56 protein-coding genes, 1 pseudogene and 1 riboswitch (1 of these 58 running past the window's edge) are annotated in these 57,671 nt (G+C 40.8%); of the genes and pseudogenes, 31 read left to right on the forward strand and 26 right to left on the reverse strand.

What is annotated here, in order from left to right; all coding sequences use genetic code 11:
• The coding region (locus IQ264_RS32850) for a response regulator (RefSeq protein WP_228061380.1) at nt 1-2,635 on the reverse strand (2,635 nt) is incomplete at its 3' end.
• A gap of 454 nt (nt 2,636-3,089) precedes the next feature.
• On the opposite strand from IQ264_RS32850, the gene IQ264_RS08500 reads away from it, so the two are divergent.
• Together IQ264_RS08500 and IQ264_RS08505 are read left to right on the forward strand one after the other, a co-directional pair.
• Complete coding sequence (locus IQ264_RS08500) at nt 3,090-4,685, forward strand: response regulator (protein WP_193980321.1); 1,596 nt, start codon at nt 3,090-3,092, stop codon at nt 4,683-4,685.
• Between the two features lie 65 nt (nt 4,686-4,750).
• The gene (locus tag IQ264_RS08505) at nt 4,751-5,137 is read left to right on the forward strand and encodes a response regulator (RefSeq protein ID WP_193980322.1); all 387 of its coding nucleotides are present in this window, start codon (nt 4,751-4,753) and stop codon (nt 5,135-5,137) included.
• A gap of 50 nt (nt 5,138-5,187) precedes the next feature.
• On the opposite strand, the gene IQ264_RS08510 is transcribed toward IQ264_RS08505, so the two are convergent.
• A complete protein-coding gene (locus IQ264_RS08510; protein WP_193980323.1) occupies nt 5,188-6,402 on the reverse strand; it encodes a response regulator in 1,215 nt (404 codons plus the stop codon).
• A 267-nt stretch (nt 6,403-6,669) separates the two neighbouring features.
• Nucleotides 6,670-8,925: an ATP-binding protein gene (locus IQ264_RS08515; protein WP_193980324.1), complete on the reverse strand. Its 2,256-nt coding sequence runs from the start codon at nt 8,923-8,925 to the stop codon at nt 6,670-6,672.
• A 361-nt stretch (nt 8,926-9,286) separates the two neighbouring features.
• On the opposite strand from IQ264_RS08515, the gene IQ264_RS08520 reads away from it, so the two are divergent.
• Nucleotides 9,287-10,360, forward strand: a complete 1,074-nt coding sequence (locus tag IQ264_RS08520; RefSeq protein WP_193980325.1) for a putative bifunctional diguanylate cyclase/phosphodiesterase — start codon at nt 9,287-9,289, stop codon at nt 10,358-10,360.
• Between the two features lie 735 nt (nt 10,361-11,095).
• Here the strand turns inward: IQ264_RS08520 and IQ264_RS08525 are convergent.
• The 3 genes from IQ264_RS08525 to IQ264_RS08535 all read right to left on the reverse strand — a co-directional run bounded on the left by IQ264_RS08525 (nt 11,096) and on the right by IQ264_RS08535 (nt 12,290).
• Nucleotides 11,096-11,374, reverse strand: coding sequence for a hypothetical protein (locus IQ264_RS08525; RefSeq protein WP_193980326.1), 279 nt, complete (start codon nt 11,372-11,374; stop codon nt 11,096-11,098).
• A gap of 49 nt (nt 11,375-11,423) precedes the next feature.
• On the reverse strand, nt 11,424-11,639 hold the full coding sequence (gene gvpA, locus IQ264_RS08530) for a gas vesicle structural protein GvpA (RefSeq protein WP_193980327.1): 216 nt from the start codon (nt 11,637-11,639) through the stop codon (nt 11,424-11,426).
• A 408-nt stretch (nt 11,640-12,047) separates the two neighbouring features.
• The gene (locus IQ264_RS08535) at nt 12,048-12,290 is read right to left on the reverse strand and encodes a hypothetical protein (RefSeq protein WP_193980328.1); all 243 of its coding nucleotides are present in this window, start codon (nt 12,288-12,290) and stop codon (nt 12,048-12,050) included.
• A gap of 364 nt (nt 12,291-12,654) precedes the next feature.
• On the opposite strand from IQ264_RS08535, the gene surE reads away from it, so the two are divergent.
• The 3 genes from surE (at nt 12,655) to IQ264_RS08550 (ending at nt 15,049) form a co-directional block, all read left to right on the forward strand.
• The gene (gene surE, locus IQ264_RS08540; RefSeq protein ID WP_193980329.1) at nt 12,655-13,332 is read left to right on the forward strand and encodes a 5'/3'-nucleotidase SurE; all 678 of its coding nucleotides are present in this window, start codon (nt 12,655-12,657) and stop codon (nt 13,330-13,332) included.
• A 76-nt stretch (nt 13,333-13,408) separates the two neighbouring features.
• Nucleotides 13,409-14,341: an NAD-dependent epimerase/dehydratase family protein gene (locus IQ264_RS08545; RefSeq protein ID WP_193980330.1), complete on the forward strand. Its 933-nt coding sequence runs from the start codon at nt 13,409-13,411 to the stop codon at nt 14,339-14,341.
• A gap of 288 nt (nt 14,342-14,629) precedes the next feature.
• The gene (locus IQ264_RS08550) at nt 14,630-15,049 is read left to right on the forward strand and encodes a hypothetical protein (protein ID WP_193980331.1); all 420 of its coding nucleotides are present in this window, start codon (nt 14,630-14,632) and stop codon (nt 15,047-15,049) included.
• Between the two features lie 100 nt (nt 15,050-15,149).
• Here the strand turns inward: IQ264_RS08550 and pgsA are convergent, their stop codons facing one another.
• Nucleotides 15,150-15,677 (reverse strand): CDP-diacylglycerol--glycerol-3-phosphate 3-phosphatidyltransferase, encoded by a 528-nt coding sequence (gene pgsA, locus IQ264_RS08555; protein WP_193980332.1) that lies wholly within the window; start codon nt 15,675-15,677, stop codon nt 15,150-15,152.
• A 148-nt stretch (nt 15,678-15,825) separates the two neighbouring features.
• Between pgsA and IQ264_RS08560 the strand changes: the two genes are divergently transcribed.
• From IQ264_RS08560 to IQ264_RS08575, 4 genes are all read left to right on the forward strand, one after another.
• Nucleotides 15,826-16,356 (forward strand): hypothetical protein, encoded by a 531-nt coding sequence (locus IQ264_RS08560; protein WP_193980333.1) that lies wholly within the window; start codon nt 15,826-15,828, stop codon nt 16,354-16,356.
• 3 nt (nt 16,357-16,359) lie between these two features.
• Nucleotides 16,360-17,811: a DUF5009 domain-containing protein gene (locus IQ264_RS08565; protein ID WP_228061381.1), complete on the forward strand. Its 1,452-nt coding sequence runs from the start codon at nt 16,360-16,362 to the stop codon at nt 17,809-17,811.
• Between the two features lie 210 nt (nt 17,812-18,021).
• Complete coding sequence (gene msrA, locus IQ264_RS08570; RefSeq protein WP_193980334.1) at nt 18,022-18,675, forward strand: peptide-methionine (S)-S-oxide reductase MsrA; 654 nt, start codon at nt 18,022-18,024, stop codon at nt 18,673-18,675.
• A 162-nt stretch (nt 18,676-18,837) separates the two neighbouring features.
• Complete coding sequence (locus IQ264_RS08575) at nt 18,838-19,317, forward strand: YbaY family lipoprotein (protein WP_193980335.1); 480 nt, start codon at nt 18,838-18,840, stop codon at nt 19,315-19,317.
• Between the two features lie 137 nt (nt 19,318-19,454).
• On the opposite strand, the gene IQ264_RS08580 is transcribed toward IQ264_RS08575, so the two are convergent.
• Both IQ264_RS08580 and IQ264_RS08585 read right to left on the reverse strand, forming a co-directional pair.
• Nucleotides 19,455-19,700, reverse strand: a complete 246-nt coding sequence (locus IQ264_RS08580) for a hypothetical protein (protein ID WP_228061382.1) — start codon at nt 19,698-19,700, stop codon at nt 19,455-19,457.
• Between the two features lie 226 nt (nt 19,701-19,926).
• Complete coding sequence (locus tag IQ264_RS08585) at nt 19,927-20,145, reverse strand: hypothetical protein (protein WP_193980336.1); 219 nt, start codon at nt 20,143-20,145, stop codon at nt 19,927-19,929.
• A 158-nt stretch (nt 20,146-20,303) separates the two neighbouring features.
• On the opposite strand from IQ264_RS08585, the gene IQ264_RS08590 reads away from it, so the two are divergent.
• The 10 genes from IQ264_RS08590 to IQ264_RS08635 all read left to right on the forward strand — a co-directional run bounded on the left by IQ264_RS08590 (nt 20,304) and on the right by IQ264_RS08635 (nt 29,645).
• Complete coding sequence (locus IQ264_RS08590) at nt 20,304-20,729, forward strand: nucleoside deaminase (RefSeq protein ID WP_193980337.1); 426 nt, start codon at nt 20,304-20,306, stop codon at nt 20,727-20,729.
• Between the two features lie 318 nt (nt 20,730-21,047).
• A riboswitch (guanidine-I (ykkC/yxkD leader) is annotated at nt 21,048-21,192 on the forward strand.
• A 106-nt stretch (nt 21,193-21,298) separates the two neighbouring features.
• Nucleotides 21,299-22,504, forward strand: coding sequence for an agmatinase family protein (locus tag IQ264_RS08595; RefSeq protein WP_193980338.1), 1,206 nt, complete (start codon nt 21,299-21,301; stop codon nt 22,502-22,504).
• 120 nt (nt 22,505-22,624) lie between these two features.
• Nucleotides 22,625-23,008 carry a hydrogenase maturation nickel metallochaperone HypA gene (hypA, locus tag IQ264_RS08600; RefSeq protein ID WP_193980339.1) on the forward strand — a complete coding sequence of 128 codons (384 nt, stop codon included), beginning with the start codon at nt 22,625-22,627 and terminating at the stop codon, nt 23,006-23,008.
• Nucleotides 22,992-23,693, forward strand: a complete 702-nt coding sequence (hypB, locus tag IQ264_RS08605) for a hydrogenase nickel incorporation protein HypB (protein WP_193980340.1) — start codon at nt 22,992-22,994, stop codon at nt 23,691-23,693. Before hypA ends, hypB begins: the two co-directional genes overlap by 17 nt.
• A gap of 255 nt (nt 23,694-23,948) precedes the next feature.
• Nucleotides 23,949-25,001, forward strand: coding sequence for an ABC transporter substrate-binding protein (locus IQ264_RS08610; RefSeq protein ID WP_193980341.1), 1,053 nt, complete (start codon nt 23,949-23,951; stop codon nt 24,999-25,001).
• Between the two features lie 17 nt (nt 25,002-25,018).
• Nucleotides 25,019-25,864: an ABC transporter permease gene (locus IQ264_RS08615; RefSeq protein WP_193980342.1), complete on the forward strand. Its 846-nt coding sequence runs from the start codon at nt 25,019-25,021 to the stop codon at nt 25,862-25,864.
• A 158-nt stretch (nt 25,865-26,022) separates the two neighbouring features.
• Complete coding sequence (locus IQ264_RS08620) at nt 26,023-26,799, forward strand: ABC transporter ATP-binding protein (protein WP_193980343.1); 777 nt, start codon at nt 26,023-26,025, stop codon at nt 26,797-26,799.
• Between the two features lie 183 nt (nt 26,800-26,982).
• Nucleotides 26,983-27,909: an alpha/beta fold hydrolase gene (locus IQ264_RS08625; protein WP_193980344.1), complete on the forward strand. Its 927-nt coding sequence runs from the start codon at nt 26,983-26,985 to the stop codon at nt 27,907-27,909.
• 234 nt (nt 27,910-28,143) lie between these two features.
• On the forward strand, nt 28,144-29,154 hold the full coding sequence (locus IQ264_RS08630; RefSeq protein WP_322744634.1) for an endonuclease/exonuclease/phosphatase family protein: 1,011 nt from the start codon (nt 28,144-28,146) through the stop codon (nt 29,152-29,154).
• A gap of 329 nt (nt 29,155-29,483) precedes the next feature.
• Nucleotides 29,484-29,645 carry a hypothetical protein gene (locus tag IQ264_RS08635; RefSeq protein WP_193980345.1) on the forward strand — a complete coding sequence of 54 codons (162 nt, stop codon included), beginning with the start codon at nt 29,484-29,486 and terminating at the stop codon, nt 29,643-29,645.
• Here the strand turns inward: IQ264_RS08635 and IQ264_RS08640 are convergent.
• Nucleotides 29,637-29,837, reverse strand: coding sequence for a hypothetical protein (locus IQ264_RS08640; RefSeq protein ID WP_193980346.1), 201 nt, complete (start codon nt 29,835-29,837; stop codon nt 29,637-29,639). The genes IQ264_RS08635 and IQ264_RS08640 overlap by 9 nt on opposite strands.
• 548 nt (nt 29,838-30,385) lie before the next feature.
• Here IQ264_RS08640 and IQ264_RS08645 point away from each other — a divergent pair.
• The gene (locus IQ264_RS08645) at nt 30,386-34,210 is read left to right on the forward strand and encodes a PAS domain S-box protein (protein ID WP_193980347.1); all 3,825 of its coding nucleotides are present in this window, start codon (nt 30,386-30,388) and stop codon (nt 34,208-34,210) included.
• Between the two features lie 321 nt (nt 34,211-34,531).
• On the opposite strand, the gene IQ264_RS08650 is transcribed toward IQ264_RS08645, so the two are convergent.
• The 10 genes from IQ264_RS08650 to IQ264_RS08695 form a co-directional block, all read right to left on the reverse strand.
• Nucleotides 34,532-34,894, reverse strand: coding sequence for a hypothetical protein (locus IQ264_RS08650; protein ID WP_193980348.1), 363 nt, complete (start codon nt 34,892-34,894; stop codon nt 34,532-34,534).
• Nucleotides 34,895-35,011: 117 nt separating this feature from the next.
• Nucleotides 35,012-35,341 carry a DUF433 domain-containing protein gene (locus IQ264_RS08655; protein ID WP_193980349.1) on the reverse strand — a complete coding sequence of 110 codons (330 nt, stop codon included), beginning with the start codon at nt 35,339-35,341 and terminating at the stop codon, nt 35,012-35,014.
• Between the two features lie 165 nt (nt 35,342-35,506).
• Nucleotides 35,507-35,941 (reverse strand): type II toxin-antitoxin system VapC family toxin, encoded by a 435-nt coding sequence (locus tag IQ264_RS32855; protein ID WP_228061383.1) that lies wholly within the window; start codon nt 35,939-35,941, stop codon nt 35,507-35,509.
• Nucleotides 35,942-35,945: 4 nt separating this feature from the next.
• On the reverse strand, nt 35,946-36,920 hold the full coding sequence (locus IQ264_RS08665) for a glycyl-radical enzyme activating protein (RefSeq protein ID WP_193980350.1): 975 nt from the start codon (nt 36,918-36,920) through the stop codon (nt 35,946-35,948).
• A 13-nt stretch (nt 36,921-36,933) separates the two neighbouring features.
• Nucleotides 36,934-38,082 carry a 6-phosphofructokinase gene (locus IQ264_RS08670; protein ID WP_193980351.1) on the reverse strand — a complete coding sequence of 383 codons (1,149 nt, stop codon included), beginning with the start codon at nt 38,080-38,082 and terminating at the stop codon, nt 36,934-36,936.
• A 21-nt stretch (nt 38,083-38,103) separates the two neighbouring features.
• On the reverse strand, nt 38,104-38,928 hold the full coding sequence (locus IQ264_RS08675) for an SDR family NAD(P)-dependent oxidoreductase (RefSeq protein ID WP_193980352.1): 825 nt from the start codon (nt 38,926-38,928) through the stop codon (nt 38,104-38,106).
• A 33-nt stretch (nt 38,929-38,961) separates the two neighbouring features.
• On the reverse strand, nt 38,962-41,460 hold the full coding sequence (locus IQ264_RS08680) for a glycyl radical protein (RefSeq protein WP_193980353.1): 2,499 nt from the start codon (nt 41,458-41,460) through the stop codon (nt 38,962-38,964).
• 172 nt (nt 41,461-41,632) lie between these two features.
• Entirely contained in the window at nt 41,633-41,908 is a 276-nt protein-coding gene (locus IQ264_RS08685; protein WP_228061384.1) for a carboxymuconolactone decarboxylase family protein, read from the reverse strand.
• Between the two features lie 220 nt (nt 41,909-42,128).
• Entirely contained in the window at nt 42,129-42,617 is a 489-nt protein-coding gene (locus tag IQ264_RS08690; RefSeq protein ID WP_228061385.1) for a 3-keto-5-aminohexanoate cleavage protein, read from the reverse strand.
• A gap of 58 nt (nt 42,618-42,675) precedes the next feature.
• Entirely contained in the window at nt 42,676-43,632 is a 957-nt protein-coding gene (locus IQ264_RS08695; RefSeq protein WP_193980355.1) for an AraC family transcriptional regulator ligand-binding domain-containing protein, read from the reverse strand.
• A 118-nt stretch (nt 43,633-43,750) separates the two neighbouring features.
• On the opposite strand from IQ264_RS08695, the gene IQ264_RS08700 reads away from it, so the two are divergent.
• Nucleotides 43,751-43,948, forward strand: coding sequence for a hypothetical protein (locus IQ264_RS08700; protein WP_193980356.1), 198 nt, complete (start codon nt 43,751-43,753; stop codon nt 43,946-43,948).
• A gap of 237 nt (nt 43,949-44,185) precedes the next feature.
• Here the strand turns inward: IQ264_RS08700 and IQ264_RS08705 are convergent, their stop codons facing one another.
• Entirely contained in the window at nt 44,186-45,028 is an 843-nt protein-coding gene (locus IQ264_RS08705; RefSeq protein WP_193980357.1) for a hypothetical protein, read from the reverse strand.
• Between the two features lie 342 nt (nt 45,029-45,370).
• Between IQ264_RS08705 and IQ264_RS08710 the strand changes: the two genes are divergently transcribed.
• Entirely contained in the window at nt 45,371-46,141 is a 771-nt protein-coding gene (locus tag IQ264_RS08710; protein ID WP_413470340.1) for an ATP-binding protein, read from the forward strand.
• On the opposite strand, the gene IQ264_RS08715 is transcribed toward IQ264_RS08710, so the two are convergent.
• Together IQ264_RS08715 and IQ264_RS08720 are read right to left on the reverse strand one after the other, a co-directional pair.
• Entirely contained in the window at nt 46,131-46,331 is a 201-nt protein-coding gene (locus IQ264_RS08715; protein ID WP_193980359.1) for a hypothetical protein, read from the reverse strand. The two genes, IQ264_RS08710 and IQ264_RS08715, sit on opposite strands and share 11 nt — an antisense overlap.
• A complete protein-coding gene (locus IQ264_RS08720) occupies nt 46,285-46,482 on the reverse strand; it encodes a hypothetical protein (RefSeq protein ID WP_193980360.1) in 198 nt (65 codons plus the stop codon). Before IQ264_RS08720 ends, IQ264_RS08715 begins: the two co-directional genes overlap by 47 nt.
• 394 nt (nt 46,483-46,876) lie before the next feature.
• Between IQ264_RS08720 and IQ264_RS08730 the strand changes: the two genes are divergently transcribed.
• The 4 genes from IQ264_RS08730 to IQ264_RS08745 all read left to right on the forward strand — a co-directional run bounded on the left by IQ264_RS08730 (nt 46,877) and on the right by IQ264_RS08745 (nt 51,041).
• Entirely contained in the window at nt 46,877-48,694 is a 1,818-nt protein-coding gene (locus tag IQ264_RS08730; protein WP_322744636.1) for a PAS domain-containing sensor histidine kinase, read from the forward strand.
• Nucleotides 48,688-49,317 (forward strand): response regulator, encoded by a 630-nt coding sequence (locus IQ264_RS08735; RefSeq protein WP_413470341.1) that lies wholly within the window; start codon nt 48,688-48,690, stop codon nt 49,315-49,317. The genes IQ264_RS08730 and IQ264_RS08735 overlap by 7 nt, the downstream gene beginning before the upstream one ends.
• Before the next feature lie 182 nt (nt 49,318-49,499).
• Complete coding sequence (locus tag IQ264_RS08740; protein ID WP_193980362.1) at nt 49,500-50,045, forward strand: DsbA family protein; 546 nt, start codon at nt 49,500-49,502, stop codon at nt 50,043-50,045.
• 246 nt (nt 50,046-50,291) lie between these two features.
• Nucleotides 50,292-51,041, forward strand: a complete 750-nt coding sequence (locus IQ264_RS08745) for an SDR family oxidoreductase (protein ID WP_193980363.1) — start codon at nt 50,292-50,294, stop codon at nt 51,039-51,041.
• Between the two features lie 144 nt (nt 51,042-51,185).
• Here the strand turns inward: IQ264_RS08745 and IQ264_RS08750 are convergent.
• Nucleotides 51,186-51,267 (reverse strand): annotated as a pseudogene (locus tag IQ264_RS08750) (DNA-binding response regulator); the annotation flags it as partial.
• A 12-nt stretch (nt 51,268-51,279) separates the two neighbouring features.
• On the reverse strand, nt 51,280-51,681 hold the full coding sequence (locus IQ264_RS08755; protein ID WP_228061386.1) for an FAD-dependent oxidoreductase: 402 nt from the start codon (nt 51,679-51,681) through the stop codon (nt 51,280-51,282).
• On the opposite strand from IQ264_RS08755, the gene IQ264_RS08760 reads away from it, so the two are divergent.
• The 4 genes from IQ264_RS08760 to IQ264_RS08775 all read left to right on the forward strand — a co-directional run bounded on the left by IQ264_RS08760 (nt 51,655) and on the right by IQ264_RS08775 (nt 56,554).
• Entirely contained in the window at nt 51,655-51,945 is a 291-nt protein-coding gene (locus IQ264_RS08760) for a hypothetical protein (RefSeq protein ID WP_228061387.1), read from the forward strand. The two genes, IQ264_RS08755 and IQ264_RS08760, sit on opposite strands and share 27 nt — an antisense overlap.
• Before the next feature lie 485 nt (nt 51,946-52,430).
• Nucleotides 52,431-55,148 (forward strand): MGH1-like glycoside hydrolase domain-containing protein, encoded by a 2,718-nt coding sequence (locus IQ264_RS08765; RefSeq protein WP_193980364.1) that lies wholly within the window; start codon nt 52,431-52,433, stop codon nt 55,146-55,148.
• A gap of 286 nt (nt 55,149-55,434) precedes the next feature.
• Nucleotides 55,435-55,671: a helix-turn-helix domain-containing protein gene (locus IQ264_RS08770; RefSeq protein WP_193980365.1), complete on the forward strand. Its 237-nt coding sequence runs from the start codon at nt 55,435-55,437 to the stop codon at nt 55,669-55,671.
• 10 nt (nt 55,672-55,681) lie between these two features.
• Entirely contained in the window at nt 55,682-56,554 is an 873-nt protein-coding gene (locus IQ264_RS08775; RefSeq protein ID WP_193980366.1) for a Cfr10I/Bse634I family restriction endonuclease, read from the forward strand.
• Nucleotides 56,555-56,566: 12 nt separating this feature from the next.
• On the opposite strand, the gene IQ264_RS08780 is transcribed toward IQ264_RS08775, so the two are convergent.
• Nucleotides 56,567-57,671, reverse strand: partial view of a DNA cytosine methyltransferase gene (locus IQ264_RS08780; RefSeq protein WP_193980367.1) — the 3' portion only. Its footprint extends 86 nt past the window's final position; only the last 1,105 of its 1,191 coding nucleotides appear in the window; its start codon lies off the right edge, out of view; its stop codon occupies nt 56,567-56,569.

A 57,671-nucleotide genomic window follows, 5' to 3' on the forward strand; every position in this document is an offset into this window, starting at 1 on the left:
GTAGGGAGGTGGGGAGAGGAGTGGAAGAATAATTCTCCCCATCTCCCCATCTCCCCATCTCCTTTTTCCCCTCACTCCTTACACGCAAAGTTACCCCTCCTTCGCTGGTAAATTTAATTGCATTGCCTAGCAAGTTGATTAAAACTTGCCTCAGTTTGCCTTCATCGGTTTTTACATATAAAGGAACATTAGGGTCGCAATCAAAAATTAGCTGTAATCCTTTAGATTCTGCTTTCAGGCGCAGCATTTCTGCGAGACTTTTTACTAAGTCAGGCAAATTAAATTCATTCTGGTTTAAAGAACTTCTACCTGCTTCAATTTTGGACATTTCCAGAACATCATTAATCAAATTCAATAAATGTTCACCACTACGATTAATGATTTCTATGTATTCTTTGACAGAATTTTCTAAAGAACAGTCCTTCATCATCAGTTGAGTAAAACCCAGGATGGCATTAAGGGGCGTTCGCAGTTCGTGGCTCATGTTGGCGAGGAATTCACTTTTAGTCCGATTGGCTATTTCGGCTGCCTCCTTAGCTTTGGCAAGAGCGTGTTCTGCCCGTTGGCGTTCTTTTTCTATGCGTTTGCGATCGCTAATATCCCGCACAATTAACAATACTTCATTAGTACCAACTACAGAAATTCGTACTTCCTCAGATAAGATTTTCCCGTTAATTTCAAATTCCTGCTCAAATACTTGTAATTCATTTGTTAACAAAGCTTTTTGAATAAAATGTAGTTGACGTTCTGCTAATTCTGGTGGCAAGACTTGTGACAAATGCTTACCTATAATATCGCTACCAAATGCTGCTTTAAACTCTGGTGGCGCAACACGGTCTAGATAGTAACCCTCTCTATTTACCCGAATTAATAAGTCAGGAATTGCCTCTAACAATGCTCGATTATGCGCTTCACTGTGTCGCAAAGTTTCCTCAATTTCCTTGCGTGTAGTAATGTCCCGTGCCACGATAATTACGGAGTCTTCCGAGAGGGGAGAAATCCGGGCAGATAACCACATATCACGCCCCCGAATCGGTAGACTATATTCTAGGTCGATCGTCTGCTGATTATTTAGACTGGCATGAATTCCGTCAAGCAAGAGATTGGCAACAGAAAATGGTAATGTTTCATGTAATGTTTTACCGATCATTTCCTCAGCTGATTTATACAAGTAAGGACTGGGTGAAGCAATTTTTAGGCATCGTCCGTTCACATCCCTAACAATGACAATATCGGTCATCGCGGAAAAGAGGATGTGTAATTCTGCTTCTGTTTGACGGGCGCTGATAAATTTTGAAATGCTTTGAGCCATTAGCTCAATAATTTCTTTTTCATGATTTTCAAATCCGTTAGGTCTTGGCTCATTAGAAAAGAAACAAAGAGTACCGTATAGTTCTCCTTTAACAAAAATAGGTGTACCAATATAAGATTCTATTTTTAACTTTTTATATAGTGGGTGCGATCGCATTTCCTGCATTTCACCAACATGAATAAAACAGATGGTTTGACGGTTTTCCACTACTTTACCGCAGTACGAATCTGACAATTTAATTGTTAAGTTGGGAACTAAGCTTTCAATTTTTGATTTGATTGCTAAAAAAGTATAGCTATCATTTTCTACTTGACCAACTGCACCCGCTGAAAAATTAAGTACTTCACATCCGGTTTGGATATAATCAGCAAGTAGTGATTCCATGCTATCAAAATTTGTCATATTTAACCGATGCAACTGTTTCAAACTATTACTAAAAGCTGTCAAGGCTTGCGATTGTTTGAATAGCTGAAGTTCCCCGGTTTTCCGTGCTGTAATATCACGATATTTCCATAGGTGTCCTTGGTAGTCTTGTTCGTAGAAAATCGGAATATAATCTCTTTCAAAGATTCGACCATCTGCTAAAAAAATATTTTCATTTACAACAACCTGTTTTTCAGCTAATATTTGTTCAACCCGCTGGACAAATCGATCGGGTTTCCTAAATAATATTTTGCTCTGTTCTGCTGCTTGGGAACAGTCAGCACCAATGAGAAACTCTGGCGAAACAGGAATGTTAAATTGGTCGCAAAATTTTTGATTAACTAGAACAATTCGTCGATTTTCATCTTCAAGCAAAACACCAGCTTGCAGATTTTCAATTAGTGTTGTTAATCGAGGGGTTGTTTTATATAAATCTTGCTCAATTCGTTTGTACTCAACAATTTTCTGTTCCAAAAATTGATTCCGCTCAATCAGTTCTTTTTGCAATTTCGCCATCTTCAATTGGTACTCAATGCGAACCAGTATTTCTTGTACTGAATATGGTTTAGTAATAAAGTCTGCTGCTCCCACAGCAAACGCAAAAACTTTATCTGTTACTTCTGATAAAGCACTGGCAAAAATTACTGGAATGTTGCAAGTTTGCTCATTAGACTTAAGTGTTTTACAGATTTCATACCCGTTTATTATTGGGGTCTTGATATCCAACAAAATTAGATCGGGTAGGAGCTTGTATGTTGTCTCTAATGCTTCTGAACCATCTGTTGCTAAACATACTTCATAGCCTTGCTCAGATAAAAGCTGGAATAATAACCGTAAGCTATCGGAACTATCATCAACAACAAGAATTTTAGGTTTTGATTTTAACTGTTCTCTACTCATTGAGATTAAACTGATTATAATAATTCTCCATACGCTTAGTTTTTTGGATTAAAAGCGTTGGATTGTTATCCTTCTCTCTTCTCTTTGATCGGGGATTAATCTTATTATGTAGTAAAAAAGTAAGAGACTTATAAACTATTTGCAAAATTAATTTATTTTCAAGACAAAGCGTAAAATATCAGTCCATTAATATTTTGATTCTAAGCAGTATATTTACGCACTATCACATAAAATTTTATACCAAAAGTAATAAGAACGGGATAAATTACGTATCCTTTTTTTATCAGCGTGGGATCAAATTAGATTGCTTTGGATTTAAAGATTCGTATTTACATCTTTACCTGAATATCTCCTTAGCCATTTCTAAAAAAACAGGGCATTATAAATATAGTGGTGCAAACTATCACCTCAAGTTATTTAAAATACATCACCTTAATTAACTCGTATTATAAAAATGAGAATTTTGTTAGTTGACGATGATGAATTACTGGTGCAAATGCTGGCAAAGAATCTAACAGAACAGCATTATGCAGTGGATATTGCTACGGATGGAGAGAAAGGTTGGGATTTTGCCCAAGCTGTTGTTTATGACTTAATTGTGTTAGATATAAATCTGCCAAAATTAGATGGAATTCGCCTGTGCCAAAGGCTACGTCAAAACGGTTATAAGGAACCAATTTTGTTACTCACAGCTAAAGGAGGAAATATAGATAAAGTTATCGGTTTAGATGCTGGAGCCGATGATTATGTTGTTAAGCCTTGCAGTGTTGAGGAACTGAGTGCGAGAATGCGAGCGTTGCTTCGTCGCCAACATTCATCAAGTACGCCTTTGTTGGAATGGGGAAGTTTGTGTTTAAATCCCAGTACTTGCCAGGTGACTTTCCAAGGAGAGGAAGTATCTCTTTCGGCAAAGGAGTATTCGTTGCTGGAACTGTTTCTCCGTAATCCGCAACGGGTGTTTAGCAGTAGTTTGATTTTGGAGCATTTGTGGAGTTTTGAAGATACTCCTGGTGAGGAAACAGTTAGAACTCATATTAAAAGATTACGACGTAAGCTCAAATTGGCGGGTATCCAAGAAATAATTGATACGGTGTACGGAATGGGCTACCGCCTGAAACCTCTAACTGATGAAGATTTGAAGGATGCAGCAGTCAGCCAAAAATCCGCGAAAAATGTGCCAATTAGCACTTCGGCGGTGATGGCTAATCAGGCAAGAAAGGCGGCGATCGCTCTTTGGGAGCAGTTCAGAGAGCCGTCTTTAGAAAGGTTAGCAGTGCTCGATCGAACTGTTTTAGCACTGCAATCTGGTAATTTGTCTCAAGAGTTACATAATGAAGCAAAAAATGCGGCACACAAACTCGCTGGTTCTTTGGGAATGTTTGGCTTTCTTAAAGGTTCAGATTTAAGTCGGGAAATTGAACATTGGTTGCAAAATACTAACCAGATAACAGAATTTGCGGTGTTCAAGTCCTTGGTGATTAGGCTACATCAGGAACTTGATCCTGCTTCTAATTTATTGGACGATCTAGACCCAGATTTGCTTTTTGATCTCTTAGAGGTAAAGAAAAATCAGGTAGAGAAAAGTTCCTTACCTTCATGGATAACTAATAACGAAAAATGTTGCCAATTGCTAAATACGAAGATTGTGGTGCTGGCTGTAGATGATGATTCTGCGGTGCTAGAAACCCTTAACCTGTTTCTTCCTAAATGGGGAATTTATCTCAATATTTTGAATGATTCCCGTCAGGTAATGGAGTTGTTAGAAACGAATACTCCTGATTTGCTGATTTTGGATGTAGAAATGCCTGGTATCAATGGAATTGAAATATGTGAAATGATTCGGCGCGATCGAACTTGGGATGGGCTACCGATTTTGTTTTTGTCTGCTTGTAGAGATGCAGAAACGATTCATCAGCTTTACGGTGCTGGGGCTGATGATTATCTTGCCAAGCCTTTTACGGAAGCAGAAGTAGTGACACGCATCTTTAATCGATTAGAACGTAATCGTCTTTTAAGAATGTTGGGAAACTCTGAGGAAAACAGAATTTAGAGCAATATTAATATGAGAAGATATAGATAGTTGAAAAACATAACAAGTTCAAACAATTGGTGTGTATGGCAACTAAAAATGTTTTGATTATTGATGATGAAAGTGATATCCGCGAAATTGCGAAAATGAGTTTGCAGTTAACTAGAAGTTGGAATGTAGAAGGGGCGGGATCTGGTAAGGAAGGATTGGCGATCGCGATCGACAAACAACCCGATGTGATTTTGCTCGATATTATTATGCCAGAAATGGATGGGTTAACAACCCTGAAACTTCTAAAGGAAAATCCGTTTACTCAGCAGATTCCAGTGATCTTGCTAACTGCTACAGTGAAAGTTGCTACTAAGCAGCAATATGCACTACTAGGAGCCAAGGCGGTGATGATTAAGCCTTTTGATCCGGGTATATTGGCAGATCAAATTGAAACGGCGGTGGGATGGAAAATTATTAACTAATCTTTAGATTTTAGATTTTAGAATGCTTTTGCTCTGCCTTTTACTTGCCATTATGCAAGGCTGGAGAGAAAAGAAGCATTAATAGGAATGTTTGCTGGTTTTGTTTTGTTCTCTTCCAGATACTTTTGGACAACTTGCAGAACTTTAGTTTTTTCGGGGGGTTTTGCTAAAAATTCGGAAGCACCTACCATCCTTGCTCGAATTCGATCGATCATAGTATCCTGTCCAGTTAAAATTATGATTGGTGTATCCTGAAATACTGAAGTTTTGCGGAGAAAGGTACAGAGTTCATAGCCATTTGTATGGGGCATAATTAAATCAAGAAAAATTAGATCGGGTTTATTGTCCAATAATGTCACAAATCCTTCTAATGGGTTAAGAATAGATAGTACTTCATAGCCTACAGGTTGTAAAATTTGTTTAAGTGTTTGACAAATAATCGGAGAATCATCAATGCAAGCAATTAAGCTTTTCTTGTTGGAGGTGAATGAGAATTTACGTTCCGCGATCGCTGGATAAGGAAATGGTAAGTCAGAAATTTCTTTTAATTCAATAATCCCTTGGCGAATCAGGGGTAAGAGCGATCGAATTACTGTATACAGTGGTCGATTCATTGTTAATGCTACATCCCATAAAGTTCTTTTCCCCTGCATTAATTTAGTCAGGTTAGCATTAACGCTGGAAGAAGTTTTCGCTGCCAATAGAGTAGGATCTTTAATAATTGGAGCTAGATCGGGGGAGAATTGAGGTACAAATTCTTGCAGATGTCCTAATCCCGCAGAACGCCACTCTTGGCGAAGTTTTTGGGCTTCTTGAATGATTTGCTCGACAGAAAGAAATGCTGTTTGTTGGGCGATCGGTTGACTAGGTTGCCAGCTAATTTCTAAACTTTTTTGTTCCACAAAACCAAAGACTACTTCTTGAATAATGCTTTGTACTACAGCTTTGGCTTGAACTGTGGTAATTTGCCCTTGTTGAATTGCCTGATTTAATATATCAGCTTGCCATAGTTTACTTGTAGGTTTTACCTTAGTTAACCAACCAGATTTATAGCTATCAGGGCAGTGATGGCGAAATACACGATACCATTGTCTTACAGGATGAACACCTCCAGTGGCAAACACAAGTCGTCCTAAATAGAAGTAAAGCTGCCATTGGGATGCTGATTGATTACTGGTAATAACTAATTCACCTGTTGCTCTTTGCTGCTGCAATTTCTGCAAATCATGGATAATTTTAGTGCTTACGGTTATCTCTGTAGACATGGTTCCTTATTTGGCGATTTAAACTGAATTGAACAAAAAATAACAACTTTTAGTTGCTGACGGTTTATTAGTTGTAGAAGTTAACAGTTCCAACGGTAGAATTGATTCTCCTAGTAGTAGATGATAAATAATTTACAGACAAGGGGCTCAAGCCCCTTAATCCGTAAATAGTAGATGCACCCTTAGAGCTGAGAATTTATGACAATTCTCTAGCTCATGTCTTAAATATAAAATATGAAACGTGAAAATCTTGTGACAGTTTATCTGTCAGGCTGCTTTGCAGCTATTTTGACAAACAGGAATCTCGATCGCAAATTCTGTACCCTTTCCTACTTCTGAGGAATAGTAGAGTTTACCATTATGCTTTTCTACAATAATTTGATAACTTATTGATAATCCTAAGCCTGTACCTTTACCGACTGGTTTGGTGGTAAAAAATGGATCGAATAACTTTGATTGTACTTCCTGGCTGATTCCTAAACCATTATCTACAATCCGAATTCTAATCCAGTAATAGTTAATTGATTCTGTGGTAATTACAATAGTGGGTGTGAACTGAGATAAAGACTTTTTCTGTTGAATTTTTAATATTTCCATCTTTTCTTCTAAGGCATCAATGCTATTATTAATAATATTCAGTAATACCTGATTTAGTTGCCCTGGATAGCATTCTATTTGCGGAATATGGCTGTAGTTTTTAACAATTTTTATCTGCGATCGCTCTGAGTTAGTTTGCAATCGATGCTCTAAAATCATTAATGTGCTATCTATTCCTTGATGGAGATCGGCTTCTTTAAATTCAGCTTCGTCTAGACGGGAAAAAATTCTGAGCGATCGCACAATTTCCCCAATCCTTTCTATGCCAACTTTCATAGAAGATAAAACCTTGGGTAAATCTTCAGCTAAAAAATCTAAATCAATCTCTTCTATTCCCGCTTGAAATTCCTGTGTCGGGATGGGATAAACTCGCTGGTAAAGTTGCAAAATATTCCACAAATCTCGAAAGTATTGATTAACATGAGTAATGTTACCATAAATAAAATTAACTGGGTTATTAATTTCATGAGCAACTCCAGCCACCATCTGTCCCAAACTTGACATTTTTTCATTTTGAATCATCTGAGATTGAGTTAGCTTCAGTTCTTGTAAAGTAGTTTCTAATTCCTTTGCTTGTTGTCTGAGAAGTATTTCACTTTGCTTTAATGCCTGTTCTGCGAGTTGTCGATCGCGTGCTTCAATTGCTAGGGCAAATAATTCTGCGATCGAACGCAGAAAGTTTTCGTCTTCAGCACTCCAGAGGCGACAAACTGCAACTTTTTCAACACAGAGTACACCAACGGTTTTTCCTTTTAAACGTATTGGTACATCCAACATAGAGCGAATATTTAATGGAGTTAAGTAAGTCTGAGAAAATTCTGAGGTGCGAGGATCGTGGTGAGCATCATAGGCAGAGATTAAATCTTCTGTATCGATCGCTTTAAAATAAGCCGGATAATCAGCAAGATTTAGTTTAGCTCCTGCACTATGTCCTTGAGAAATTGGTTCAAACAAATTTAGACAAACCAGATAATTATCGTGAGAATCATATAGCCACACACTCGCCCGTTCTACATTCAAAAGATGAGCAATGATTAGCGTAATTTCTTGAGCAAATTCCTGTAAATTACCGTCAATAATTGCTCGATGTTTAGCCAGATTACTTAACAGTATATTTTGTTTACGAAGGAGTTCGGCTCGTTCATTTAATACCATTTCTATCTGTTGCTGTTGGTGAAAGATAGTGTCAAATGTGTCTGCGAGAAATTTGATTTCACTGTTAGGTAAGTGAGTAGGTAAAGAGAATTTCTTGGTTTTATTACTTATAAGTACTGCTTTATTTAAGCGATCGAGCGGTTTGAGAACAATTTTTCGCACCACAAACCCCATAATACCGATAATCAGCAAAAACCCTGTTCCCATAGTTGCAGTAGACTGCCAAAAAATCTGTTGGGCTTTTTGTTGCTCGATTTCCCTATCAATCACTACTAGGACTAATCCATGCTGTTTGGAGATGTTAAATAATTCACTTTGAAATGGTGAGAGATAGACAATCACGGGTTTATTGTGCATTCTCATGAAGTGATGCGCTTCTACCCCTGTCTGCATGATTTGTTGTATGATGCTGATTAATTCGGGATGGGTCGATTTATATGATTGAGACTGTTCCTCAGAATTGGTATGAGCTAATGTATTTCCATTGGGATCGATAATCAAAACTTCTACAACTTCCGGGAAAGTAGCATACTTTTGCACAATTTGTTTTAAGGCGCGTATATTCCCAGTTTCTAGGAGTCCTTTGTTAGCGAAATCTATCGATCGGGCAATAGCTTCTGCTCGCTCTTGCACTTCATGTTCTAGGTTAGATGCCACTGAAAGATAGTTGAGCGATAGTGTTGTCAATCCTACTGTAGTCAGTGAAATCGCAAAACCTGCAAGTAATTGAGAAAATAAACTGCTTTTATGTGAGTGGCGTTTGGATTTCATAGTTTTTTGGGAACGAAGATAATTAGCCTTCTTACAAGGTAAAAGAGAAATGTGGCAAGCCTGTGAAAGGTTTCAATACTGCTCGCTTAAGTGCCTCTCTTGTATTTATGGTGATAAGTAAACCTGATTCGTTTCTAGAATGCTTGATTTACGAGAAATCCCAGTCCCTAAAACCAAGTGTTTCACCATAAGTACAAAAGAGTCGAAAAGCTTCGTGTCACGTAGTTGACACATTTGAAACGTACTATGAAATTCAGGAAGTCAACTTAGTAATAGAAAAATGTTGTCTCAAGCCTCATTTTTTTCATCGCTAAAAGACTTGATAAGACTTAAACTTTATCTCGATTAGGAAATATGACAAATGAACGTTAATCAAGATAATTCTGATTTACGACTTACCGAACAGTTGGCTAATTTTTCATCGCTGGTTAGTCACGAACTGCGAACACCACTGACTTCAATTCGAGCAGTATTAGGGCTTTTGAATAATGGATATCTCGGTTCGCTGTCTGAAGATGGTTTACGATTGTTGGATATAGCGATTCATAATACAGACCGCTTAGTGCGGTTAGCAAATGCGATCGATCGCGAATCTTCTGTGGCAATGGCTATTTTATCTGATGCAGATATCGAGCAATTACAGCTAGAAAATGACCTGCATTCGGCATTGAAAAATCAGGAGTTTCGACTTTATTATCAACCAATTGTTTCGCTCGAAACTAACAAAATCATTGGCTTTGAAGCACTTTCTCGCTGGCAACATCCTGTTAAAGGTTTGATCTCTCCTACAAAATTTATTCCCTTAGCCGAAAAAACCGGATTAATCCACAAACTCGGACTTTGGAGTATTGAGCAAGCTTGCTATCAGTTGCACAAATGGCAGCAGCAATTTCCTAACGATCCTCCACTCACCATGAGTGTTAATTTTTCCACTTTACAGCTAATTCAGCCTAATTTAGTAGAGAAGATTCAAAGCATTCTTCAGACGGTTGATATTGCACCAGATAGCTTGAAATTAGAAATAACAGAAAGTTCTTTAATTGAGAATCTGCAAGAAGCGATCGCCATTTTTAATCAGCTTCAAGCATTAGGTGTTCAGTTCTATGTAGATGACTTCGGTACGGGTTATTCGGCACTGGGACGTTTAAAAGACCTGCCGATCGATGCTTTAAAGATCGATCGCTCTTTTGTACTTGAAAAGAAATGGGATATTAGTGAAACTATTTTAATTTTAGCTAAGAAATTAGGCTTGGACGTGATTGCCGAAGGAGTAGAAACCTTGGAAGATTTAGCCTTTATTAAAGCATTGGGTTGCCAAAAAATGCAGGGATATTTCTTCTCAAAACCCGTAGAACAAGAGATAGCCAGTATGTTAATTTATCAGTCTTTGAAAGGAGATGAAAATTGTGATTTTCCCATTACAACTGCTATCTAGATGGGTTCTTACGCAGATTTAGTGAAAGGGGGTCAAAGGCATCTTGCAGGGAACTCTACTGAGGCTGGAGTAGATCTAGCAAAGCTGTTATCAGGGGCAAAGTACACTAATTGACGAAACTTTTGACTAAATCTCCTGAACCTTAATTTAGGAAATTAGCAGTTATCTAGAAAATTTTCTGAGGTTTCTTTCGGAAATCAAATGTATTCTTGAGTATGTACAATCAGAACTAATCAATTATTGATATTTATCTCACAAAAGGAAAACTTTATGAATATTTTCAAGTGGTAGGCAAATTATCAACTATTATGCTATTATATAGAAATAGTTATATGATTCCTAAGTAGGAAGGCGCAAACTAACAGAAGTCTGTAACGGAAAGTAAATTTGGCGGAAACCCTCTTCCCTTCTGCCTTGTCGAAGACGATAATTTTTCCGGCCTACCTACTTAACTCCAAGATTTTTTGACAGTTTTAGATGGCGGTGAGACTAATCGCATCTGCCTGTGAGGGTAAAGAAGTATGTAGCCCTATTTAGCAGGAAGCCCATATCCGTGAGGTGGGAACTCTGGTGCTTTTCTGAGTTTTAGGTACTCAGCAGCCGCAGAGAATGTCACAGTTAAAAACCTAGAACTCATTTGTTGTTTTTAATGATTTATCCCCCAGTCGAAAGAGCAGAAACAGCTCTTTTGACTGGGGGATTCTATTTTTTAGCTCAAGATGAAGCCGTAGTTGGCTATTTTGATGAAGGGCTAAAACTCTCCGTTCCAAAAATACTAATAAACAGATACCGACGGAATTGACGTAGCTGTTGGTTTTGCTCCTGAGCATTAGTCATCCGTCGTTCAATTGTAACTGTTAAAATTAAGTATCCGTGAATAAACCACTCTTGCTCGTGCATTGTTTGAGAGCAAAAGTAGTTAAATGAAACTTCTGCTTTTTTTGTTCCCCGCTCGTGTAACACGGCATCTTCCGAATCGAGGAAAGCTTTAAAAAGCAGAAGTTTATCCAGCATTTAAATGTCCTAAATTCCCAATCGGTTGATTGTAGAATTATCTATAGTCTTATGCAGGCATTGCAGCTGATTGAGTTAAACCAACAGCTTCAGCATACTTCAAATAAGTTTCCACAGAAGCAATTACCACACGAGCTTCGATCGCTAACAATTCAATACCAACCAGCGATACACGAGCCCATGCGTCAATAACAATACCTTTGTCTAAAATGCGATCGATAACTTCGGCTAAGCTAGAAGAAGAATTGGTTTTTTCGACAGCCATTGTTTTATACCTTTACTCATTGTTGTTTTTGTTGTTATCGGTGCCTTGCGTTGGCCTGGGCTTCCGACAATATGAATTTATCAATTTTTTTTGGGCTTGTAAAGAGGTTATAGCGTTTTTTATCAATAACAAATGTAAACTAAAACACTGTAATCGTGCTAGTATTTCTGTTACAGAATTTGATTTTCTCCGTACTATTAGTGACATGAAGTAAATTTATTTTTACGTATTTATTGATACATTGCTTATCCATTTGACATTGATCAACTAATCTAGGATGGCTATTTATACAAGATTTTGGGCGAATAACCCAACCACATCTAAATGATTTATGAACAACACGCCTACCTATTGAAATTAGTAAAATTAAATTTTAATGATTAGTAAAAAACTAAATATGCTCAAAAACTAAGTCTCTTCTTCTCTAGGAAATTTAGCATTTGAAAAAAACCGGATGATTCTTAGCCAAGACTTTCTGGAGCCAATCTCTGTTTTTTCATTTTTTACTATCTCTGACTGAGATTGGCGGTTGATTGAAGCTGATTTTTTACTACTAATATTGGCAAATGACAGCAGCGCATAGTCACTTGAAAACACATTTTGTTTATATTTGAAATAGAATCCTTCTTCATCCGGTATCAGGCTTTTCACGGAAGTTTTGTCGGAAATATCTCTCAGTACTTACAGCACCAGTCCAGTCACAGAGGTTGACAAAAATTACAATGGATGCTTGTTATCTATTAATCGAGCCTTAAGGAGCACGCACAGCTCCTGCCAACAGTTTGTCAACCGTTTACAAGCTTCTAAACTAAACCGTGTAGGTTGCCCCTGATGACAGATATGTGATATCAACGCCATAATGATAATTCTCAGGACTTACGCATTGATACTAAATATGGTGGAATAGTGCGGTGCGTTACGTTAGCACTAACGCACCCTACGGATAGAGGCTCTTGCAGATTGTCAGGCATAATAATAATTCTGCAAGATATCTGTTTATACATTCTTAAAACGAATGACTCTAATTCTCACGAACGATGACGGCATCGATGCCCCTGGCATTCAAGCATTACGAAAAGCAGTCAACGGCAAAGGAATAATTGTTGCTCCAAAAGAACATTTATCAGGTTGTGGGCATCAAGTTACCACCACTCGCCCGATAAATGTTTTGCGCCGTTCGGAAACAGAATTTGCCATTGGTGGCACTCCCGCTGACTGTACAAGAATTGCTTTAAGTCACCTTGTTCCTAATACTAAATGGGTGCTTTCAGGGATTAATGCTGGGGGCAATTTAGGGGTTGATGTTTATATTTCGGGGACTGTCGCTGCTGTTAGGGAAGCAGCAATTCTCGGAATTCCGGGAATTGCGGTTTCTCACTATCGCAAAGGGAAGCTAAATGTTGATTGGGATACGGCGGCGAGATGGACGGCGAATGTATTAGCTGATTTGTTCGATCGACCTTTGGAACCTGGGAGTTTTTGGAATGTAAATTTACCGCATTTATTACCGGGAGAACCTGACCCAGAAGTTGTATTTTGTGAGCCTTGTAAAGGTCGTTTACCTGTTAATTATCGGATTGAAAATGATGATTTTTATTATCATGGGAAATATGCCGATCGCGACCGCACTCCCAACAGCGATGTCGATGTCTGCTTCTCTGGTAAAATCGCCGTCACTCAACTAAGGTTGTAAAATAACTAAAGTTTGTTGAAAAAGCAAAGTCAATCAGAAGTAAAATCAGATAGTTGACAATTGGGAACGAGACAAAATGCGAATCTTAATTATGGGTGGGACTCGGTTTATCGGAGTTTATTTAACGAAAATTTTGGTGGAACAAGGTCACGAAGTTGTATTATTTAATCGAGGCAATAAACCCGCACCAGTAGAAGGTATAGCAGAAATTAATGGCGATCGCACTAATGCTGACATAATCAAAGAAAAGTTAGCTGATGAAAAGTTTGATGCCATCTTTGACAACAACGGACGCGAACTTAGCGATACTCAAGTTTTAGCTGATATTTTTCACGGCAAAGTTAAACATTTTGTCTATATGAGTTCGGCGGGAGTTTATCTCAAAACCGATCAATTACCTCATATTGAAGGAGATGCGATCGATCCGAAAAGTCGCCACAAAGGAAAGTTTGAAACCGAAGCTTATCTGCAAGAAAAAGGATTACCTTTTACCTCCATTCGTCCCACTTATATTTATGGCCCTCAGAATTATAATGATGTAGAAGCATGGTTTTTCGATCGCATAGTGCGCGATCGACCCATCCCGATTCCCGGTAACGGATTACACATTACCCAACTCGGTCATTGTCAGGATTTAGCAAATGCAATGGCAGCAGTTTTAGGCAATGAAAAAGCGATCGGACAAGTGTACAATATCTCCGGTGAACGTTACGTTACCTTTGACGGATTAGCCCGTGCTTGTGCAATTGCTGCCGGAAAATCACCCGATTCTTTGCAAATTGTCCATTACGACCCAAAAAAATTCGACTTTGGCAAACGTAAAGGTTTCCCATTACGACTTCAGCACTTTTTCGCCTCAATTAATAAAGCAATGACTGAACTGAATTGGAAACCAGAATATGATTTAGTTTCTGGTTTAAAAGATTCATTTGAAAATGACTTTCTCGTCTCTGGAAGAGATAAATCGGAAATAGATTTTTCTGTAGATGATGAGATACTAAAAGCCTAAAAAAGTAGAGACGTTGTATACAACGTCTCTACTTTTTTACAGGATATAATAAAGTTGGTGACAGATACTCGATCCCCCCTAACCCCCCTTAATAAGGGGGGAATAAGAAACTGGTTTAAGTCCCATTTTTTTAAGTTTAAATCTTACTTTTTTAATTCCCCCTTAAAAAGGGGAATTTATTTTAAGTCCCCCTTGGTAAGGGGGATTTAGGGGGATCTCAGATTTAAGGAACAAAAGGGTGTGAATGATATTCTTTAATTGGAGAGTTTCTAAAACAATAAGAAAATCATGGGATTGAATATCAAACTTGGCGCTGTAGCAGCATCTATGTTGGTGGGAATAACTGCGATCGCACCTGCTACCATTGTCCTCACAACTCCCCAATCTGTAGAAGCAGCAACCGCCACAGGAAGGGGAACATTAGCAATAGTTGGTCGTCCGGTACAGACAATCAATCGCGTCACAGTAGAGACAATAGCTGATAACACTGCAAGATTGCAATTGAGAACCACTAACGGGAGTCAAATTAACTTTGGTGGAAACTGGGTAAATGGCCCGCAAAACCAGCTATTAATCACCTTAACTAACTCTGGTAACGCAGATGCTTCGGGAACTGTAATCGTCACTTTCCGCAACGGTCAAATTCAGTCTGTTGTTGGTGGTGGAAAACTAGACAATCAACCGTTCACGATGGATTTTAGACGTTAAAAACACCAACTAAAAAACTCGGTTTCTGGAGATCTTTTCCCGTGAAATGATTATAAAGGAACCGGGTTTTGCATAAATTATTAAATTTCTATGTAAAATTTTACTGAGAAAATTCATTGCCACTTGGATTTGGTGGCAAAACATAGATAACGCCTGAAATTAAGGTGAAAACAACAGAAATCCAAAAAGCAATTACAGAATATACTTGCCAAGTTACAGGTAAAGGTGCGATCAAAAGAGCGATCGCCAAAATTTGACTAACAGTTTTAAGCTTTCCCCAAATATTCGCCCCAGAAATTTTAGTTTGATTGACGCGCCAACCTGCGATCGCTAACTCTCTAGCCAAAATTAAAAACACACCCCAAGCAGGTATTTGACCTAATTCGATCAACGCCAATAATGGCCCTAAAACCAGCAACTTATCCACCAAAGGATCGAGAAACTTGCCCAGATCCGTCACTTGGTTAAGTTTTCTGGCTAAATAGCCATCCAGCCAGTCCGTACCAGCCGCTATAAGAAAGATTACTAAACATACCCAACGACTTGAAGTACTTGGATAATGTAAACCATAGAGTAGAAAGGGCAATCCCAAAAGACGAGACAGGGTGATCCAGGTCGGAATAGTCATATATTAGTTAATAGCAGATTCTTCGCTCTGAGTAGAACAGTGAGGAGATATAAACAGTGGAGGAGTACGAAACATGAACCGCAATAATTATAGAAAACATCCGAGCACAATATCTGTAAACACCCAAAAATCTTAAAGAAAAATAACTATGCAAAACCGTTGGGCAGATCAAAAACTGAAAACTTGTGAAGCATCATTAATCTGTTTAGAAGCAGCTTGGAAACAATATCAACAAGCTACCAGAGGTATCAAAGAAGCAATAGCAGATGGAATGCCGATCGCTTTACTAGAACAAACTTACACCTTAAATTGGGAAAAAGTTTGGCAAGCAACTCGAAATAACAAATCTTGGGGGCAAAAATCATACCAATTGTGGAAATGGTTGCACCAAGGAGAAGTAATTCAGCAACACTTAATGCAAATAGAATTACTCATGGCTGATTACCGATTACAAATACATAATTCCGGCAAAAAAGCCACTGAATTTTGGCAGGGATACGCTGAAGGCAAAGTTCTTTGTCGTACTCCTTGTGAACGATCGCCAACAATTAATGGTTCTCCCACAGCTTATCAAAAAGGAGTACTTTTGGGTTGGCGTTATGCGGTAGTCAAGCATGAAATTCAAACCAGACTTTATTGCTGTCGGAAAACTACAGCTGATTTGTTTACTTGGGGTTAAATTTTGAGTTCAAATCAACAAGGGGAAAATACAATTTCTATCTCTCATCAAAAACGCGCATACTCCTTAGATGCCTTAAGAGGATTTGCGGTTTTAACAATGGTGCTATCGGGGACAATTTCTTACCGAATTTTACCCGCTTGGATGTATCACGCCCAAGAACCCCCACCAACTCACACTTATAATCCCAATTTGCCCGGTTTAACCTGGGTTGATTTAGTTTTTCCTTTGTTTTTATTTGCTATGGGTGCATCTATTCCCTTAGCACTTTCTCGCCGGATACAGTCAGGAATTACTAACAAATTTAATGTAATTTTTTATATTCTCAAACGCGGCTTTTTTTTAGGGGCATTTGCTATATTTCTTGAGCATTTTCGACCAGGTGAAATTGCTGATAATTCAGTAGCAAACAAATGGTTAATTGCCTTAATAGGGTTCGTTATCTTATTTTTCATGTTTGTTCGCTTGCCAAATAATTGGAGGAAAATCCCCCAACCAGCAACTACAATTGCTGCTTGGATATTAGCAGTTATTATTATTTCTGGAATTCATTATACTAATGGCATAGGTTTTTCTCTTGCACGCAGCGATATTATTTTAATTGTCCTGACAAATACAGCCGTTTTTGGTTCAATAATTTGGTTATTTACCAGAAATAATTTATGGTTGCGTGTGGGATTAATAGGATTATTATTTGCCCTGCGTCTATCTTCGACAGTTGCTAAAAGCTGGACTGCTGCGTTGTGGTCATATTCTCCTGTACCTTGGTTATTTAAATTTCATTATTTATCTTATTTGTTTATCGTAATTCCCGGAACTATTGCCGGAGATTTGATTCTAAACTGGATAGGAAAAGCTGATTTAGATAAGGATTTTAATAGAAAGCATAATTATAAGTTATTAGCAATTATATTTCTGTTGTTAGCTAATATTTTAATCTTACTTATCGGTTTACAAGCTAGATGGGTATGGCAAACAACATTAGTTAGTGCAGCTATTTGCTACTTAACTGACTTTCTGTTCATTAAACCAGAAAATGAAACTGAGATTTTAATTCAAAAATTGTATTGTTGGGGCGTTTATTGGTTGGTGTTAGGTTTACTTTTTGAACCTTACCAAGGGGGAATTAAGAAAGATCCGGCTACTTACAGTTACTTCTTTTTAACTACAGGAATCGCGTTTTTTGTCTTGATTGTTTTCACGATATTAATAGATATTTTTAAATTACAAAAGCCTCTACATTTGTTAATTGAGAACGGACAAAACCCGATGATTGGTTATGTAGGATTTGCCAATTTAGTATGGCCTATTTTTATTAATTTGGGAATTGATAGTTTTGTTATTGCCAATGTAAAAACTCCTCTGCATGGGTTTTTAAAGGGTGTTTTTTATACTTTAGTTGTTGGCTATATTGTCAGTTTATTTACTAGGTTCAAACTATTTTGGCGCACATAGGAAAAATCACAAACTCAGGGCAATTTTTAACAGGGCTAAAGTAGCAAGAAAGAAGTTGCTACTTTAGCCCTGTACCAAACAAACCTTTTATTTTTTGCTCATACAAGCCTGGATAGCGGCTACAGATTTATGAACTACACACAAATTCTGGAAAATTGCGTTAAATTAAGAAATGTAAAGACTGCGATCGAAAAACAAAATTAGGAATTTATGGGATTATTCGGATTTGGCAAAAAACTTAGCTTACCTACTTCAGATCAAGCATTACCCGGACGTAAGGAAACTATGGATGTACCTGCGCGTCATTTTGTTAATGGTAATCCTCTAAAACCCCCCTTTCCAGAAGGAATGGAAAAGGCAGTATTTGGGATGGGTTGTTTTTGGGGTGCAGAACGTAAATTTTGGCAACAAGAAGGCGTATTTACTACAGCAGTTGGTTATGCAGCTGGGATAACTCCTAACCCAACTTATCAAGAAGTTTGCAGCGGAATGACGGGTCATAATGAAGTTGTTTTAGTTGTTTTTGACCCCAAAGTAATTAGTTATGAATCACTGCTCAAAGTTTTTTGGGAAAGTCACGATCCAACTCAAGGAATGCGCCAAGGTAACGATGTTGGGACTCAGTATCGTTCAGGAATTTATGTTTATTCTGCAACCCAAAAGCAAATAGCAGAAGCCTCAACAGCAGCTTATCAAAAAGCGTTGAATGCTTCGGGTTATGGAAAAATTTCCACCGAAATTATTGATGCACCAGAATTTTATTACGCTGAAGCTTATCACCAACAGTATCTTGCCAAAAATCCTAATGGGTATTGTGGTTTAGGTGGGACAAAAGTTTGTTTCCCAGAAACAACAACAGCTTAGAAGTTAAACGGGATAAAGGGTTAACTTTTCCCTTTTCCCTTTTTCTAAAGCAGTTATTGTTAAATTTTCTAATTATGGAGAAAATGGAACGAAAAAATGGCAAAATAGGTCTATGAAGATAGTTAATACTGTAAGTAATTTTAATTGTCAGAAGGACTGAAAATGAAAACTATTGGTTCGGTTTTGGCGATCGCCCTAAGCACCACCGCCTTAATTGGTAGCACAACTGCGATCGCGCAAACTCCCACTACAACAAGTCAGTTTTCCAGCGTTAGCGGTACTGTTACCTATCGGGAACGAATTGCTTTACCACCAGATGCCTTAGTGATTGTACAACTACAAGATGTATCTAAACAAGATGCGCCCGCAGTTGCGATCGGTCAACAAATTATTCCTACTCAAGGTCGCCAAGTTCCTTTTCCCTTTGAAATTGTCTATAACCGAGACACAATTAACCCAAGTCACACATATACAGTTCAAGCCCGAATTATTGTTGATAATCGAGTGCGTTTCATTAATACAACTTCTTATCCCGTGATTACTAACGGAAATCCTAACAAAGTCGAAATTGTAGTTAATTCAGTAGGAACTTCTCCCCGACCAAAAAGTGTATTTTCCAGATTTGAACCAATCAACAAATAAGGTTCTCTTGTACTTGTGGCAGAATAGGGACTGGGGATTGGGATTTTTGATAAATCAAGCATTCCCCAAATTAATCACCTTTACCGATCGCCATAAGTACGAGAGTAACTTAACTTTTTCATTGACTATTCACAGAATTAACTGCGATAAATTGCCGCAATCACTAAAGCAGCAATAAAGGGAATGAGAATTGGTATAGCTACAATCAATCCCCATTTACCAAAACGGATTTCTTCTCCTTCAGACTTGAGGAGTGCAACCCAAGCAGCCGTCCCCATAATTGCCCAAAGGACACCAAACGCCAGAAAAATTACAAAGGTTGAATCTTCCATTTCTGATTTTTTTTGTGAAACTACTACGTAAATTAGAGCGAATAATTTCATAAATATAAAGCTTGTTGCGAGCACTTTAGTGCTACAGTGCTGAAGCACTGACAATAAACAATGTTAAATATAAAGTTGGTTGTGAACACTTTAGTGTTCCAGCGCTGAAGCGCTTACAACGGACTTAAAAAATAAAAACTGGGCTTATTTAGCCCAGTTTATTTCTTGAGAGTTCAGTAAATTTTCAAACTTCATAACTTAATCTATATTCCTAGTGCCAACCAAATTACATTACAACAGAGATTTCATCAACTATTTGCAAACGTCCCCGACGCACACCATAAAGTAATCTATCTAAACTAGTTTGTTCTTCTTCAGTCAAGCAACCTTCTAGAATAGCTGCTTTTAGTCCGTAGCGATCGGCAAGTGTAATATGTCCAGAACTGGTAACGTCGGCGAATAAGTCAGAAAGGGCGGTGGGGAGGAGGTTGATTTGGTGGCACATGGCTGATGGCTGAACTCTATGCTTTTATTATGGAAACAAATTAAGCTAACCTCGGTGATTACACTGATGACAGGCTTGTGATAGTCATATATTAAGAAAAGTGATCTCGATCACAATTAGTTAATATTATTGAGTCAAATAGGTAGTGAGGTCAGAACATGAGCCCAGAAGAGTTGATGAGAATAGCTTTAGCAGAGGCCAAGCAAGGCGATGCGCCCTTTGGTGCGCTGATCGTGAAGGATGGAGAAATTGCGATCGCAGCACACAACACCGTCAAACGCGATCGAGATCCTTCCGCCCACGCCGAAATTAACGCCATTCGACTTTTAGCCAAAAAGCTCAACAGCACTTCTTTAGATGGTTATACCTTGTATACCACCTGCGAACCTTGCCCAATGTGCGCTACAGCTTGCATTTGGGCTGGCATTTCCGAAATTATCATTGGCGCTTCCATTAAAGATTTAATTGAGTTAGGCGTTCCGCAAATAGACTTAAGTTGCGAAGAAATTATTGCTAAAAGTTTTCGCAATATCAAAGTTACTAAAGGTCTACTAAAATCCGATTGCCTATCATTATTTAAATAGTCTCTTTCCCTGCTTCATTTACTAGTGAATACCCGCCACATGATAAAAACAGTAAAACTTAAATAACCAAACACAGTCAGCCAATCTAACCAGTTATCAGAAGTAATTAGCATTCGATCGTTCAAATTTTCTATTTCCTCATATATATTACTCCTAAATCAATTTCTTTCTTTGTGTTCTTTCTTCGTGTCCTAAAACGCGACAGCGTTTTAGGACACGAAGGAAAGAGAAGAAGTTTACCAAATATCATCATTTTGTAACTTCTGTTACAGAAGCTTGAAATTTTTAGTGTAAATTTCAAAAGTAGAGAAACTAAAAATTAATAGCTTCTAGGGTTCCGGTTTGGATAAAACGACGAGAAAGTATTGCCAAACGCTGGTCCGAGAGAAGCAGCTGGCAAACCTCAGTTTTATTTTTTTGGAAGGATTAGCTAGCCACACGGCGGGAGAAAAGCCCGGGAGAAAAGCACCAGTCAAAAAGATTGAAGCTTTGTTCTCCTGGGCTTTCTCTTTATTTTCAGGAGAAAAGCTAGAAAATCTAGTCGTTTTACAACTATTCAAGGTGTCCCAATGACTGAGAATCCTTCGGAAAATCCTTTATTTAATAGCCCTAACTCCAATAATGGGCATATACCCAGCCAAGCAGAACGGGCTTTAGAATGGGAGGCGCGGTTGCCGTTAACAGGTTGGCAACAGGAGGTATCGCAAGGGCTGGAATATGGATTAGAAGCAGCTGAGAGTATTCGCGATCGCACTATTCCCACTTTCTCTCGTGGCGAACTGCCCCACTACGCAGGCATCAACACCTTCATGAAAGCACCTTATTTAGAAGATGTGCGAAAAGTTGGGGAGTACGATGTGGCAATAGTTGGTGTTCCGCACGACTCAGGAACTACCTATCGTCCCGGTACTCGGTTTGGCCCACAGGGGATTCGCCGGATTTCTGCATTGTACACCCCTTACAACTTTGAGTTAGGCGTTGACTTGCGCGAACAAATTACCCTTTGCGATGTTGGCGATATTTTCACCATTCCTGCAAATAACGAAAAGTCATTTGACCAGATTTCTAAAGGTATTGCCCATATTTTCAGTTCTGGGGCATTTCCAATTATTTTAGGCGGCGACCATTCGATCGGCTTCCCCACAGTTAGAGGTATTTGTCGCCACTTGGGAGACAAAAAAGTTGGTATTATTCATTTCGATCGCCACGCCGACACCCAAGAAACCGACCTCGACGAGAGAATGCACACCTGTCCTTGGTTTCACGCCACTAACATGGTAAACGCCCCAGCGAAAAACTTAGTACAGTTGGGAATTGGCGGTTGGCAAGTTCCTCGTCAAGGCGTGAAAGTTTGCCGGGAACGCGCCACTAACATCCTCACCGTTACCGACATTGTGGAAAAAGGAATCGATGCCGCTGTTGATTTTGCCTTAGAACGCGCACTCGACGGAACTGACTGCGTTTACATCAGCTTCGATATTGATTGCATCGATGCGGGATTTGTCCCTGGTACAGGTTGGCCGGAACCAGGCGGTTTATTACCCCGTGAAGCCTTAAGTTTGCTAGGAAAAATTGTGCAAAAAGCCCCAGTGTGCGGTTTAGAAGTAGTGGAAGTTTCCCCTCCCTACGACATCAGCGACATGACTTCACTGATGGCAACTCGCGTAATTTGCGACACAATGGCACATTTAATCGTCTCCGGGCAACTACCCCGCAAACAAAAACCCGCCTACATTCACCCAGAAGCGCAACCTCAGCTTGTCGCCTGGACTTGAAGAAAGGCAGAAGGCAGAAGGCAGAAGGCAGAAGGAAAAAAGGGGAAAGGGTAGAACGACAATTTAATTCCCCACTGCCCAGTCCCTAGTCCCCAGTCCCCAATCCCTAATCCCCGAACTATGCACGAAACAGACATGACTAAGGCGTTAATTGTAACTGTGCGGAAATGGTGGTCAGAACAACCGGAAAAACCCCAAATTTCTGGCATTCATCTCACGGTTGGCAAGTTTACTTGTGTGGAACCTGTGAGTTTACAATTCGCCTTTGAAGTTCAGACTCGCAACACCTTTTTAGAAGGAGCAAAATTAGTTATTCAAGAAACTCCTTTAATTGCTTTTTGTCATCATTGCCAACAAGAATATCAGCCGGAAATTGGGATTGAATATGCTTGCCCGACTTGTCTATCGCCAATGGAAGACATTCGATCGGGCCGAGAGTTAAAAATCGATCGAGTTGAATATAGTTCTGATTCTGTGGAAACTAGTTATGCACCAAACATTTGACGCTGCTTTAGGAATTAATTTGCTCCATGCTAATCAAGAAGGGGCCGATCATAACCGGGAACATTTTGATGAGTGGGGAATTACTTGTTTTAATGTGATGAGTAGTCCCGGTGCCGGGAAAACTGCATTGCTAGAAAAGACTCTGGCTGTATTAACAAATGAATATAAAATTGCCGTGATTGAAGGCGATATGACAACAGAATTAGATGCCGATCGTCTCCGCAAATATAACGTTCCAGTAATTGCCATTAACACAGGTCGTTCCTGTCATTTGGATTCCAAAATGGTTTCCGGTGGAATTCATCGGTTAGCAAATGAATACAACCCCTCAGAATTTGATTTAGTATTAGTTGAAAACGTGGGAAATTTGGTTTGTCCTGCCGAATTTGAAGTAGGTGAACACGCCAAAGTTGCTTTATTAAGTATTACCGAAGGGGAAGATAAACCTCTGAAATATCCAGTGATGTTTCAAGAAGCAAATTGTTTGTTAATCACCAAAATGGACTTAGCGCCCCATTTAGATGTTGATGTTAATCAAATAATTGCAAATGTCCGTCAAATGAATCCCCATGTAACGATAATTCCCGTTTCCGCCAAAACAGGAGAAGGATTAAATATTTGGTTTGATTGGGTGCGTTCTCAGTTAGTTCAATCTGCAAAACAGCAATTATCAGTTGTTCATTAACTCTAATAGAAACCCGACTTCTTAAAGAAGTCGGGTTTCTGGAAATAGTGAGATTTTTTAGTCTGTAAAAATGCCAAATTTGGCGTTGCACAGGCTCAAATTGTCATGCTTCTACAAACTTTTCCGAATCTCAAATTAATTAGCTATTTTGTAGCACAAATAACAAAGCGGTGACAACCTTTTCTGCTACACCTAATTCACCGCTATAAAAAGTGTCAATGACGAAATAATAAAACCTGTCTCAAGGTAGATGTTATGAAAGTGCGATCGCTCCTTTCCTACTGCATCCTTTTTTTTGTTACCTTCAGCCTAGCCGTAGGTTGCGTTAATCCAGCAGTTTACATCAAAACCACTAACGAAGTTGACTCTACTGCGTCTTCAACTAATGTTAATGCCGTCCGTTTAGGATTTAGTGCTTGGCCCGGTTGGTTTCCTTGGCAAATTAGCCAAGAACAAGGCATTTTTAAAGCAAATAATGTTCCTGTAGACCTCAAATGGTTTGATGGATATTTGGAGTCTATCAGCACTTTAACAGCCGGACAAATAGAAGCTAATAGTCAAACTTTAGGAGATACAGTTAACTCAGTTTCCGGTGGTGCAGATCAAGTAATTGTGTTGGTAAATGATAACTCTACTGGCAATGATAAAGTTATTGTCCGAGAAGGTATTAATTCCGTCGCTGATTTAAAAGGAAAAAAGGTTGCCGCAGAAGAAGGAACAGTCGATCATTTTCTGTTACTTTTAGGATTAAAAAAAGCAGGGTTATCACCAAAAGATATTCAATTTGTCCCCTTAGAAACAGGTAAAGCAGCAGCAGCATTTGTCGCTGGACAAGTCGATGCAACGGCAGTATTTGCGCCTTTTACCACACAAGCATTAAAGCGGACTGGTAGTAAAGAATTATTCAGTTCTAAAGACTTTCCAGGAGCAATTTCTGACCATTTAGTAGTTTCCCGCAAGTTTTTGCAAGAAAAACCGGAACAAATCCAAGCATTAGTTAATTCTTGGTTTACCACCTTGGATTATATGCAAAAAAATCCCGAACAAGCTTATGAAATTATGGCAAAAAGAGCAGGTGTTCCGGTATCTGAATATAAAGAATACGCTGGTGGCACTCGCATCTTTACTATTGAAGAAAACCTAAAATCTTTTCAACCAGGAAATGATTTGAATTCTTTACAGTTTGCCGCCCAAGAAATGAGTAAATTTCTGATAGAAGTAGGATTAGCAAAAAGCCAACCTGACACTAGTAAATTATTTGACGATCGCTTTGTCAAATCCTACGCCGAACAAGTCAAAAAATCATAAAATATGGAACTTTAACCATGAATGAAAGCCCTGGCTCAATTAGAGACTATATCCGTCCAAAAAAACTCCAACCAACAGTTTTTTGGCGCATTGCTGAAGACATTCCCAGACCTCTCAATACAGCCTTAGTTATTACTTCAATTGGTGCGCCTTTGTTACTGTGGTGGTTAGTAACTACCTTCGGAAACATTGACCCCAAATTTTTGCCTTCACCTGCCAAAGTAATGGAAGCATTTGGCAGATTATGGAGTACACGCGAACTGCTGAAAGATACAGTAGCAAGTCTGTGGCGCGTCGGTGTCGGGTTTATTTTAGCAGCAGCATTTTCTATTCCAATTGGTGTATTAATGGGCAGTTTTGCCAGTATTCGCGCATTATTAGAACCCTTATTTGGACTAATGCGCTATATGCCTGCACCTGCCTTCATCCCCCTACTAATTTTATATTTGGGAATCGGAGAAGAACCGAAAATTACCCTTATTTTCATCGGTGTTTTCTTCTTTAACTCCTTGATGGTGATGGATACTGTAAAGTTTGTATCAAAAGATTTGATTGAAGCGACTTATATTTTAGGAGGCGATCGCAAACAAGCCCTATTACAAGTAATTTTTCCCCACGTCTTACCGGGAATCATTGACGCTTGTCGCATCAACTTAGCAGCAGCTTGGCAATTAGTAATTGTTTCCGAACTAATTGCCGCCACAGAAGGTTTAGGTCGTCGCATTAGTGTAGCAGGTAGATTTCTTAGAACCGATGAAATCTTTGTCGGACTAATAGTAATAGGAGTAATTGGATTATCTTTCGACCTATTTTTCCAATATCTTTTACGAGTTTCCTGTAAATGGACAACTCAGAAACGCTGAGAGAAGCAGAGGGGAGTAAATAAAAGCTTTTGTTCCCAGCAAATCTGCAAGTTAAATATAGAAATACTAAATTAATTGGAAATACTTCTTCTTCTTTCCTTCGCGTTCTTTGCGTCCTTTGCGGTTCAAAAAAAAGCAAAATTAGTGAGGCTAAAACTATGTATTTGCAAATTACCAACCTGAACAAAGATTTTCAAACCAAAAACGGTACTTTAGTCGTCCTTAAAGACATTAATATGACGATTAAAGAAGGAGAATTTATCTGTGCTGTTGGGGCATCTGGGTCAGGTAAATCTACCTTATTACGACAAATTGCTGGACTTGATAAACCTACTTCTGGAGAACTCAGAATCGATGGCGAACTGATTACTGGGCCTGGGCCCGATCGCGGAATGGTATTCCAGCACTATACACTTTATCCTTGGATGAATGTACAAGAAAACACTGAATTTGGATTGAAGCTTCAAGGCGTACCAAAAAAGGTGAGAAGAGAGCAAGCAAGCTACTATTTAAGTGTAGTGGGATTGGCTAATTTTGCTAAGTCATTGCCTAAAGAATTATCGGGGGGGATGAAACAACGTGCTGCGATCGCACGCGCCCTAGCTTCCGAACCAAAAGTATTATTAATGGACGAACCTTTCGGCGCATTAGATATTCATACCAAAGAGTCAATGCACGAATTTATGTTAGACCTTTGGAAAAGAACAAAAATCACCATTTTTATGATTACTCATGATGTCGAAGAAGCCGTATTTCTCTCCAATCGAATTTACGCTTTAGGGGCACGTCCTGGTACAGTCAGAAAAGAAATTACCATCAAATTACCCGATCGCACTCACAGTGTTAAACGCCACAGCATTTTCCATGACTACCGAGACGAACTAATGGAATTATTACGTAAACATGGACAAGAAGCTGTAGCAGTCGCCGCCTAAAAAGAAAAGCTCAAGGTAGAGGGAAAAGGTTAAAGGTTAAAAAGTTAAAGCATCTATACAAACCTTTCCCTCGTTTCTTTTTTGACATGAATTAATTTCCTAAAATTGCACCTTAGAGTGATGCAAATTCTCCTGTGTTACTGACAAAATATAAACAGCGAACGCAGCAGAAGAGGTTTATCGATGTTTATACCACCTGGTTTTGGAGAGCGATCGGTCAATACCTTTTTAGGAGACATGGTTTACTACACTGCCGTTGACCAACCTTGGGATAACAATGGCACCAAAGAAAGCGAGAAGACACTAATTTTTTTACACGCTTTTGGCGGCGGTTCTTCCGCTTATGAATGGTCTAAAGTTTACCCTGCATTTGCTTCTGAATATCGAATATTAGCACCTGATTTAATTGGTTGGGGACGTTCCAATCATCCAGCCAAAAATTACCAAATAGACGAATATATTAAGATTATTCAGGAGTTTATTGAAAAAACTTGCGATCGCCCAGTAACAGTTATTGCTTCTGGATTAACTGCTGCTTTTACAATTCGGGCAGCAATTAATCGGCCTGAACTATTCAAGTCATTAATTTTAGTTACTCCCGCAGGATTAGCAGAATTCGGAACAGATTACAGTCAAAGTGTTTCTGCTAAAGTAGTTAAAATTCCGCTGTTAAATCAAGTACTTTATAGTGCTGGAGTCGCTTCAGGTTTAGGGGTTCGTAGCTACTTAGAACAACGCCAATTTGCTCATCCCGAACGAGTTTACCCAGAAATTGTTGACGCTTATTTAGAATCTGCTCAACAACCAAATGCAGAATACGCCGCCCTCTCATTTGTCAGCGGTGATTTATCTTTTGATTTAGCAGAATATATTAATCTACTCACTGTTCCTACAGCAATTATTTGGGGAAGAGAATCTGAATTTACTGGGCCAGAAATCGGTCGTCGTTTAGCACAAATGAACCCGCAAGCAATTCGCTTCTTTTATCATTTAGATGATGTCGGTTTTACCCCGCAATTAGAACTTCCCTCTGTGACTATTGGGCTAATTCGGAAATTTTTACCTTTGCTAGATACAGAACAAGCTAATACCGTTTACACAAATGATTGATACAAATGAGGTAGGGGCGGGTTTAGCCAGAAGTTCCCCATACCCAACAATAAATATTGAAGTCAAAACCCGCCCCTCCCAAGCATTCGTAGCAAACATTTAGGTAATCGATATAAGTAATAGCTAACATTGAAATGGCAAAGTCCCCGTAGACCCAGGTTGAAACCTGTGCAAACAAGGGGGTTGTCCAAACAGTTAATCCGTAAAATATTCAACTATACTTGATGTCAATTAGTGAAATTTAGTTCCACTGACATCATGCTGCAACGAATTGCTTTCATTATCACCATTGTCACATTAACAGTTTTAGGTTTACTATCTTTATTAGTCTACTTTGCTTGGGATTGGCCTTTAGAACTAATAGCTCATTTCCGAGTTCAGTATTTAATCTTAGCAGTAATATTCGCTATCTTTTTAATTATTCTACGGTTAATCGGTAAATTAAAAAATAAAGCCTTAATTATTGTTGCTTTATTAATTGTCGGGTTAAACGCAGTTGATGTAATTCCCTGGTATTTACCTCATTCACAACAGGTAACTGGTACTCCAGGTAAACCAATGAGGGTTTTATTTTTTAATTTGAATATTCAAAACAATCAAGACAACCAGATAGTTAATGTAATCCAAAGTAATCGCCCTGATTTAGCTTTATTAGCAGAAGTTGACGAAAGCACATTTAAAATATTAAACATTAATTTAAAAGACACTTTACCTTATACTTTTAAAAGTCCGGGTGGAGGTTTAGCTGTCTTCAGTCGCTTTCCCTTTACAGATATTAAAGCCGATCGCTTAAATGGTCAAGGAAATCATAATATCATTGCTAGTCTGGAAGTCAACAAACAACAAATTAAATTTATTGGCATTCATCCCTTAGTACCTATAACTTACGATAATTTTCTCCGCCGTAATAGTCAGTTAGCCGCAGTCAGTGATTACATTCAAAAGCAAAATCAGCCATTAATCTTAGTAGGAGATTTGAATACCACACCTTGGTCGCCTTACTATCGGCAGTTAATTAACAAAACTAAGTTATATAATACCCAGCTAGGGTTTGGTCTTTTACCCACTTGGCCTAGATCGTCAACTCATGTCCGTTTACCTTCTTGGCTAATTCCTTTAGTGAATATTCCCCTCGATCACTGTTTAGTTAGTCAGCAGTTTGGGGTACGGCAAATTTATACAGGCAGAAATGCTAATTCCGATCACGCATCGCTGATAATTGATTTAGTGTTACAAACAAATTAATCAGCTGGTCTGGGATTTTGTTAAATAATGGAGGAAACTGACATGAGTCAAACAATAGCCATAATGTAGAGACGTTATATATAACGTCTCGAAAAGGTTTTGGGTCAAGAATACTAAGGCTGATTAGTCGGACATGATATCAATATCTTCTGTACCTTAAGTTTTAATGCTTGAGATTGATGTCACTTTATTAATTATTAGTTATCTTGATTATTGTGAATCAATTGGGGTCAGCTTAAATAAAGACCCTAACTATAAAATCTACTTTTTTATCGACTTATCGACAAAGCCAACTCAGCTTTTTGGAGTTGGCTTTAGCGATTTTGCAGGTGAACAAATTTTCCGACCATGACTTCCCGGAACTTGCCGGAGTTGTAGCCAAAACTGCTGCTTTTGCAGACATTCAAATATTTCAATATGGTTTAACAGATGCGAACAGCTTTGAGGGGATAAATCATGATGGGAAAGGTCTAGTTTTGCTGTTATTTTAGTAACCTAGTTACTCGCACGTCGTATTCAATACCCTGTGGATGATCTGTTCTGGCTTGTACCTTTGCCATGCTGTCGGCTGTTTGTCTAGATTGTGCATCAATCTCGTAGCGTGTTGTTTCCCTGCGACAGTCATTGTTTGTTGGTTCAAGATATTCTTTGATATCAACCAACACCTCATAAGTATGATACATTTTGGGTGCCTCCTCGTTTTACTTGTAAACGATCGAGATTTATAAAAATAAGTATAGGAACACTAGCGGAGTCCATCCTTAAATGAATACAATTCTTAGCAACTCTTTATGTTTTACTCAATAAACTAATTTTTCTAAATTTTTAAGTTTAAGAAGACTTGTTAAAAAATGTTAAGCCTGACTGTGCAATAAGGCAGAAAAAAAGTTTTTCAGTTTTTTTCAACTGATTATTTATTTCTGCTGCCATAGTGCGATGCTGTAATTCATCTGCATAAAGGTAGATTATTTTGAGTGTTTAATTTTATTTTTAGATAATTTATTCTGTTTTTCTATAAATATAGAATTTTTCTTATACTAAAGCAGTAAATTTACGTATTTATTTTATATATTGCAGTTTGTTTAAGAGTGAATATTGTTATTGAGAAAGTTGCACAATAAATATTGTGATAATTAATATGTAGCAGTGGAAAGACATTAAAGTTAGAATAGTAAACTTTTGAGTGTAATTATTTTATATTAAGTTAAAATACCTTTTAATAAAGTGGAATATGTTCGCGATCGACGACCCAGTTATTTGCTATCAGTTAGCGGGATATGAACGACTGCAAACACCGATTTGGATTTATGATATCCAAAATCTTAAAATGAGGTGGGCGAATCGCGCCGCTTTACTCCTCTGGAATGCCGCAAGTTTAGAAGAATTACTCAGTCGTGATTTTAGTCAAGTTTCTACTGCAACGCATACCCGCTTGCAAACTTACTTAGAGCTTTTTGAGCAGGGTAAAACAGTAGTTGAACAGTGGACATTTTACCCAAAAGAAAATACCCTATCTGTTCGTTGTACCTGTTCTGGTATTCACCTGGAAAACGGACGTTTAGCAATGTTAGTGGAAGCAGAAAAAATAGAAATTCGCCAAACAAAAGATCCGATAACTGGTTCAAATATGCTGTTGGTGAATGAAAATGATATCACCTCATTGAAGCAAACAGAAGAGAAATTACGCTGGAAAGAAACTTTATTGCGCTCGATGACTAATACTTCCCCTTTAGGGTTTTATGTAGTAGATAATTGTACCGATGAAATTCTTTATTTTAATCATAAACTTTGCCAAATTTGGGGAATTGAGCATTTAGAATCCCAAATGGATCGCGGTCAAATAAAAAATCTGGATGTGATTGCCGAGTGTGTAAAACAATTAGTAGATGTCGCGGGATTTACTAAAGTCTGTAAACCGTTACAAAATCAAGAAAACAGGGCTATTGTAGAAGATGAAATTCCTTTTAAGGATGGCAGAATTATTCGGCGGTTTTCGGCACAGATTCGCGATCCAGACGATCGCTATTTCGGCAGACTCTACATATTCGAAGATATCACTGAACGCAAACGAATTGAAGAACAACTACAATTAGCAGATTTTTCTCTAGAACACTCCTCTTTGGCTACAGTCTGGATCGATCGCAATGCCAAAATTATTCGCGCTAATAAAAAAGCCTGTGAACAACAGGGTGTTTCCCGTGAAGAGTTGTTATCAAAATACGTTTGGGATAACGATCCTAACTTTCCGAAAGCAGCATGGACTGAACATTGGGAAGAACTGAAACGACAAAAAACTTTGTCTTTTACCTCAGAACATCGCCGTAAGGATGGCACAATTATTCCGGTAGAAATTACCTTGAATTATTTAGAATTTAATGGCAAAGAATATAACTTCTCTTGTTGTCGTGATATTAGCGAACAGCAAGCTGCGCTATGCGAACGCAAAAAAGCCGAAGCAACTTTACAACGAAGAGAACAAGAATTTCGCGCTTTAGTAGAAAACGCTCCTGATATTATCATGCGAATCGATCGGGAATTTCGCTATCTTTACATCAATCCTACAGTAGAAAAACATTTAGGAATTCCTGCCAGAGAATTTATCGGTAAAAACATGGCAGAATTTGGTGCAGATGAATCATTAGTGCAACTTTGGCAAACAACTATTCAACAAGTATTTGAAACTGCTCAAGAACAAGAAATAGAATTTCAATCTCCATCAATTCAAGGAATACTTTATTATGCTACCCGTATAGTGCCAGAATTTGCTAGTGATGGTTCTGTGCAGTCAGTATTAGCGATCGCGCGGAATATTACCGATCGAGTAGAAGCTGAAAAAGCCTTGCGACAGAACGAAGAAAGAATGCAAGCACTATTAAAAGCCATACCCGATACAATGTTTCGTCACCGAGTAGATGGCACTTATTTAGATATACAAGCAAATGAAAATACCTTACTCGTACCAGCGGAAGTTCTCATTGGCAAAAAATTAACAGACTTAAATATGCCTGAACACATCTCAAAAGGATTGCTCGAAAATTTTCAAGCCGCAGTCACCACCGGAAAACTACAAACATTTGAGCATGACTTAAAAAAACCTGATGGAATGTACACTTATGAAGCTCGAATTATCAAAAGCGGTGCTGATGAAGTAGTTTGTATTGTTCGAGACATTACAGAACGCAAACTAGTCCAAAAAGCCTTGCAGGAAAGTGAAGAACGCTATCGTTCTGTGGTGACAGCAATGGCAGAAGGCATTGTTTTGCAAGATGCAAACGGTGTTATTCATACCTGTAACAGCAGTGCGGAAAGAATACTCGGTTTAAACTGCGAACAAATGATGGGAAAAACTTCCGTCGATCCTCTTTGGCAAGCAATCAAAGAAGACGGATCGCCTTTTCCAGGGGAAGAACACCCAGCAATGGTGACGCTAAGAACTGGTGAACCTTGCGTTAATGTAGTCATGGGAGTGCATAAACCCGATGGTAGTTTAACCTGGATTTCTATTAACTCTCAACCTTTATATAAATCTGGTGATTCTCTACCTTACGCAGTTGTCACTTCATTTTTTGATATTACAGAACGTAAACATGGAGAAGAAGCTTTACAAAAAGCACTTGCAGCAGCACAAGCAGCATCGATTTCTAAAAGTCGTTTTCTCTCCCAGATGAGTCACGAACTGCGGACACCGCTGAATGCAATTCTCGGTTTTAGTCAGGTAATGGCAAGAAGCAAATCTCTTTCTGCTGAACAACAAGAACAGCTAAAAATTATTAATCGCAGTGGCGAACATTTATTAAATTTGATCGACGACATTTTATCAATGTCTAAAATTGAAGCAGGTCAAATTACACTAAATGAAAATCGCTTCGATCTCTATCAATTACTCAACGATATAGAGCAAATGTTACGATTCAAAGCTGCTGGGAAAGGCTTACAATTAATTTTTGAACGATCGGCAAATCTTCCCCAATATATTGAAAGTGATGAAAGCAAGTTGCGGCAAATTTTAATTAACCTGTTAGGCAATGCCGTTAAGTTTACCAATGAAGGTACTATTTATTTAAGGGCGAAGTTGGGAAATAGTCAGCAAGCTCAATCTTTAATTAACTTTGAAGTAGAAGACACTGGTGCGGGAATCGCACCTGAAGAAATCCCCACTATGTTCGATCCTTTTGTGCAAACGGAAACAGGTCGTAAATCTATGCAAGGAACTGGATTAGGTTTACCGATTAGCCGACAATTTGTGCGCTTAATGGGGGGAGATATTGCAGTTAAAAGTCAATTGGGTAGAGGCACAATTTTTACTTTTGATATTAAAGTTAAACAAGTAGATAGGATTCAAGTAAAAAGTACATTGACTCTTAAGCGAGTGATTGGATTACAACCTAATCAACCTACTTATCGAATTTTAATCGTTGAAGATATCGAAGAAAATCGGCTGTTGCTAGTTAAATTATTGAAACCCTTGGGATTTGAAATACAGGAAGCGGTTAATGGACAAGAGGCGATCGCTTTATGGTCAACTTGGCAACCTCACCTAATTTGGATGGATATGCTCATGCCAATAATGGATGGTTATGAAGCTACTAAACAAATTAAAGCCTTGCAACAACAAAGATTGACAAATGAAAATGTTCCCAAAACAGTGATTATTGCCCTAACAGCTAGTGCTTTTGAAGAAGAAAAAGCGAGTATATTTTCATCTGGTTGTGATGACTTAGTGCGGAAACCTTTTCAAGAGTCAGAGTTGTTTGAAAAAATGGCTCAACATTTAGGAGTGCGCTATATTTATGCAGATGAAACTCAACAAACTTCATTACCCTCAGCAATTCCCAAGAAGTTGCACGCAGAAGATTTAAAAGTAATGCCGATCGACTGGATAGCCGAACTAAATCAAGCCGCACTCTGCATTAATGATGATATCATTTTGGAATTAGTTAAGCAAATTCCTGAAACTGAAGCTGCTTTGGCTGATACCCTGACAGATTTAGTCAAAAACTTTCGCTTGGATTTAATCTTAGAGTTAACCGAAGCAATTATTCCTTCCGACAGCTGAGAAACCACCCTTTCGGGTGATTGGCATTAACTATAAGTTGTTGAATAATGATATCAAGGTTAAAGATTTATCTGCTTCTATTTCCAAATTCTATATGTAACTAAGAGCCTATCTCTATCAGTGGAAATAGGCTTTATTATTTGGTTTTGTAAGCTGTTTCGCATTGAAAATATAGGACTTACGTAGGGTTTGCCTAAAACCTAGATCCGAACTAGCCCCCCTTAATAAGGGGGGAACCTTCTAAGCCCCCTTATTAAGGGGGTTGGGGGATCTGGGTGTGTAAGTCCTAAAATAGATGATTGGGAAACAGAAAAAAATTATTTACTCAATTCTCCAACCATAGATCTTACTCTCTTGTCTAGACTGATTATCGATCGTTGTTACAAAAAGGTTTTGCCCTTTAGCATTCCTAAATTGAAACAAACAAAGCCCTAATCCTGTTCCAGAACAATCAACAATTTCTGTATAGCCTTTTTTGATTAAATAATCGATCGTACTGTCTGGAACTCGATTATTTACTTGTTCGGAATTAACTACAGGTCGCCAGCCTCGCTGAATTAACATAGTTCTGGCTTGAGCATAATTCATATTTCGCCGCAATCTAGGCAATGATTGGGCAAAAGATGACATTTGAACTGAACAAATTATAGTTAGAAGTACGCCGGAAAAGAATAGTTTATTCATATCTGATCTTTTACTTGGTTATTTTAGAGAGGGATTTTGGCAATTATATTAAGTTCTTGTCGCCAAATAGCCGTAACAATTGATTGGTTTAAATCAGCATCAGCTTGATACAAATGCTCACTTCTGTGAATTCTCCCTATGAGCTTTAACTGATATTAGTTTCTGATATAAAGCTGGATCGTCCTCTTGTAAAGGTTGAGGCATGACATCAAATTTCGCCTCTTCTTCTAAAATGTAATTATCAATTTCAGCACGATTGGCAAGGTAAAAAGCGATCGCTCCGTAAACTTGTTCTAATGTTAGTAATGGAAAAGACTGAACAATTGTTTCCGCAGAGAGTCCGTTACGAAAAGCATACACGATTGAATCTAAAGAGATTCGCTCTCCTACAATCCAATAACCTCCACTCCGATACTCTACATAGACTTTAGCTTCTACAACTGGCATAGCTTAATTTTGTTAGCTCTAGATGGATTATAGGCGATCGCCTTTTTTATTGGTGAATACATGAAAGTGCGATCGCAGTATCTTTCAAGGTGCGTTACACTCATCGCTAACGCACCCTACCTATAGTTTAGGAAAAGTACAGCGTGCTACTATGTTCAATTATGATTATTTACAAGCTTCTTCTTTAATTATCAAACAAACTGATTCGATCAATTTTTGGCTAATTGGGGCAGGAGGTACTGGTTCTTGGCTATCGTACCATGTTGCACGACTGGCACGGAGTTTGGGCAAGTTGGGGAAAAAGGTGCAGTTGGCGATCGCAGATCCCGATATAGTTGAAGAAGCTAACATCAGCAGGCAGGCTTTCTGCGATAAGGAAAGATGATTGCGAGTTAACAGAATCAATCCACGCGATAGCGCAATTGCCGCGATTCTTGCATCCATCTTTGCCAGTTGAATCCGCTGTGTTTTTAATTGCTCAAATGTTGTAGCAGCACCCGCATCAAATGGTAGGATGGGTAACACTTTAAAGTCATTAACGTTTGGTAATGCACTCAATCCTTGATGCCTTTTGGTTAACTGACGTGAGGCAATACACAAGACTTTATGGTTTGAATTCTTGTGTTTGTTCTAATAGGCCGCTGCGACCCAATGCCTCATCAATAATGGCTCGCAGCCGCTGCACCAATTCAGGTGAGGGGGATGTAAAGTCTTTTAGTTCATACACTCTGCCCAGAAATCCATACTTGCTTTCACCAAAGCGGTGATAGGGCAGTAACTCATAGTCAATGACATTGGGGTACGGACGAATGAACGCTAGCACCGATCGAATGTGCTCTTCGTCGTCATTCACACCGGGAATCAGCGGGGTACGGGCAATAAAGGTTTTGTCGGGAAAGGTTTCATAGGCTCGCTTCATGTTGGCTAGAATCTGACGATTATCTACACCACACCACTTTTTATGTCGCTCTGGATCAGTCAGCTTGTGGTCATGGAGAACCACATCCACATGGGGCAATACCTTTTCCACATGGGACCAGGGAACATTGAATGCGGTTTCGATCGCGGTGTTAAATCCCCGTCGGTGGGCTTCCTGGAGCAGTGCCGCACTGAAATCCGGTTGCAGTTGACACTCGCCGCCGCTGAGCGTCATTCCACCACCCGATTCCCGGTAAAACGTGCTGTCCTGCTCCACCTCATCGAGTACCTGCTCCACGCTCATGGCCTGACCAAACAGGTAAAGTGCCCCCGTTGGGCAGAGGTCAACACATTCCTGTCCACAATCAGTCGCTAAATCCCAATTGACGCGGATGCGATTGTCCTCTCCTTCCAGGACATAGAAAGCACCTTCTGAGCAAGGTGGCTTCAAACATAGACCGCACTGCTTTTTGCCAATGCACTTGCTAATGTTGTAAGCCAGTTCAGGCTTAGGGTGAATACTTTCGGGATTGCTGCACCATTTGCATCGTAATGAACAGCCCTTGAGAAAAACTGTAGTGCGAATGCCCGGACCATCGTGGGTGCAGAAATGCTGAATGTTGAGCACCAGTCCGGTTGGGTTTGTTGATGAATTTGTCATGGGTTTTATCTCCTCAACCTCCTAAACAGATGCCAAGCGATCGGGCAATCTGGACAAATTCACTATCCGCTGGCACAGTGCGAATTTTGTTGATTGCTTCTACTAACGGCACGAAGTTAAGGTTGGACGGTTGAAAATTCACCATCACTCCGGTTTGCCCTGCATTTAAAGCCCTTACCGCTCCGGCCCCATAGCCTAGACCGAGTTGGCGATCGACGGCGGTGGGAGTGCCCCCTTTAATTAAATTTCCCAACACCAGCGGATAGGTTTCCTGTTCGATTAATCGCTGAAGTTGGAACGCAACAGTTTGTGCCGCATACCCCGATCGCTGGATGACATGACTTCCTTGATAGTCGCTGGCTAAGGGCGATAGGGAGGCTTTAAGGGGATTCGCAGAGGCAACAACTGCTTCTGGGTCTACGGATACCGCTCCCTCTGCAACGATCACCAATCCATGCGATCGCCCTGCCCTAAACTTGTCCTGAAGTTTCGCGGCTACTTTTTGCAGGTCATAGGGAATCTCTGGAATCAGCACCGCATCGGCACAAACGGCTATCCCCGCTTGCAAGGCCAGCCAACCGCTATGTTCTCCCAACACTTCCACAACCCCAATCTGGTGGGAAGACTGAGCCGCTTGTTTAGCGCGATCGAGCAGTTCAGTGACAAAACTCAGGGTACTGTTAAACCCAAAAGATAGCGCCGTTGCCGCGATGTCATTTTCTACTGACCTTGGGATGCAGACGGTTTTGAGTCCTTTGCGGTGCAGCTTATAGAGAATGCTCAGTCCCTGTAGCCCAACGATTGAAATCACAGCATCAATGCCTTCTACCCGCAAGGTTTCCAGCAGGTCATCCGATCGGTCTACCTCTTCAACTAAGCTCTCAGCGGTGATGGTACGGACGTGAAAAGGATCGTTGCGAACGGCAGTCCCCAGAATGTTGCCGGATGGATCAAGGGTTTCCATCCCTTGAGGGGTGAGGGGAAGCAGTCCACCCTTGGGATAGCGATCGCGAAACAACACTCCCTCAAAGCCATCCCGGATGCCAACGACCTCCCATCCCAGCTCATTTGCAGCCAACACCGCTCCGGTGATTACTGTATTCAGTCCTGGACTGTAACCAAAGCCCACATTAATCGCAATGCGTTTGATTGTTGCGCTCATGACTATGAATCCTCCGCTGCTCTAGTGCTTGTCGTGAGCCGCTTGCATATCAGCCATGCGTTGCCGGATAACGGGACGCAAATCTTCTCCAAATCCAGTGAGCGCACCACCATCGACGGCCAGGGTTTGCCCCGTGATCATGTCAGACCGATCGCTGGCGAAAAACACCGCCGCATTGCCCAGATCTTCGATCGTGCACCAGCGACCCAGGGGGATTAATCGCTTCGTCGTCATATCCCTGTATTCCTGAGTCGTATTCTGCTCTGCCAGGGGCGTGAGAACGGCTCCAGGGGCGATCGTGTTGACATTAATGTGGCTATCAGCCAACTCCCAAGCCAGATGATTGGTTAAGCCTGTAACGGCATATTTAGAGGCAGTGTAGTTCGCGCCACCAAAAAAAGTCATGCGAACCCCAGCCACAGATGAAACATTGATGATTTTGCCTTTGCCCTGCGCCATCATTTGGGGAATCACAGCCTTACAGCAAAAGAAAACCCCCTTGACGTTGACCGACATCACCCGATCCCAGACCTCTTCGGAAATGTCTTTCAACAGGGTTGGCGGACTTTCAATCCCCGCATTGTTGACGAGAATGTCCACCCGACCAAACTGTCTCACCGTCTCTGCCACCATTGCCGTGACCTGATCTTCCTTAGCGACATCAGCCGCGATCGCAATGGCAGTGCCCCCAGCCGCTCGAATCCTCTCAACCGTCTCCTGGCAATCTTGCTCTTTGCGGGAGTTAATCACCACTTTGGCTCCTTCACGAGCTAAACAAACTGCGATGCCCTCGCCAATGCCTCTGGCTGAGCCTGTGACGATCGCCGTTTTCCCTTGTAGTTCCATAATGTGTACTCTCCGTTATCAATTTTGTCTGACTCAACCCATGTGTTCTTCCGTTCGGGCGATAATCTCTGCCTGTTGCATGGGCGATAAATCCACAAAGTAGGCGGAATATCCAGCAATTCGCACAATTAGGTTGCGATACTTATCGGGATCTTTCTGGGCTGCCATCAAGGTTTGCTTATTGATGATGTTGAACTGAACGTGCCAGTGCTTCAGTTCGCTCCAGGTGCGGATAATTTGCATCAAACGGCGCGTCCCTTCTTCCCCTGCCACATTCGCTGGGCTGAACTTCAGGTTAATCAGATCGCCGCCCTTTTCCCGGTAGCTCAAATCCCTGCCGTGTGCCATAGACGTGAGTGCCACGGTTGGCCCTTTCACATCCATGCCGTGAGATGCTGAAATCCCTTCTGCCAGGTATTCATTGGCGGGTCTGCCGTTGGGAGTTGCCCAGGTGACTTTACCCAGAGGCACATGGAAGGTGACGGGGATCTGGCGTAGTAGGAAGCACTGGTCGTGGGGTTTGGGATGCTGATGCAGGTACTCCAGAATGAAGTGCTCAATCTCCCAACCAATTTGATCGACCCACTCAATGCCGTTGCCGTATTTGGGCGCATTCAGGCACATCTGCCGAATCGCTTCGTGTCCTTCCCAATTGGCCTCCATTGCCTCCAATAGCTGATCCCAGGTCAGGCGTTTGGTGTCAAAAATCAGGTGCTTGACCGCCGCTAGACTGTCGATCGCGGTGCCTTTGCCAATCGCCTCAAAGCAGGAATGGTCGATCGCACCAGGGATGTAGTCACCGTGACTGTGCAGATCGCGGCAGTGCTCCATTGCCAGGTCATGCAACATGGAGGTGGCAGGAGCCGCAAAATAGTTCGGTTTAATCTTTAAGGCTAAATGCTGTTGAATCAGAGCATGTTTTGCCAGATACCCAAGCTGAGTGCAGAAAGCGTTCCACACCTGATCAAAGCTCGTCCAGGTGCGCGGGTCGCCCGTCTGCACGCCGAACTGGATATCCTTCAGGACTTTTAGCTTGCCATTGCGGAAGGTCATTTCCGTCACTGAGCCATAGTTGATGCCGCCGTTCCCGGTGACATTGGTTTCCCGGTTAATCAAGCGGTTTTCGCAACAGCCCGAAATGTTCCAGTCCAGGGCTTCCTTCATCGTGGCTCCGTTCGCCAGGTAGAAGGGAATCACCATTTCATCGTTGAGCAGTTTTGGAAATCCCTTGCCGTCCTTAATCACTTCTGCAACATAGTGCAGCAGGCGATCGGGCGTGTTGGCATGGATGCGGATGCAGGGTTCCGGCACCGGAATTTGCAGTGCCCGCGTCGATTCCAAAATTAAATAGGTCAATTCATTGGTGGCATCCTTACCATCCGTCGTTTGTCCGCCCAGACAGATATCCTCAAATTTGGAAAAACCCTCGGTTCCGGCTGCCGCAACTGGATTGAGTTTGATTTCAACACATTGTGCCATCTGAATCCAGAGACACTGGAAGAGTTCTGTAGCCGATTCAGGCGCGATCCGACCTTCTGCCAAGTCTTTCTGATAGTAGGGCAGCAGGTACTGATCCATGCGCCCCTGCCCCATGGCGCTACTGGTTTGCTCGATGCGGTTAAACATCTGTCCCCACCACTGGGCCTGTATCGCTTCATGGAATGTCCGAGCGGGATTTTCGGGCACCCAGTTGCAGACTTCAGCGATCGTCAAAAGCTCCGGTTTGCGCTGGGGATTTTGCTCTTTAGCAGCCATTTCAGTAGCCAGTTGAGCGTACCGTTTAGACCAGATAGTCATGGCATCACAGGTCGCGATCACCGCTTCCAGGAAGGGTTTTTTGTAGATCATGTCCCGTGGCTCGGTTAGGGCATCCAGCTTCGCCCGCGCCTCTGCCCGAATCCCTTTAACCCCTCGCGTCAGAATTTTATTGAAGTCCGGTGTCCAGTTTTGGGAATGCCGGATGTTGGAGGTTGCCAGGACAACGCAGGTTGGCAGGAGCAAATTTTTTGGATCGGGACCAAACATCAAAAAGCGGGTTTCTTCGGGCAGGGCATCATGAAAGGCCGAGGCATAGTCCTTGCCTGTCCAGTAGGGCGTTAGAACGTCGTTGATCAGCCGGGCATCTTCGTCCGTAACGATCACTTCCCCAGCCTGACCCTTATTTTTGCGAAACATCTCTACCCCCCCTGGCATGATGCTGCCATCCAGTTCGGGATAAACGATGCCCCACCGCCCCAGCCAGGTGTTGGGACGACCGACAATCAGCTCATCGTCAAAAATGGCGATCGGGGCTTTCTCGGCATAGTGCTTGAGCGCCTTAGCCCAGCGCACCACCATCGGCTGGCTCTCGGTTTCCTGAAACGATTCAGTGAACAGGACTGCCCGATCCAGCGCGACCCGTGGCGGGCCATAACCACGAATCGCTTCATACATTCGCAACACGCGATCGCTAACGTTTTCATATAGAGATTTCTTACCTTCTGCGATCGCCCGTTCTTGAGCTGTCAGCGTGGGTGTCGTCACGGATGTCATCACCAATTCTCCCTTCTTTTCAAAACCTCAGTTCGATTGCCGATTGTTAAAAGCAGCCAGTTCTTCGGCCAGGATAGGCACACCCAAATAACAGGACTCCATTCCAAAAGCAACGCAGACCTTCAGCACTTCCATGATTTCCTCCATCGTTGCGCCCAACTTCAAAGCCGCTTTAATGTGCCGACGAACCTAAACTACAGGAATGGATTGACATCACTGATGCCATCTTTAAAATCATCAAAATCTCATCCTGAGTTGCTCCGGCTACGAGGGCTGTGCGAATGTGCCGACGAGTTCCATCGGCTTGCAAATTCGTACAGGCCGCATTTAACCCAATGCAGATTAACTCGATTGTTTTGATATCTAAAATCCCGTTTTTCCAGGGATTCGTTGTCATGTTTAGATACTGTTCTGCCCAGGCTGGATCCCATTCTCGCAATTGATTCATTGAAGTGTCCTTTCAATCCTTCACAACCTGACTTGCGATCATGCGATCGCAACCATGACCTTCCCATCTATCACCTGAACCTGATAGGAGTTTAGGGTGACTTCGGGATTGTTCGCCATACAACCTTTAGTGAGATTGAACTTCAACCCATGAGCGCGACACGGGTGCAGGAAGCAACGCCCCCTGCGTGGGGATGCACCGTCTATACAAATGCAATTTGCTACAGAATACTTGTTGGGGAAGTGATTATTCCTGCTGGTTTAGGTAGCACAGCATCACTCTCATAAGTCAGAAAACCTTTATAGCCTTCGGGACGGTTGGGTGGCAGACCGAGGTTGAAAAGCGTTTCTTCTACCGTGTCATACCAGACATCGAGCTTCTTGGCTTTTGCGTCCTCTGTGTGCGGCGCGAAGGAGATCGAGCCCCCAACCTGAAGGATCATCTTCGGTACTGCCTCACGCAGCCGCCCAATAAATTCGTTGTACTGGTCGAAGTTGGTCGAACCCTGCCCAGTCTTAGGATCGCGCACATGGACGTGCAGCATCGTCGCACCTGCATTGTAGCAATCTACCGCAGCCTGTACCTGCTCGTCCCACGAGACGGGAATATCCTCGACATCACCCGGCAACCACTCAGGACCGAAGGGAGCCGCTGTGATGATGAGCGGTTGCATATTTTCGGGAAACAAAGAGTCATCCGTGAAATACATAAGTAAAACCTAGATTAGAGTTGAGCAACTGTCTCACTGTGATGCAAAAACACATTGTCTAAGGCTTGCTCATTGTTGGCTTGATATTTAGTGCCAAACTCAATAAATTTTGTGAATTAATAAATGGATCTTTTAGCAAATCCAATGCTAAACGGAAGCGAACCTGGTCAATCAGACGAGAATAGCTGAGTCCATCCTCAGCTAATCGTCGTTGAAGGCTACGAGTGCTTAGACCTGCTGTTTCCGCAGCTAAGGTTACAGGCAGACCTCCATCAGGTAGATGCGATCGCACCAGTTGCTTTAATGAGCCAACAAAGTCTGTTTTGGGAGCTAAAGTCACTAAGGTTTCATAATCCTGTTGCAGACTTGATGGATGGGCCTCTATCGACTGTTTGATTGGCAGACTGAGGAGAGCTTTGGCAAATCCGATCGCATTATTAGGTTGATTAAAGTGAACCCGTGCCTGGGAAAACAGCTCAATGTCCTCTAAACCCCTCAATTGACGGGCTTGAAAATGTAAATCTGTCGGATGCCATTCGGTTCCAACAACTTGTTGAATGATTTGAACATAGAGACAACAGGCATAGTACTGAGCCTGTTGATTGTTCAGGCTTTCTGATTGGATGTATTGGTGGTTGAACCAAACCCGATCGTTGGTTTGTGTAACCCAGGCTCGTGCACCAGAATTATGAGTCTTTGTCAGCAAGATCGCGACTGTGTGCAGAAAATCGTACAACGTTAAGGACTGGCAAGCGACTTTAGCAAATAAGCCAAAATCATCAACTTGAGCCTTTTGAGCAGCCAATAATCCAAAAAGTTCAATCCCTTCTTGCTGGGCGGCTGATTCAGCAAAGGCAAACGCACGATGAAGAGGAATTAGGGCTACTGGATCGTCTAGAGCCATGACAGGTAACTTCGCCTGCCTTAAGAATCGCTCTGATGGAACTCCCATCTGGTCAAGATATCTGACTAGTGGGCTAATAGCACTCGCGCGGACTAACGGAATTACACTCATAAATTACTGTGCTTAGCCTGACGGGGTGACAACAATCGGTAAACCCCTTACTGTGTGCGGGGTTTACCGATTGTTGTCAAAAAAAAAGAGGTAGAATCTTCTCAAGAAGACCTAACTAATGAAAAAAATGAATTTATTACCATTATTTTACACGCAGCACTTAAAAACTCAACTAAAAAGAGCAGAGTTTTTAATTTTATTGATATTAGTTGTTATCTTGCAACAGCATCGAAGAGTAAAATTGGAAGAATTGGCTAGTCAATTTCCCCAAAAAATTCTCGAAGACAAGCCGTTTTCCTTAGCGCCAATCGTCTAAGACAAAAACATCCGATCGATTGTAACCAGATTCGTTTGGTTTGTGCATACCAGTGGGCCAAAAGTACCGACGCTACCCAATTAGCGGCAATGATAGATGTGCGCCAAATTCAGTAGACCGAAAAGTTATCTGAATTAAAGCAGGGATTAGGGGTTAATCGTAGCTTGTGAATCAAGATTTGGAGCCAAAAAAAAGAACTCTCCAAAGATCCAAAGTGCGATCGCACGCACCATTTCCTTAAGTTACAATCTTCTTTTTGATCGTAGGCTTAGGCTTATCAGTAACAGTAGGTGGAGAACTTTTTGCTTGATCGACGTTACTCGCTTCCTCCGCTTTAGCCCGCTTCTGCTGTTTCTTCAATTCCAGTACTTCTGCCTTCAAAGCCTTACCAGGTTTGAAATGTGGTGGTATTTCCTCGGTAGGTATCCCATTCAAAGATTCAAACCCAAACATATCCCTACCTGGGATAAACCGTGCTTTTATCTCCACAAAATAACGCTTACCTTGCTCCTCCTTCTGAAGTTTTGGATTGAATCGGAATGGCGGTACGAGTGCATCTTTCCAAATTAAGGGAAGATGTTGAGCTTTCATGAATCGAACTTTCCGTGCCGAGTCTAACGGTTTAATTCTAGCTTTAATCTCCTCATTAAAATTCCGAAAAACTGAAATGCACGGCGTTCTACACACTGGAATAAATTGCCACAGTCCACAAAGTTTAAACTCAAAATCTTGTGCAGTGAATACATCCTTATCAGATGAATTGTCCTCACCATTTATAGGTGCGAATCCTACAAGTGAGAATCCTAATATGTGTGTTTTATCCCGCCCCGGAAAATGCAACGCTTGGGGATATACCGTTAGCCTTAATTCCTTTGACCCATTTTCTCCTAATTCCAGTTTTAGTGCATCCCAAGCTCTCATCCCTTTGTTATGAGGCGCGTATTTCAAGGGATACTCCTTCCCTTGTACCTGGACAAATGCTCTATTGATTTCGGAGTCTAACCTGACTTTCCCTGGTAAAATCCCAATAGCTTGAAATAATGTGGGCTTTTGTTCGCTAGGCTGTGGTTCGTTGGTCATAAATAAAAAGTTAGTCCCTAATATTTGGGCTTTTTCCAGCTATCATAGCTCAAATTTTAAACTTCCTTCCCACAACGCAAGTTCCATCAATAGCAGGTATTGGATAAAATCTTTTGGTTTTGCCCAAACTAAAATAAAATTAATGGCGAAAACAGCCGAGGAACGATATCAAAGCGCTTTCGGAATCAAAGCTGATTTAGAAGAATGCCTCCATCAGTTTCAGATCTGTGGTGCAATATCAGATTTGCAGGCGGTTTAGAGTTACTCGATAAATACTTAAACGATGTAGTCAAACTATTAGCACCAGAAGCTAAACAATATAATCTAAGACCACCAAAAGGAATGTTATTCTGGGGACCACCGGGTACTGGTAAAAGTTTAAGTGCAAAACTGACTGCCAAAAAATTAGGCTATGCACTACTAGCAATGAGTTGGGGTAACATTTTAGGTAGTGCCAATCCAGACCGAGCTTTAGCTAAAATTTTAGAGACAGCAGAACATTTAGGCGGTTGTGTATTATTTGCAGATGATTTCGACAAAGGATTTGCTGGGTGGGATTTTAACGCAGATGGTGGTATAGCGAGAAGGTTATCGCAGAAATTACTAACTTGGATGCAAGAACAGACTTCTGATGTACTGATGTTAGCTACCGTTAAGCGATTGGGAATGCTACCTTCTGAATTAATTCGGAGGTTTGATGATGGTGGTATCTGGTTTGTCGATTTACCCCATAATGGTGCCAGGTACGAAATTTTTAATCTGCACCTGGCTAAATATTTCCCACAGCAATTTGGTGAAGGTCAACAAAATCCTTGGAGCGATCGCCAATGGTATTCGCTACTATCTGATTATGCTGGTGCTACCCCAGCTGAGATTGCTAATGCTGTCAAATGTTGTGCCGAACGTGCATATTGTCAAGGCCGACCTGGTAAAATTGAACTGGCTGACTTGCGCTATCAAAGAACTCAGTTTGTACTATCCTCACAGCGAAGTTCTGAAGATATTCAAGCTATTCGCAATCAAGCATCATTTGCTAAACCAGCATCGGGTGAAGATACTTCTAAATTTGCTACCACCAAACCTGACGGTGTGACAACTATGGCTAAAAGGTAGACTGGATAAGTATCTCGGCTCTTCGACCTCGCTGATAATAAGGTCGTTTATGTGGACTTAATGACATTAATTGAGCAGTTTGTTCATGCAACAAAGTCAAAGATTCCACCCAAGCATAGCCGTGTATACCAATATAAAAGCTGCTATGACGGCGCTCTCGTTCGACGTTTTTCCTTAACGTGACCGACATATTTAACTACTCCCTTATTTTTGATTTTTTCTCCTGACATAATCGAACTGGTGTAAGCTAAAGTAATCAATATAATTAAGGCAATTAAGCGGTTGTCAGAGATACCTGTTGACTCTAAATTATAGCCACCACTTTTATAATCTCGAAACATTTCCTCGATACCAAACCGTTTTTGATAAGCTGATAAAGCTTGTTTTCAATCTGTGAAATTGGTCAAAATAAATCAAGCTTCTTCTGTGGAAATGCCACGATCGCTTCGATAGCGAAAGTTAATAAATCTTGCAACTCTTGATACATATTGTGTTTGTTAAATCTTTTTTAGGGAAGCGGCGATCGCCGCTAGAACGAAAATTCTTCCAGTTGGTTAATTATTCGAGGTCAATTTGGTTTTTTTCTGGCTATGACTGGGTTTGAGCTTCTTATTGTCAGCCATTAAATCCAAAATCTTCTCACAGGAAGAGAGTGAAATGGTTGTAATTTCTTAAAATTCCTTATATTAACGCATGATTCATGGAGTGTATTTCGAGGGAGTTTTATAATTGCTCATGAATTATTTACATAACTATTATCTGACTGAAGCGGAGAAAGCACGGGGTTATTGTCAGTGGTTTGAAGCAGAAGAATTGTATGAACAAGCGATTCAAACTGCTAGAGATAATGGATCTATTCAAGAAGAAGCGTTAGCCTATGAATTAGCTGCCAAATTTTACCTGTTGCGTGGCCGGGAAAAATTTGCTCAAACTTACATGAAAGAAGCTCACTACTGTTATGAACGGTGGGGAGCCACTGCAAAAGTCAAAGATTTAGAAACTGGCTATCCACAATTCTTTGCCCAATCGTCGGCTGTAGCTGGCTTACCAAAACAAGCAGAAACTGCACTCCGGGATAGTGAAGCGAGATATCAGCTCCTGTTTGAGAATAATCCCAATCCCATGTGGATTTTTGACGCTCACACACTAGCATTTCTAATGGTCAATGACGCAGCTATTCAGCATTATGGCTACTCAATTGATGAATTTTTAGCAATGACCATTCTTGATATTCGACCCAGTACAGATGGTTCAAAGCTCGTCAATCACGTCAGTTGGCTTAGAAATACACTTTACACGCATTCTGGAGAGTGGCAGCATTGCCAGAAAGACGGCACCGTGATTGATGTGGAAATTACGTCACACGCGATCGTTTGGTCAGGGGTGGCGGCTCGATGCGTTCTGGTGAAAGACATTACGGAACGAAAACGTACAGAACGATTACTGGCAAATTACAACCAGACATTAGAGCAACAGGTTGCAGACCGAACAGCAGCTTTACGGGAAAGCGAAGCGGCATTGCGCGATGTCTACGACGAGCTTCGCTTACGAGAGCAGGAACTGCGGTTAATCACCAATGCACTCCCTGTTTGTATCAGCTATGTGGATGCCAAGCAGCGCTATCGCTTTGTTAACAGCACTTACGAGGACTGGTTTAACCGCTCTCGAGAGCAGATTTTGGGCAAGCCTGTTCGTGAACTCTTAGGCGAGCAGGCGTATGAAGTGTTTGAATCGTACATCAATCAAGTATTTGCAGGGCAAACGGTGACGATGGAAGCAGAAATGCCCCTGCCATCTGGCAACAAGTATATCAGTGCGATCTTGATTCCTGATTTCGCGCGGGATGGTCAAGTGAGAGGATACTATGCTCTAAGTACAGACATCAGCGAGCAGCGCCATGCCGCAATGCGCGAACGCAAACGCACTGAGGAGGCATTACTTTTAAACGAACGCAACCGCATGGCGAGAGAAATTCACGACACGCTCGCTCAGGCATTTACTAGCATCATCTTTCACTTAGAATCCGCTAATTTGAGACTCACTACTGATTTAGAAACAGCCCAAGCGCTACTTAAAACCGGGCGCGAGCTCGCTCGTTCTGGGCTAGCTGAAGCACGGCGATCGGTAGAGGCACTGCGTCCCCAGGCACTAGAAAATTGTGACCTCTACAGTGCCCTCCAGCAACTAACAAAGCAGATGTTTTTCCACACCGAAACGCGAGTAACCTACAACCTGGTCGGTTCGGTTTTTCCCTTAGAATCGATTGTAGAAAACAACCTGTTGCGGATTGGGCAGGAGGCGTTGCACAATGCCTTGAAATATGCCAAAGCCAGCGAAATTCGGATCGAGTTAGTGTATGAGCGATCGCGCTTCACCCTGCGGATCGCAGATGATGGTCAAGGTTTTGTCCTGAACAAAGATTCGAGCGGCGGGTTTGGTTTACTGGGGATGACTGAACGAGCCGAGCGCATTGGTGCAAACTTGACGATTCAGAGTATACCCGGACGGGGAACAGAAATTGTCGTATTGGTCGAACTGAGGAAGCCATCATGAGCGTTTCTCCTATTGATGTGCTGATTGTGGATGACCATGTGATGGTGGCACAGGGTCTAGCCAGTTTGCTCGCATCACAGTCAGACATCAGGATAATTGGACTTGCCAGTAATGGGCGTGAAGCGCTCGACCTGTTTGGCCAGCATCAACCAGATATTGTGTTGATGGATCTACGAATGCCGGAAATGGGTGGGGTAGAGGCAATAATTACCATTTGTACTCAATTCAAGCAGGCTCGAATTATTGTATTGACAACCTACGATGGAGATGAAGATATTTATCGCGGATTGCGGGCTGGGGCTAAAGGATATTTACTCAAAGATGCCGAGGCTCAGGAACTCTTAAGCGCAATTCGGGCAGTTCATGCAGGACAACAACACATTCCACCTTCCGTCGGTGCAAAATTGGTTGAACGCATGGGTATTCCAGAATTAAGCGCTCGCGAGTTAGAAGTGCTGAACTTGATGGCAAGGGGCAAGAATAACCAACAGATAAGCACCGACCTTTTAATTAGTGAGAGTACCGTCAAGTTTCACACTAAGAATATTATGGGTAAGCTGGGAGCAAAGGATCGGACACAAGCAATCATTACAGCACTCAAGCGAGGGATAATCACAATTTGACATACTCCCCTTGTTGAAAGGAAGGGGATTCAAAGGCAACAACCTGTCTATGAGACAGGTAAAAAACTCTCCTTGAGCGGGGCGACAAGCAGTGAAAATTTTCCTTATAGTAAGTTCATACTTGTTGCGGAGGTTTAGCAAACTTATCGGGCAGCAACACTTTTTCTAAATGGACTGAATGGATGGAGCGGCTAAACTATCCGAATCGAGCTATCTTAGCGATCGCTCCCCACGACCACTTGCAAGGTGTCATCGATGCACCCACGACTCTGATTGAGTATGGCGACTACCAATGTCCTTACTGTGCCCAAATGCACAAGATGATTCAAACGATTCAACACCAACTCAATCCTCAATTCTGCTTTGTGTTTCGTCACTTTCCCCAAAGTCAGTTTCATTTCCAGGCACAAAAAGCAGCCGAGGCAGCCGAAGCAGCTGCTGCTCAGGGACAGTTTTGGCAAATGCACAATCTGCTGTTTGAGCGTCAGAAATTCCTCAATGATGGCAATTTGTTGGAATATGCCAACGAATTAGGACTAGATCTCTATGAGTTCCTCGGGGCGATCGCTCAACGCCAATATGCTGACCGAGTGGCTCAAGATATCTCCAGCGGCATTCAAGGTGGAGTGGCTTGTACCCCAACCCTATTCATCAACGGAAGTCGCTACAACGATGCCTGGGAAGTGGAGCGATTGTCCACAGCTATTCAAAACCAAGAAGCACAATAGCGTAGTTAGGAAAGTGGGGAAATCCTTTCGTCTAGATAGAAGGAGAAACATAGATGTCTGTAGTCTTTGTACATGGTGTTCCAGATACCTATCGTCAATCAGCGCGAACTCAGTCGTGTAATCCAGGTTAAATGGTTTAGCTGAACTTTCAGCCACCCGATCGCTGTTCGTCCATGCAGCGGCTGAATTAAAGAAACATCTGCAATAGGTAAATCAAGTTTTCTCTCATATTATGGGAATTTGGTCATGAAAATTGTTGTTATTGGCGGTAATGGGCTGATCGGTAAAAAACTCGTGAGTAGGCTGCGTGAGGTCGGACATGAGGTGGTGGCAGCATCCCCTTCTTCGGGTGTTAACGCTGTTACGGGTGCAGGACTAGCTGATGTGTTGGTAGGTGCAAAGGTTGTGGTCGATGTGACGAACTCACCCTCTTTCGAGGATGAAGCGGTGCTAGAGTTCTTCGAGAAGTCATCCCATAATCTGCTGGCAGCGGAGACTAAAGCAGGTGTAGGTCATCATCTGGCATTGTCGATCGTCGGTGTCGAGCGCCTCCCCGATAGTGGCTATATGCGGGCGAAAGTTGTTCAGGAGAAGCTGATCGAGTCCGCTGGGATACCCTATACGATTCTGCGTGCTACCCAGTTCTTCGAGTTGATGGGAGCGATCGTTCAATCCGCAACCGATGGGCAAACAGTTCGCTTGCCTTCTGCCTTGATGCAGCCTGTTTTGTCAGATGACGTTGCTGCCATGTTAGCCGAACTCGCACTTGGAGAACCAGTCAACGGCATCGTTGAACTCGCAGGTCCCGATCGATTCCGTTTCGACGAACTCATCAGCCAATTCTTGAGTGCAAATCACGACACGCGCCTTGTGGTTGCAGACAGTCAAGCTCGTTACTTTGGTGTCAAGTTGGACGAGCAATCTCTTGTTCCACAGGGCAACTCGCGCATCGGTTCGACCCATTTTAAGGACTGGCTCAACCAGGCGAGCGCCTAACGAGCGGGATTGTTCTTAGCGATAGGAATGTAGTTCCACTGCAAACCAAGACGCTTCCATCCCTGTGGTTCACTTCGTTTGACATTAATTGATAATTGGCGGGAGCAACCCGCCGAAATGCTATTAGATTGATTCGGAAATGAACTCTAGCTAGTAATTCTTCAATACTAAAAGGTTTAACTACATAATCATCGGCTCCGGCATCTAAACCAGCAACGCGATCGCTTCAAATGTAAGCTTATCTTGAAATGAAATTCCTAGTACTGATGGCGACTCCTTCGTTAAGTCCCAATTTCATTAAAGTGCCACGCAGGTTAACTGATGCGGGAACGGTGGGTTTGCCTTCGGATAAGCGTTTGAGGTTGTTGGCGATCGCACGTCCCTGTTGATAAGCAACTTGTGCGGTGGAAGGTTGAGGATTTTCGCTTTCTACTGCACAGTCTCCTGCGGCAAAAACTTCGGGAAAATCTGGCAGTTGTAAGATTGGCGTAACGATTAAGCGTCCTCGTTTGTCGCGCTTTTCCGGTGAAATTGATAAATTCATCAAAAAGGGATTGGGAGCAGTTCCGGCTGTCCAGGCAATTGTTCCGGCTGGTAAAATTTGGGTTTGTTCTTGTTGGCGATATTCGATCGCTATCAAGTACGACAACAACAGAAAATTTATTGGTATTATAAATTACAGGCAACTGAACCGATTTTTGAGCAAACAAAAGATCCCCAAAAGAAGAGTAAGTATAAACATTTGGGACGGGCCTTTTGTGAGGAGCATATCACCGCAGTCGTCCAGGTGGTTAGACGTAGCCAAATTGATGAACTTGAACGGACTATTAATTCTTTAACTAACAGTTTAATTGACTTATATTATGACGGTGAAAGTGAAATTATTCCCGATAAGCTTGATTGATTAGTTCCTAAATTTTTGGCCTGACCTCTTGATATTAAAGCTTGTTAAACAATAAATTGCTTCGCGTTTATTCATCGCGAAATACTTTTCCTCTTTGTCCAAAGTCCAATTGTTAATCTAAGAGTGAGAGGAAACTGAGCAGTTATAAAGAATAGGTTAATAGATTTATGAAAAACTCTCAGGAAATTTTCAGGAAAAATTTATAGCAATTTGCTATTAATAAAGTACAATAAATTACAAACCATCTTATAGCAACCCAAAATCAACAGGAAAAAATTCTTCTCCTCCTTCTCTTTCTTCGCGTCCTTTGCGTCCTACCCTGCGGGAAGGCTACGCCTAATGCGGTTCAAAAAAAACTTTATAAACCCTGGCTGAATATTTAATAAAATATAACCATAATATTAATAGATTTTTCAGTTTGCTCTCAGTCCGATCGCATTTTTCCCAGCCATACTTTTAGATAAAGTGATCAGGAGAATAAAACTATGACCAAGCAAACACCAGAAGTAACTCGTCTAGAAGCTACTCGGATGCAAACAGCAGACTGGCAAAAATGGGGCCCCTATTTAAGCGAAAGACAGTGGGGAACAGTGCGTGAAGACTACAGTACTGATGGGAGTGCTTGGGACTATTTTACTCACGAGCAAGCCCGATCGCGTACCTATCGTTGGGGTGAAGATGGAATTGCGGGAATTTCCGATCGCCATCAACAATTATGTTTTGCGATCGCACTTTGGAATGGTGCCGATCCTATTCTTAAAGAGCGCATTTTTGGACTGACAGGAAATGAAGGTAATCATGGTGAAGATGCCAAAGATTATTACTTTTACTTGGATAGTACGCCAACTCATTCCTACATGAAAGCGTTGTATAAATATCCTCAGTCAGCTTTCCCTTACGCTGAATTAGTAGCAGAAAATCGCCGCCGTAGTCGCCATGAATTAGAATTTGAATTGTTAGATACTGACGTATTTGATGAAAATCGTTATTTTGATGTATTTGTAGAATATGCCAAGCAGTCGCCCGAAGATATTTTAATTAAAATCACGATCGCTAACCGAGGATTAGAAACCAAAACTTTGCACTTGTTACCTACACTTTGGTTCCGCAATACTTGGTCATGGAATGGAGATGAAAATAAACCTATTTTACAAGCGGTAAATGATGAAAACAGCACCATTATTGCCTCTCATTCAACATTAGGCAAATACCAATTAAGCTGTTTGGGAAACCCAGAATTATTGTTTACTGAAAACGAAACCAACAACGAAAAATTGTTTGGTGATCCTAATGCTTCACCTTACGTAAAAGATGGCATTAATAACTACATTGTCGAAGGAAATAGAGAGGCGGTAAATCCAGCAAAAATTGGCACAAAAGCCGCTGCTCATTACTTACTAACAATTGCAGCCGGAGAAAGTAAAACTGTACAGCTACGGCTTTCTTCTATTCCAGATATTAACACTAATGGAATGTATGCTTTACATTCTAAACCTTTCGATAATTTTGAAGCAATTTTCGCAATCCGTCAAAAAGAAGCCGATGAATTCTATCAGAATTTAACACCATATCCCCTTGATAATAAATTGCGAAATATCCAACGACAAGCATTAGCTGGAATGTTGTGGAATAAGCAGTATTACAACTACTATGTTAACGTTTGGTTAAAGGGTGATTCTGCTACACCGCCTGTTCCAGCAGAGAGGAAAAAAAGTAGAAATAGTGAGTGGTTTCATCTCCAATGTGAAGACATTCTTTCCATGTGTGATAAATGGGAATATCCCTGGTTTGCTGCTTGGGATTTAGCATTTCATTGCATCCCTTTAACAATGGTCGATCCTGAGTTTGCGAAGAGTCAACTCGATCTGTTGACGCGGGAGTGGTATATGCACCCAAATGGGCAAATTCCCGCTTATGAATGGTCTTTTAGTGATGTTAATCCGCCTGTTCATGCTTGGGCAACTTGGCGCGTTTACAAGATTGAGCAGAAGATGTGGGGAAGAAGCGATCGCCAATTTTTAGAAAGAGTATTTCAAAAGCTTTTACTGAATTTTACTTGGTGGGTAAACCGCAAAGATGTAGAAGGTAAAAACGTTTTTCAAGGTGGTTTTTTGGGATTAGATAATATTGGAGTGTTCGATCGCAGCGCCGCCTTACCAACTGGAGGCTATCTCGATCAATCTGATGGTACTAGTTGGATGGGAATGTATTGCTTGAATATGCTAGAAATTGCTTTAGAATTAGCAAAAACTAATCCAGTTTATGAGGATATTGCAACTAAATTCTTTGAGCATTTTATCTACATTTCTGATGCGATGAACCACATGGGCGAGGATGGAACTAGCTTGTGGGATGATGAAGATGGTTTCTATTACGATGTGTTGCGTTTACCTAATAATGATTCGATTAAATTGAAAGTGCGATCGATGGTTGGGTTAATTCCCTTATTTGCCGTAGAAACTATCGAATCGGAAACTTTGAAACAATTTCCCGCTTTTAAAGCAAGAGTTGAATGGTTCATTAAAAACCGCGTTGACTTGGTACAAAATATTGCTTGTATGCGACGGGAAGGTGTGGGAGAAAGGCGGTTATTAGCGATCGCATATCCCGAAAAACTACGTCGCATTCTGCAAAAAATGTTAGATGAAACCGAATTTTTGAGTCCTTACGGAATTCGTTCCCTCTCTCGTTGTCATGCTGAAAAACCCTACACTCTTCATGCTAACGGCAATGAATTTCGAGTAAATTATGAACCTGCGGAATCTAGCAGCGGTTTGTTCGGTGGTAACTCTAATTGGCGTGGCCCAATTTGGTTCCCTGTTAACTATTTACTAATAGAAGCTTTGCAAAAATTTCATTACTATTTTGGTGATACTTTCCAAGTAGAATGTCCTACAGGTTCAGGTAATTTTATGAATTTGTGGGAAGTCGCCAGCGAACTTTCTCAACGATTAACGCGAATATTTGAGACAGATTCATTCGGTAAACGTCCTGTTTATGGAGACACTACAAAGTTTCAAACTGACCCACATTGGCGCGATTTAATCCTATTTTATGAATACTTTCATGGCGATAATGGAGCAGGTATTGGCGCAAGTCACCAAACAGGTTGGACAGGTTTAGTTGCCAAACTAATTCATCAATATGCCGCTTATGAAGGGCAAGATATAATACCAGATTTGGCAATAAAAACGCCTGTTTAAGCAAGATTTGTAGGGGCGATCGCGTAGCGTACCCCTACAAGGTTAATTTGCCGATATTATTCAAAAATAATAAATTTTGTCAGGAATTATAAGGACATTTTAAGAATGAATTGTTATGGTTAGTGCGATCGCACTTTGTTTTTAGCAGGGAGAGGGCGATCGCATTTTCTTTTTTGGGTGGGGTGGGGAGAGTGCGATCGCTAAATCCCTTGGTCTTGCCATTTCCAGCTTTATTGTCACTTATAGTCTGTAGACTTATAAACTACTATTCACTCAACATTAGACTGTGACAAAAAAGGATGAATTAAGTATTAAACAGCGCTTTGGACTTGCTATCAAGCAACGTCGAGGTGAGCTAGGTATTTCCCAGGAAGAGCTAGCTTTTAGATCTGGACTCCACCGTACTTACATTTCTGACATCGAGAGAGGTACCCGCAATCCTTCCTTAGAAAACATTGAAAAGCTGGCAAAGGCACTGGAAATTTCTATTTCTACTCTATTTGCCAACTATGGAATTGAGTGAGACAAATAAAATGGTTAGCGATAGCGAATGGTTTACACAGAAGTCAAACGGTAAAGTTCAAATAAATAGCATAATAATTTATAGAAATCTGTCAACTGAATTAGTAGAAAAACTTGATAATAATCAATCTGTTAATCAAATAATCAACTGGCTTAAAGATAGAACAATAGTAGCTTTTAGATCTAATTATGGCAAAAATCCCGAAGTTGGCGCTCTTAACAATGCAGCGGGAAGATGGAATGAATTTATAGCAACTAGCTTATTATCTGAGATCATTTTCGATATAAATCAACAAAATAATAGTTGTAGTTCTATATTTTCACTGCCAAACTCTCAATTACAAAGTGAGGGAACAGATGAAGTTTCTTCCAAATTTATTAGCTTATTCAATAATGAGCAATTCATTGATGGAAATGACTTAGCTAAAATTGCACCTTTTAAAGATAAAATCTTTCTCCCAAGTCCAGATTACATTATTGTTGAGATGAATAATAGGAATACTTTTTCATCTATTCAGACACTTCTAAAAGAACAGGCAAAAAATCCAGATAGTCTAGCACTTTACAACCGTTTTAAGGGTAAATTACAAGCAACAGAAGTAAAAGCAGCAGTTTCTTTAAAAACCTCCAATCGTCCCGATCGTAGATATCAACCATTGTTTGAGGCAGCAATGATCAAAGCAATGGGATATACATTAACCCAAAGTTGGGGATATTATATGGTTGCTAGTGAGTTAACCTCTGCTGATAGAACTATATTTAGCACAGCAGTTGCCCCTCATGGCATTGTAATGGAACAAAATTTTAAACTAGTAGATGGTACATATCTATATAATAAAAAACAAGATTTAATACCGTTACTTGAAGATGCTTTGAGGCGATAGAATATGCAAAATTTAATAAAATATAAGTGGTAAATCTAATTGCTGATTAACTGGTACTTCATAATCCCATTTTCTTGTTTCTAAAAAATCAAGAATAGTTTTAGCAATAGCTTTTGCAGCTAAGTAAGGAACACCATTACCAACAGTTTTAAACATATTAGTTAGTGACATATTAGCAGGAAGAATAAAGTTTTTAGGTAAAGATTGGATAGCCAGTGCTTCGGAAACTGAAAGTCTACGAATTTTATAAGGATGTAAATGTACTTCATTATTTCCGTAGCAAGCTGTTGGAGAATATCTCCATCTATGAAGTCGCTTAAATGATTTTTTGGAAACATCTCCTTCATCAACTGAAGCGAATCTTGTAATTCCAGCTTTTGGTTGAAAATGGTGTTCAGCATTTAGATGATTAAGGACATCATTTTCTCTGAACCAATACTCTACTGTTAAAGGTAGTGGTATGCTATCACGATCAGGCAATACGGAATTTTCTTTAAAAGTGTTGGTAGTAGGCCAAGGTAAAGAAAAAACTTTATTGCTAGGATGTATTATATATTTATCCCAAGGGAAATATGCTTTTGGTAATAACTCGATATCACTATTAATTGTAATTCCTAAATCCTGAAGTAAATTAGTTCTGAAACCAATTAAAATAATTCGTTCTCTGTCTTGGGGAACGCCGTACTCTATAGCATTAATTAGACGTTCTACTAATATATAGCCTGATTGGATTAGCTGACGTTTAAGTTGTTCAAAAAAAGTCCGGTGTTTTTTAGTTCTCCACAATCCCTTGACATTTTCAAACAAGAAAAAATCCGGCTTCTGTTGGCAAATTAATTCAATATAACAAGCTGAAAGCTTACCATTATCTCCTTCCTTACCTCGGTTTTTTCCACCAATGGAAAAATCAGGGCAGGGAGGCCCACCTATAAAGCCAATAATATCCGCATCTTTACGAGCATCCTGTATAAAGTAATAAAGATTTAAAGCTTCTTCTCCTTCGATTAAATTAGTTACATCTTTTTCATGATACCCATATTTTGGCGCACTTATTTTAAGATATTCTCTAGAATAACGATATGCTTGCATAAAAGGGGAATAAATTTCGTTGACATAT

The sequence above is a fragment of the [Phormidium] sp. LEGE 05292 genome (genome assembly GCF_015207735.1).
Lineage (GTDB): Bacteria > Cyanobacteriota > Cyanobacteriia > Cyanobacteriales > Aerosakkonemataceae > Floridanema.

Excerpts from the sequence above, each read along its gene's own strand:
- IQ264_RS08575 (WP_193980335.1), top strand. The coding sequence starts at position 18,838 with ATGAAAACTATTGGTTCGGTTTTGGCGATCGCCCTAAGCACCACCGCC.
- IQ264_RS08720 (WP_193980360.1), bottom strand. The coding sequence starts at position 46,482 with ATGTTTCGAGATTATAAAAGTGGTGGCTATAATTTAGAGTCAACAGGT.
- IQ264_RS08775 (WP_193980366.1), top strand. The coding sequence starts at position 55,682 with ATGGTTAGCGATAGCGAATGGTTTACACAGAAGTCAAACGGTAAAGTT.
- IQ264_RS08710 (WP_413470340.1), top strand. The coding sequence starts at position 45,371 with ATGTTATTCTGGGGACCACCGGGTACTGGTAAAAGTTTAAGTGCAAAA.
- IQ264_RS08730 (WP_322744636.1), top strand. The coding sequence starts at position 46,877 with ATGAATTATTTACATAACTATTATCTGACTGAAGCGGAGAAAGCACGG.
- msrA (WP_193980334.1), top strand. The coding sequence starts at position 18,022 with ATGGGATTATTCGGATTTGGCAAAAAACTTAGCTTACCTACTTCAGAT.
- IQ264_RS08580 (WP_228061382.1), bottom strand. The coding sequence starts at position 19,700 with ATGAAATTATTCGCTCTAATTTACGTAGTAGTTTCACAAAAAAAATCA.
- IQ264_RS08655 (WP_193980349.1), bottom strand. The coding sequence starts at position 35,341 with ATGCCAGTTGTAGAAGCTAAAGTCTATGTAGAGTATCGGAGTGGAGGT.
- IQ264_RS08525 (WP_193980326.1), bottom strand. The coding sequence starts at position 11,374 with ATGCTGGATAAACTTCTGCTTTTTAAAGCTTTCCTCGATTCGGAAGAT.
- IQ264_RS08505 (WP_193980322.1), top strand. The coding sequence starts at position 4,751 with ATGGCAACTAAAAATGTTTTGATTATTGATGATGAAAGTGATATCCGC.
- IQ264_RS08550 (WP_193980331.1), top strand. The coding sequence starts at position 14,630 with ATGGGATTGAATATCAAACTTGGCGCTGTAGCAGCATCTATGTTGGTG.
- IQ264_RS08690 (WP_228061385.1), bottom strand. The coding sequence starts at position 42,617 with ATGTATTTCACGGATGACTCTTTGTTTCCCGAAAATATGCAACCGCTC.
- IQ264_RS08765 (WP_193980364.1), top strand. The coding sequence starts at position 52,431 with ATGACCAAGCAAACACCAGAAGTAACTCGTCTAGAAGCTACTCGGATG.
- IQ264_RS08670 (WP_193980351.1), bottom strand. The coding sequence starts at position 38,082 with ATGAGCGCAACAATCAAACGCATTGCGATTAATGTGGGCTTTGGTTAC.
- IQ264_RS08665 (WP_193980350.1), bottom strand. The coding sequence starts at position 36,920 with ATGACAAATTCATCAACAAACCCAACCGGACTGGTGCTCAACATTCAG.
- IQ264_RS08500 (WP_193980321.1), top strand. The coding sequence starts at position 3,090 with ATGAGAATTTTGTTAGTTGACGATGATGAATTACTGGTGCAAATGCTG.
- IQ264_RS08545 (WP_193980330.1), top strand. The coding sequence starts at position 13,409 with ATGCGAATCTTAATTATGGGTGGGACTCGGTTTATCGGAGTTTATTTA.
- surE (WP_193980329.1), top strand. The coding sequence starts at position 12,655 with ATGACTCTAATTCTCACGAACGATGACGGCATCGATGCCCCTGGCATT.
- IQ264_RS08645 (WP_193980347.1), top strand. The coding sequence starts at position 30,386 with ATGTTCGCGATCGACGACCCAGTTATTTGCTATCAGTTAGCGGGATAT.
- IQ264_RS08700 (WP_193980356.1), top strand. The coding sequence starts at position 43,751 with ATGAAAAAAATGAATTTATTACCATTATTTTACACGCAGCACTTAAAA.
- hypB (WP_193980340.1), top strand. The coding sequence starts at position 22,992 with ATGCACCAAACATTTGACGCTGCTTTAGGAATTAATTTGCTCCATGCT.
- IQ264_RS08715 (WP_193980359.1), bottom strand. The coding sequence starts at position 46,331 with ATGTCGGTCACGTTAAGGAAAAACGTCGAACGAGAGCGCCGTCATAGC.
- IQ264_RS08745 (WP_193980363.1), top strand. The coding sequence starts at position 50,292 with ATGAAAATTGTTGTTATTGGCGGTAATGGGCTGATCGGTAAAAAACTC.
- IQ264_RS08590 (WP_193980337.1), top strand. The coding sequence starts at position 20,304 with ATGAGCCCAGAAGAGTTGATGAGAATAGCTTTAGCAGAGGCCAAGCAA.
- IQ264_RS08560 (WP_193980333.1), top strand. The coding sequence starts at position 15,826 with ATGCAAAACCGTTGGGCAGATCAAAAACTGAAAACTTGTGAAGCATCA.
- IQ264_RS08585 (WP_193980336.1), bottom strand. The coding sequence starts at position 20,145 with ATGTGCCACCAAATCAACCTCCTCCCCACCGCCCTTTCTGACTTATTC.
- IQ264_RS08675 (WP_193980352.1), bottom strand. The coding sequence starts at position 38,928 with ATGGAACTACAAGGGAAAACGGCGATCGTCACAGGCTCAGCCAGAGGC.
- IQ264_RS08740 (WP_193980362.1), top strand. The coding sequence starts at position 49,500 with ATGGAGCGGCTAAACTATCCGAATCGAGCTATCTTAGCGATCGCTCCC.
- IQ264_RS08680 (WP_193980353.1), bottom strand. The coding sequence starts at position 41,460 with ATGACATCCGTGACGACACCCACGCTGACAGCTCAAGAACGGGCGATC.
- IQ264_RS08595 (WP_193980338.1), top strand. The coding sequence starts at position 21,299 with ATGACTGAGAATCCTTCGGAAAATCCTTTATTTAATAGCCCTAACTCC.
- IQ264_RS08705 (WP_193980357.1), bottom strand. The coding sequence starts at position 45,028 with ATGACCAACGAACCACAGCCTAGCGAACAAAAGCCCACATTATTTCAA.
- gvpA (WP_193980327.1), bottom strand. The coding sequence starts at position 11,639 with ATGGCTGTCGAAAAAACCAATTCTTCTTCTAGCTTAGCCGAAGTTATC.
- IQ264_RS08610 (WP_193980341.1), top strand. The coding sequence starts at position 23,949 with ATGAAAGTGCGATCGCTCCTTTCCTACTGCATCCTTTTTTTTGTTACC.
- IQ264_RS08685 (WP_228061384.1), bottom strand. The coding sequence starts at position 41,908 with ATGAATCAATTGCGAGAATGGGATCCAGCCTGGGCAGAACAGTATCTA.
- IQ264_RS08515 (WP_193980324.1), bottom strand. The coding sequence starts at position 8,925 with ATGAAATCCAAACGCCACTCACATAAAAGCAGTTTATTTTCTCAATTA.
- IQ264_RS08695 (WP_193980355.1), bottom strand. The coding sequence starts at position 43,632 with ATGAGTGTAATTCCGTTAGTCCGCGCGAGTGCTATTAGCCCACTAGTC.
- IQ264_RS08625 (WP_193980344.1), top strand. The coding sequence starts at position 26,983 with ATGTTTATACCACCTGGTTTTGGAGAGCGATCGGTCAATACCTTTTTA.
- pgsA (WP_193980332.1), bottom strand. The coding sequence starts at position 15,677 with ATGACTATTCCGACCTGGATCACCCTGTCTCGTCTTTTGGGATTGCCC.
- IQ264_RS08650 (WP_193980348.1), bottom strand. The coding sequence starts at position 34,894 with ATGAATAAACTATTCTTTTCCGGCGTACTTCTAACTATAATTTGTTCA.
- IQ264_RS08520 (WP_193980325.1), top strand. The coding sequence starts at position 9,287 with ATGAACGTTAATCAAGATAATTCTGATTTACGACTTACCGAACAGTTG.
- IQ264_RS08640 (WP_193980346.1), bottom strand. The coding sequence starts at position 29,837 with ATGTATCATACTTATGAGGTGTTGGTTGATATCAAAGAATATCTTGAA.
- IQ264_RS08510 (WP_193980323.1), bottom strand. The coding sequence starts at position 6,402 with ATGTCTACAGAGATAACCGTAAGCACTAAAATTATCCATGATTTGCAG.
- IQ264_RS08620 (WP_193980343.1), top strand. The coding sequence starts at position 26,023 with ATGTATTTGCAAATTACCAACCTGAACAAAGATTTTCAAACCAAAAAC.
- hypA (WP_193980339.1), top strand. The coding sequence starts at position 22,625 with ATGCACGAAACAGACATGACTAAGGCGTTAATTGTAACTGTGCGGAAA.
- IQ264_RS08615 (WP_193980342.1), top strand. The coding sequence starts at position 25,019 with ATGAATGAAAGCCCTGGCTCAATTAGAGACTATATCCGTCCAAAAAAA.